This window comes from Arhodomonas sp. KWT2 (assembly GCF_041949875.1).
Lineage (GTDB): Bacteria > Pseudomonadota > Gammaproteobacteria > Nitrococcales > Nitrococcaceae > Arhodomonas > Arhodomonas aquaeolei.
In genome coordinates, this window is record NZ_JBHFPQ010000029.1 from 56,859 (window position 1) to 111,407 (window position 54,549).

At 70.0% G+C, this 54,549-nt stretch carries 59 protein-coding genes and 1 other RNA gene (2 of these 60 running past the window's edge); 21 read left to right on the top strand and 39 right to left on the bottom strand.

All coding sequences use genetic code 11. From position 1 onward, the window contains the following. The 3 genes in view from ACEZHJ_RS03205 to ACEZHJ_RS03215 are tightly spaced (at most 34 nt apart) and all read left to right on the top strand, a layout consistent with a single transcriptional unit that may run on beyond the window. Positions 1–117 carry the end of an ABC transporter ATP-binding protein gene (locus ACEZHJ_RS03205; protein WP_018717676.1) on the top strand. 834 nt of this gene lie to the left of the window's left edge, so 117 of the gene's 951 nt are visible here — the last part of the coding sequence; the start codon falls outside the window, past its left edge; the stop codon is at positions 115–117. A gap of 11 nt (positions 118–128) precedes the next feature. After that, complete coding sequence (locus ACEZHJ_RS03210) at positions 129–911, top strand: ABC transporter permease (RefSeq protein WP_018717675.1); 783 nt, start codon at positions 129–131, stop codon at positions 909–911. Positions 912–945: 34 nt separating this feature from the next. Further along, entirely contained in the window at positions 946–2,271 is a 1,326-nt protein-coding gene (locus tag ACEZHJ_RS03215) for a nicotinate phosphoribosyltransferase (protein ID WP_018717674.1), read from the top strand. Between the two features lie 62 nt (positions 2,272–2,333). Here ACEZHJ_RS03215 and ACEZHJ_RS03220 read toward each other — a convergent pair whose 3' ends face one another. Beyond that, a complete protein-coding gene (locus ACEZHJ_RS03220; RefSeq protein WP_018717673.1) occupies positions 2,334–2,669 on the bottom strand; it encodes an H-NS family nucleoid-associated regulatory protein in 336 nt (111 codons plus the stop codon). 437 nt (positions 2,670–3,106) lie between these two features. Here ACEZHJ_RS03220 and ACEZHJ_RS03225 point away from each other — a divergent pair, with 437 nt between their 5' ends. Beyond that, entirely contained in the window at positions 3,107–4,333 is a 1,227-nt protein-coding gene (locus tag ACEZHJ_RS03225; protein ID WP_156831158.1) for a hypothetical protein, read from the top strand. 9 nt (positions 4,334–4,342) lie between these two features. Here the strand turns inward: ACEZHJ_RS03225 and pdxH are convergent, their stop codons facing one another. From pdxH to rsmI, 21 genes are all read right to left on the bottom strand, one after another. Next, positions 4,343–4,936, bottom strand: coding sequence for a pyridoxamine 5'-phosphate oxidase (gene pdxH / locus ACEZHJ_RS03230; RefSeq protein ID WP_018717671.1), 594 nt, complete (start codon positions 4,934–4,936; stop codon positions 4,343–4,345). Beyond that, positions 4,933–6,291, bottom strand: a complete 1,359-nt coding sequence (locus tag ACEZHJ_RS03235; protein WP_240466054.1) for a nodulation protein NfeD — start codon at positions 6,289–6,291, stop codon at positions 4,933–4,935. Before ACEZHJ_RS03235 ends, pdxH begins: the two co-directional genes overlap by 4 nt. Before the next feature lie 125 nt (positions 6,292–6,416). Beyond that, positions 6,417–7,328: a UDP-3-O-acyl-N-acetylglucosamine deacetylase gene (gene lpxC / locus ACEZHJ_RS03240; RefSeq protein ID WP_018717669.1), complete on the bottom strand. Its 912-nt coding sequence runs from the start codon at positions 7,326–7,328 to the stop codon at positions 6,417–6,419. A gap of 241 nt (positions 7,329–7,569) precedes the next feature. Further along, complete coding sequence (gene ftsZ / locus ACEZHJ_RS03245) at positions 7,570–8,727, bottom strand: cell division protein FtsZ (RefSeq protein WP_259202038.1); 1,158 nt, start codon at positions 8,725–8,727, stop codon at positions 7,570–7,572. Positions 8,728–8,786: 59 nt separating this feature from the next. Then, positions 8,787–10,034, bottom strand: coding sequence for a cell division protein FtsA (gene ftsA / locus ACEZHJ_RS03250; protein ID WP_018717667.1), 1,248 nt, complete (start codon positions 10,032–10,034; stop codon positions 8,787–8,789). Next, entirely contained in the window at positions 10,031–10,816 is a 786-nt protein-coding gene (locus ACEZHJ_RS03255) for a cell division protein FtsQ/DivIB (RefSeq protein ID WP_163138681.1), read from the bottom strand. The genes ftsA and ACEZHJ_RS03255 overlap by 4 nt, the downstream gene beginning before the upstream one ends. Then, the gene (locus ACEZHJ_RS03260; RefSeq protein WP_018717665.1) at positions 10,813–11,754 is read right to left on the bottom strand and encodes a D-alanine--D-alanine ligase; all 942 of its coding nucleotides are present in this window, start codon (positions 11,752–11,754) and stop codon (positions 10,813–10,815) included. The genes ACEZHJ_RS03255 and ACEZHJ_RS03260 overlap by 4 nt, the downstream gene beginning before the upstream one ends. Then, complete coding sequence (murB, locus tag ACEZHJ_RS03265; RefSeq protein ID WP_375036231.1) at positions 11,747–12,640, bottom strand: UDP-N-acetylmuramate dehydrogenase; 894 nt, start codon at positions 12,638–12,640, stop codon at positions 11,747–11,749. Before murB ends, ACEZHJ_RS03260 begins: the two co-directional genes overlap by 8 nt. Beyond that, a complete protein-coding gene (gene murC / locus ACEZHJ_RS03270) occupies positions 12,637–14,085 on the bottom strand; it encodes a UDP-N-acetylmuramate--L-alanine ligase (RefSeq protein WP_018717663.1) in 1,449 nt (482 codons plus the stop codon). Before murC ends, murB begins: the two co-directional genes overlap by 4 nt. Then, the gene (gene murG, locus ACEZHJ_RS03275) at positions 14,082–15,158 is read right to left on the bottom strand and encodes an undecaprenyldiphospho-muramoylpentapeptide beta-N-acetylglucosaminyltransferase (RefSeq protein ID WP_163138680.1); all 1,077 of its coding nucleotides are present in this window, start codon (positions 15,156–15,158) and stop codon (positions 14,082–14,084) included. Before murG ends, murC begins: the two co-directional genes overlap by 4 nt. Beyond that, positions 15,155–16,345, bottom strand: coding sequence for a putative lipid II flippase FtsW (ftsW, locus tag ACEZHJ_RS03280; RefSeq protein ID WP_018717661.1), 1,191 nt, complete (start codon positions 16,343–16,345; stop codon positions 15,155–15,157). The genes murG and ftsW overlap by 4 nt, the downstream gene beginning before the upstream one ends. Beyond that, positions 16,338–17,681 carry a UDP-N-acetylmuramoyl-L-alanine--D-glutamate ligase gene (gene murD / locus ACEZHJ_RS03285; protein WP_018717660.1) on the bottom strand — a complete coding sequence of 448 codons (1,344 nt, stop codon included), beginning with the start codon at positions 17,679–17,681 and terminating at the stop codon, positions 16,338–16,340. Before murD ends, ftsW begins: the two co-directional genes overlap by 8 nt. After that, positions 17,681–18,763, bottom strand: coding sequence for a phospho-N-acetylmuramoyl-pentapeptide-transferase (gene mraY, locus ACEZHJ_RS03290; protein WP_026321001.1), 1,083 nt, complete (start codon positions 18,761–18,763; stop codon positions 17,681–17,683). Before mraY ends, murD begins: the two co-directional genes overlap by 1 nt. 2 nt (positions 18,764–18,765) lie before the next feature. After that, a complete protein-coding gene (gene murF, locus ACEZHJ_RS03295; RefSeq protein WP_018717658.1) occupies positions 18,766–20,121 on the bottom strand; it encodes a UDP-N-acetylmuramoyl-tripeptide--D-alanyl-D-alanine ligase in 1,356 nt (451 codons plus the stop codon). Continuing rightward, a complete protein-coding gene (locus ACEZHJ_RS03300) occupies positions 20,109–21,608 on the bottom strand; it encodes a UDP-N-acetylmuramoyl-L-alanyl-D-glutamate--2,6-diaminopimelate ligase (protein WP_163138679.1) in 1,500 nt (499 codons plus the stop codon). The genes murF and ACEZHJ_RS03300 overlap by 13 nt, the downstream gene beginning before the upstream one ends. After that, on the bottom strand, positions 21,601–23,337 hold the full coding sequence (locus ACEZHJ_RS03305; RefSeq protein ID WP_018717656.1) for a penicillin-binding protein 2: 1,737 nt from the start codon (positions 23,335–23,337) through the stop codon (positions 21,601–21,603). The genes ACEZHJ_RS03300 and ACEZHJ_RS03305 overlap by 8 nt, the downstream gene beginning before the upstream one ends. After that, entirely contained in the window at positions 23,334–23,627 is a 294-nt protein-coding gene (gene ftsL, locus ACEZHJ_RS03310; protein ID WP_018717655.1) for a cell division protein FtsL, read from the bottom strand. The genes ACEZHJ_RS03305 and ftsL overlap by 4 nt, the downstream gene beginning before the upstream one ends. Continuing rightward, positions 23,624–24,577 (bottom strand): 16S rRNA (cytosine(1402)-N(4))-methyltransferase RsmH, encoded by a 954-nt coding sequence (gene rsmH / locus ACEZHJ_RS03315; protein ID WP_018717654.1) that lies wholly within the window; start codon positions 24,575–24,577, stop codon positions 23,624–23,626. Before rsmH ends, ftsL begins: the two co-directional genes overlap by 4 nt. Continuing rightward, positions 24,574–25,026 (bottom strand): division/cell wall cluster transcriptional repressor MraZ, encoded by a 453-nt coding sequence (gene mraZ, locus ACEZHJ_RS03320; RefSeq protein WP_018717653.1) that lies wholly within the window; start codon positions 25,024–25,026, stop codon positions 24,574–24,576. The genes rsmH and mraZ overlap by 4 nt, the downstream gene beginning before the upstream one ends. Before the next feature lie 328 nt (positions 25,027–25,354). Next, positions 25,355–25,705: RNase P RNA component class A (rnpB, locus tag ACEZHJ_RS03325), an RNA gene on the bottom strand. Positions 25,706–25,725: 20 nt separating this feature from the next. Next, entirely contained in the window at positions 25,726–26,637 is a 912-nt protein-coding gene (gene rsmI, locus ACEZHJ_RS03330; RefSeq protein WP_018717652.1) for a 16S rRNA (cytidine(1402)-2'-O)-methyltransferase, read from the bottom strand. Positions 26,638–26,696: 59 nt separating this feature from the next. Here rsmI and ACEZHJ_RS03335 point away from each other — a divergent pair, with 59 nt between their 5' ends. The 3 genes from ACEZHJ_RS03335 to ACEZHJ_RS03345 are packed head-to-tail and all read left to right on the top strand — an operon-like array spanning position 26,697 to position 29,637. After that, the gene (locus ACEZHJ_RS03335; RefSeq protein WP_018717651.1) at positions 26,697–28,661 is read left to right on the top strand and encodes a penicillin-binding protein activator; all 1,965 of its coding nucleotides are present in this window, start codon (positions 26,697–26,699) and stop codon (positions 28,659–28,661) included. Continuing rightward, positions 28,658–29,023 carry a YraN family protein gene (locus tag ACEZHJ_RS03340; RefSeq protein ID WP_018717650.1) on the top strand — a complete coding sequence of 122 codons (366 nt, stop codon included), beginning with the start codon at positions 28,658–28,660 and terminating at the stop codon, positions 29,021–29,023. Before ACEZHJ_RS03335 ends, ACEZHJ_RS03340 begins: the two co-directional genes overlap by 4 nt. A 23-nt stretch (positions 29,024–29,046) precedes the next feature. Then, the gene (locus tag ACEZHJ_RS03345) at positions 29,047–29,637 is read left to right on the top strand and encodes a phosphoheptose isomerase (RefSeq protein WP_018717649.1); all 591 of its coding nucleotides are present in this window, start codon (positions 29,047–29,049) and stop codon (positions 29,635–29,637) included. A gap of 43 nt (positions 29,638–29,680) precedes the next feature. On the opposite strand, the gene ACEZHJ_RS03350 is transcribed toward ACEZHJ_RS03345, so the two are convergent. From ACEZHJ_RS03350 to ACEZHJ_RS03375, 6 genes are all read right to left on the bottom strand, one after another. Further along, positions 29,681–30,100 (bottom strand): ClpXP protease specificity-enhancing factor, encoded by a 420-nt coding sequence (locus ACEZHJ_RS03350; protein ID WP_018717648.1) that lies wholly within the window; start codon positions 30,098–30,100, stop codon positions 29,681–29,683. 23 nt (positions 30,101–30,123) lie between these two features. Continuing rightward, on the bottom strand, positions 30,124–30,756 hold the full coding sequence (locus ACEZHJ_RS03355) for a glutathione S-transferase N-terminal domain-containing protein (protein ID WP_026320999.1): 633 nt from the start codon (positions 30,754–30,756) through the stop codon (positions 30,124–30,126). A gap of 41 nt (positions 30,757–30,797) precedes the next feature. Next, entirely contained in the window at positions 30,798–31,529 is a 732-nt protein-coding gene (locus ACEZHJ_RS03360; protein ID WP_018717646.1) for a cytochrome c1, read from the bottom strand. After that, positions 31,529–32,779 (bottom strand): cytochrome bc complex cytochrome b subunit, encoded by a 1,251-nt coding sequence (locus ACEZHJ_RS03365; protein ID WP_018717645.1) that lies wholly within the window; start codon positions 32,777–32,779, stop codon positions 31,529–31,531. Before ACEZHJ_RS03365 ends, ACEZHJ_RS03360 begins: the two co-directional genes overlap by 1 nt. Continuing rightward, complete coding sequence (petA, locus tag ACEZHJ_RS03370; protein WP_026320998.1) at positions 32,779–33,375, bottom strand: ubiquinol-cytochrome c reductase iron-sulfur subunit; 597 nt, start codon at positions 33,373–33,375, stop codon at positions 32,779–32,781. The genes ACEZHJ_RS03365 and petA overlap by 1 nt, the downstream gene beginning before the upstream one ends. Before the next feature lie 206 nt (positions 33,376–33,581). Then, complete coding sequence (locus ACEZHJ_RS03375; RefSeq protein WP_018717643.1) at positions 33,582–34,337, bottom strand: Nif3-like dinuclear metal center hexameric protein; 756 nt, start codon at positions 34,335–34,337, stop codon at positions 33,582–33,584. A gap of 73 nt (positions 34,338–34,410) precedes the next feature. Here ACEZHJ_RS03375 and ACEZHJ_RS03380 point away from each other — a divergent pair, with 73 nt between their 5' ends. Then, entirely contained in the window at positions 34,411–35,559 is a 1,149-nt protein-coding gene (locus tag ACEZHJ_RS03380) for a trypsin-like peptidase domain-containing protein (protein ID WP_018717642.1), read from the top strand. A 19-nt stretch (positions 35,560–35,578) separates the two neighbouring features. Here the strand turns inward: ACEZHJ_RS03380 and hisD are convergent, their stop codons facing one another. Genes hisD through ACEZHJ_RS03425 form a run of 9 tightly spaced genes read right to left on the bottom strand, consistent with a single transcriptional unit; the run spans position 35,579 to position 42,281 of the window. Continuing rightward, the gene (hisD, locus tag ACEZHJ_RS03385; RefSeq protein WP_163138676.1) at positions 35,579–36,877 is read right to left on the bottom strand and encodes a histidinol dehydrogenase; all 1,299 of its coding nucleotides are present in this window, start codon (positions 36,875–36,877) and stop codon (positions 35,579–35,581) included. Between the two features lie 58 nt (positions 36,878–36,935). Then, positions 36,936–37,577 (bottom strand): ATP phosphoribosyltransferase, encoded by a 642-nt coding sequence (gene hisG, locus ACEZHJ_RS03390; protein WP_018717640.1) that lies wholly within the window; start codon positions 37,575–37,577, stop codon positions 36,936–36,938. Positions 37,578–37,604: 27 nt separating this feature from the next. After that, a complete protein-coding gene (gene murA / locus ACEZHJ_RS03395; protein ID WP_018717639.1) occupies positions 37,605–38,867 on the bottom strand; it encodes a UDP-N-acetylglucosamine 1-carboxyvinyltransferase in 1,263 nt (420 codons plus the stop codon). Positions 38,868–38,924: 57 nt separating this feature from the next. Next, positions 38,925–39,167, bottom strand: a complete 243-nt coding sequence (locus tag ACEZHJ_RS03400; protein WP_018717638.1) for a BolA family protein — start codon at positions 39,165–39,167, stop codon at positions 38,925–38,927. 47 nt (positions 39,168–39,214) lie between these two features. Beyond that, a complete protein-coding gene (locus ACEZHJ_RS03405; RefSeq protein WP_018717637.1) occupies positions 39,215–39,535 on the bottom strand; it encodes a lipid asymmetry maintenance protein MlaB in 321 nt (106 codons plus the stop codon). Next, positions 39,532–40,155: a phospholipid-binding protein MlaC gene (locus ACEZHJ_RS03410; protein ID WP_018717636.1), complete on the bottom strand. Its 624-nt coding sequence runs from the start codon at positions 40,153–40,155 to the stop codon at positions 39,532–39,534. Before ACEZHJ_RS03410 ends, ACEZHJ_RS03405 begins: the two co-directional genes overlap by 4 nt. Continuing rightward, positions 40,155–40,652 (bottom strand): outer membrane lipid asymmetry maintenance protein MlaD, encoded by a 498-nt coding sequence (mlaD, locus tag ACEZHJ_RS03415; RefSeq protein WP_026320995.1) that lies wholly within the window; start codon positions 40,650–40,652, stop codon positions 40,155–40,157. Before mlaD ends, ACEZHJ_RS03410 begins: the two co-directional genes overlap by 1 nt. Positions 40,653–40,680: 28 nt before the next feature. After that, complete coding sequence (gene mlaE, locus ACEZHJ_RS03420) at positions 40,681–41,457, bottom strand: lipid asymmetry maintenance ABC transporter permease subunit MlaE (RefSeq protein ID WP_259202044.1); 777 nt, start codon at positions 41,455–41,457, stop codon at positions 40,681–40,683. Further along, complete coding sequence (locus tag ACEZHJ_RS03425; protein WP_163138674.1) at positions 41,454–42,281, bottom strand: ABC transporter ATP-binding protein; 828 nt, start codon at positions 42,279–42,281, stop codon at positions 41,454–41,456. Before ACEZHJ_RS03425 ends, mlaE begins: the two co-directional genes overlap by 4 nt. A 185-nt stretch (positions 42,282–42,466) precedes the next feature. Here ACEZHJ_RS03425 and ACEZHJ_RS03430 point away from each other — a divergent pair, with 185 nt between their 5' ends. The 13 genes from ACEZHJ_RS03430 to ACEZHJ_RS03490 all read left to right on the top strand — a co-directional run bounded on the left by ACEZHJ_RS03430 (position 42,467) and on the right by ACEZHJ_RS03490 (position 51,657). Continuing rightward, on the top strand, positions 42,467–43,432 hold the full coding sequence (locus ACEZHJ_RS03430; RefSeq protein ID WP_259202045.1) for a calcium/sodium antiporter: 966 nt from the start codon (positions 42,467–42,469) through the stop codon (positions 43,430–43,432). A 4-nt stretch (positions 43,433–43,436) separates the two neighbouring features. Next, complete coding sequence (locus ACEZHJ_RS03435; RefSeq protein WP_163138673.1) at positions 43,437–44,432, top strand: KpsF/GutQ family sugar-phosphate isomerase; 996 nt, start codon at positions 43,437–43,439, stop codon at positions 44,430–44,432. Further along, the gene (locus ACEZHJ_RS03440) at positions 44,432–44,995 is read left to right on the top strand and encodes an HAD family hydrolase (protein ID WP_375036232.1); all 564 of its coding nucleotides are present in this window, start codon (positions 44,432–44,434) and stop codon (positions 44,993–44,995) included. Before ACEZHJ_RS03435 ends, ACEZHJ_RS03440 begins: the two co-directional genes overlap by 1 nt. After that, positions 44,982–45,551, top strand: coding sequence for an LPS export ABC transporter periplasmic protein LptC (lptC, locus tag ACEZHJ_RS03445; RefSeq protein WP_163138671.1), 570 nt, complete (start codon positions 44,982–44,984; stop codon positions 45,549–45,551). The genes ACEZHJ_RS03440 and lptC overlap by 14 nt, the downstream gene beginning before the upstream one ends. Further along, a complete protein-coding gene (gene lptA, locus ACEZHJ_RS03450) occupies positions 45,538–46,068 on the top strand; it encodes a lipopolysaccharide transport periplasmic protein LptA (protein ID WP_163138670.1) in 531 nt (176 codons plus the stop codon). The genes lptC and lptA overlap by 14 nt, the downstream gene beginning before the upstream one ends. A 2-nt stretch (positions 46,069–46,070) precedes the next feature. After that, positions 46,071–46,805, top strand: coding sequence for an LPS export ABC transporter ATP-binding protein (gene lptB, locus ACEZHJ_RS03455; protein ID WP_040409324.1), 735 nt, complete (start codon positions 46,071–46,073; stop codon positions 46,803–46,805). A gap of 96 nt (positions 46,806–46,901) precedes the next feature. Then, on the top strand, positions 46,902–48,377 hold the full coding sequence (locus ACEZHJ_RS03460; protein ID WP_375036233.1) for an RNA polymerase sigma-54 factor: 1,476 nt from the start codon (positions 46,902–46,904) through the stop codon (positions 48,375–48,377). Between the two features lie 19 nt (positions 48,378–48,396). After that, positions 48,397–48,723: a ribosome hibernation-promoting factor, HPF/YfiA family gene (hpf, locus tag ACEZHJ_RS03465; RefSeq protein ID WP_018717625.1), complete on the top strand. Its 327-nt coding sequence runs from the start codon at positions 48,397–48,399 to the stop codon at positions 48,721–48,723. A gap of 138 nt (positions 48,724–48,861) precedes the next feature. Beyond that, positions 48,862–49,332, top strand: coding sequence for a PTS sugar transporter subunit IIA (locus ACEZHJ_RS03470; RefSeq protein WP_018717624.1), 471 nt, complete (start codon positions 48,862–48,864; stop codon positions 49,330–49,332). Then, positions 49,329–50,114 carry an HPr kinase/phosphorylase gene (locus tag ACEZHJ_RS03475; protein ID WP_163138668.1) on the top strand — a complete coding sequence of 262 codons (786 nt, stop codon included), beginning with the start codon at positions 49,329–49,331 and terminating at the stop codon, positions 50,112–50,114. The genes ACEZHJ_RS03470 and ACEZHJ_RS03475 overlap by 4 nt, the downstream gene beginning before the upstream one ends. Continuing rightward, positions 50,095–50,955, top strand: a complete 861-nt coding sequence (gene rapZ, locus ACEZHJ_RS03480; RefSeq protein ID WP_018717622.1) for an RNase adapter RapZ — start codon at positions 50,095–50,097, stop codon at positions 50,953–50,955. The genes ACEZHJ_RS03475 and rapZ overlap by 20 nt, the downstream gene beginning before the upstream one ends. Continuing rightward, complete coding sequence (locus ACEZHJ_RS03485; protein ID WP_018717621.1) at positions 50,952–51,380, top strand: PTS sugar transporter subunit IIA; 429 nt, start codon at positions 50,952–50,954, stop codon at positions 51,378–51,380. Before rapZ ends, ACEZHJ_RS03485 begins: the two co-directional genes overlap by 4 nt. Further along, entirely contained in the window at positions 51,364–51,657 is a 294-nt protein-coding gene (locus tag ACEZHJ_RS03490; RefSeq protein ID WP_018717620.1) for an HPr family phosphocarrier protein, read from the top strand. Before ACEZHJ_RS03485 ends, ACEZHJ_RS03490 begins: the two co-directional genes overlap by 17 nt. Before the next feature lie 16 nt (positions 51,658–51,673). Here the strand turns inward: ACEZHJ_RS03490 and ligA are convergent, their stop codons facing one another. Together ligA and zipA are read right to left on the bottom strand one after the other, a co-directional pair. Then, positions 51,674–53,701, bottom strand: a complete 2,028-nt coding sequence (ligA, locus tag ACEZHJ_RS03495; RefSeq protein ID WP_163138667.1) for an NAD-dependent DNA ligase LigA — start codon at positions 53,699–53,701, stop codon at positions 51,674–51,676. A gap of 13 nt (positions 53,702–53,714) precedes the next feature. Continuing rightward, positions 53,715–54,549: the 3' portion of a cell division protein ZipA gene (gene zipA / locus ACEZHJ_RS03500; protein WP_018717618.1), read on the bottom strand. The gene runs 284 nt beyond the window's last position; the window shows 835 of its 1,119 coding nt (coding positions 285–1,119); its start codon lies off the right edge, out of view — the gene reads right to left on this strand; its stop codon occupies positions 53,715–53,717.

Genomic DNA, 54,549 nt, shown 5'->3' on the forward strand with positions numbered 1-54,549 from the left:
GGCGTCGGTGTGGTGAGTCTCAAGAACAAGGCCAACCGCCTCGAGGAGCTGTTCGTGCGCATGCTCGAACGCAATGCACCCGAGGAGTCCGGCGCCGCCGCGCCGGCGAACCGCTAGGGGGAGATCGCGTGCAACCCGCCTACCTTCAACAGACCCTGGTCGCACTGGCGACCATCGCCCACAAGGAAACCACCCGTTACCTGCGCATCTGGGTGCAGACCCTGGTGCCGCCGGCGATCACCATGTCGCTGTACTTCGTGATCTTCGGCAACCTCATCGGCTCCCGCGTCGGACCGATGGCGGGCTATTCCTACATGCAGTTCATTGCCCCCGGGATCATCATGATGTCGGTGATCACGAACAGCTATTCCAACGTGGTTTCCTCGTTCTTCGGCGCGAAATTCCAGAAACACATCGAGGAGATCCTCGTTTCGCCTACGCCGAACTACACCATCCTGATCGGCTACCTCGCCGGCGGTGTCGGCCGCGGCCTGCTCACCGGGCTGATTGTGACCTTCATCGCCACCGGCTTCGCAGATCTCAGCGTACACAATGTCTGGATCACCGGCTCGGTGGTCTTTCTCACCGCTGTGCTGTTCTCGCTGGGCGGCTTCATCAACGCCGTGTTCGCGCGCAAGTTCGACGACATATCCATCGTGCCCACCTTCGTTCTCACGCCCCTGACCTATCTCGGCGGTGTCTTCTATTCGATCCAGCTGCTGCCGGACTTCTGGCACGGGGTATCGCTGGTGAACCCGATCCTCTACATGGTCAACGCCTTCCGCTACGGGATTCTCGGCACCTCGGACATCCCGATCGGGACCGCGTATGGCATCATCATCCTGTTCATCGTCGGCCTCACCGCATTCAGCCTCTATCTGCTGAACCGCGGCGTGGGGCTGCGGACCTGAGTCCCGGCGGGCCACGCTGTTTGGGAGGACATTGATGGAACTGGAGCGTTCGCCGCTGCTCACCGACCTCTACGAGCTGACGATGCTGCAGACGTACTACGAGCACGGCATGACGCAGCCCGCCGTCTTCGAGCTGTTCCTGCGGCGCTCGCCCCGGCGCGGCTGCTTCCTCGCGGCGGGCCTGGAGCAGACACTGACGTGGCTCGAGGGCCTGCGCTTCGACGAACGCGAGCTCGCATGGCTCGACGACAGCGGCCTGTTCAGCGCGGCGTTCATCCGCCGGCTCGCGGACCTGCGTTTCACCGGCGAGGTCCGCGCAATGCCGGAGGGGACGATCTGCTACCCCGAGGAGCCGCTGGTGCAGATCATCGCCCCGCTGCCCGAGGCGCAGCTGGTCGAGTCGCGCCTGATGAACATCGTCCACTTCCAGACACTCATCGCCACCAAGGCGCTTCGCTGTGTCGAGGCCGCCGGCGGCCGGCGCGTGGTGGACTTCGGTCTGCGCCGCGCCCACGGCGGCGAGGCCGGTATGTGGGCGGCCCGGGCCTGCTATCTAGCAGGCTTCGGTGCCACCGCCACCACCCTCGCCGGGGCCGCCTACGGGATCCCGGTGACCGGCACCATGGCGCACTCGTTCGTGCTCGCCCACGATGACGAGGCGACCGCCTTCGAGCGCTTCGCCCGCAGTCACCCGGACAACGTCGTCCTGCTCATCGACACCTTCGACGTCGCCGAGGGGGCGCACAAGGCCGTCGCTCTCGGGCACCGGCTCGCCGACAGCGGTATCCGTGTCCAGGGCGTGCGCATCGACAGCGGCGACCTGAGCGCCCACGCCCGCACGGTGCGCCGGATCCTCGACGACGGCGGCCTCACCGACACCCTGATCCTGGTCAGCGGCGGCCTGGACGAGGAGCGCATCGCCGCGATCGTGGCCAGCGGCGCACCGGTGGACGGCTTCGGTGTCGGCTCCAAGGTCGACACCTCCGCCGACGAGCCCTTCCTCGACTCCGCCTACAAGCTCCACCACTTCGGCGAGCGGGCGCGCGCCAAGCATTCCGAGGGCAAGACGGACCTCCCCGGCCTCAAGCAGGTCTACCGCCGGTACGACGACGGCGGCCGATTCGCCGGCGACGTCATTGCACTGGCGGACGAGGGCTACGAGGGTGAGCCGCTGCTGGTGCCGGTGATGCGAAACGGAGAGCGCCTGGACGGCGGTGCGGAAAATGGACTGGAGGCGGCACGGGCACGCACCCGCGAGCAACACGGCCTGCTGCCTCCGGGCGCTGGCGCGCTGGCCGCGCCGGGGGAATCCCCGGTAACGGTCAGCCCGGCCCTGCAACGGCTGGCGGCGCGGACCTAGGCATCCCGCGCCATGCCGGAGGGCCGGTGTGGTGCGGCCCGGCCGCACCACACCGCGGCGGATCACTTGATCCGCAGATCCTCGAGTGAGCGGCCCGCGGCCTCCCATTCCTTGACCCAGACCGGCTTACGGCCGCGACCGGACCAGGTCTTGGTCTCGTCCTCGGGATGGCGGAACTGGGCCGGCGCCTTGCCGCCACTGCGGCGGCGCGTCTGCTTGGTGCCCTGCCCGGCGACCAGCTCGTTGAGATTGAAGCCATAGCGCTCGGCCACCTGCTTCAGCTCCTGCTGCGCCTTTTTCGCGTCGTCACGGCGACGGGACTCCAGCGCCTTGTCGATGTCCTTTTTCAGCTCGCGAAGCTGCTGGGAGTCGTACTTCGAGAGATCCAGATCCGCCATTTTGTTCTTTCCTCTGCAATAACCAGCCAGTGTGTTCGAAAAATTCGCCTCCCCACGCGATAACCGGCCGGCGGTATCCGGGGGTGACGAAATATGACCGTGGCGGCAACACCCCATACTCCCCGTTAAACGATCGAGTGAAGTGCCGGTTTCACGATCCGATCAATCCATGATCGCATATTATTAAATCGCAGACAGAGGCGGGAGACAATTGTAATTTTTTGAGATTGTTCACGTCCTTGAATTCCGACGCCCTGATTTCCACCAATTAGACGAAAAAGGACGAAACGCCCCGGGCATAATGCCGCGGTCCACGCAGGATACGGCTTAATTCGGCACGCGCAGGCGGGCATAATGGGTGCCGCTGATTCGGGGCCGCGCCGTTACGCCTGACCCCGACCACCGCCCAGATGCCGATCACGGAGATACGCCAGATCATGCAAGCCGCCCTGTCCGCGACCCCCGCCGTGCTCACCATCGAACTCGATCCGGAGGTCGTCGCCCGCGGTGCCCGCCCCCCGGAGCCGCTCAGCCGGGACGCCGCCGAGGTCCTCGGCCAGGCCGTCGCCGCCGACCTCCACCGCATTCTCGGCGAGACCGTGACCGAGGCCGGGCTCATCATCGCCGGCGGCCTGTACGACCTCACCGAGCTGCTCCAGCCCGGCCTGCCCATGACCGAGGCCCTGCTGGAGGTCTACCGCGGCAGTCTGCGCGGCGCGCCGTTCACCCCGCACCGGCTGAGCCTGGGCTGCGCCGGCGGGCGCTTTCCGCTGCCGGCAGTGGCGCCGCGCCGCAGCCCGGGCGCCGGCCCGATGCTCGCCCTGCCCTTTGCGCTGGTCGCGCCGGGCCCGACACTCGATACCGTGCGGCAGGTGGTCGAGGAGCGGCTGCTCGAGCGTGGCGCGCCGGCCCTGGCCACGGACCAGGTCGTGCGCCAGCAGTTCGGCCTGGAGCCGGTCAACCTCGCCTACGCGAGCTTTCACGACCTCAGCGCCCTGCTCAAGGTCCAGCTCGAGCACGCCGGGTTCGGATCACTGTGGGCCCTGCTGGAAGGCGCGCTCTACCGCCCGGACGAGCCGGTGGCGATACATACGGAAGAGGGTAATACCTTTCTCGGCCTCCACGGCCGTGCATGGACACCGTTCCTCACCCTGGACGAGTGGGCCCGGCACATGGGCAGCGACGACCCTGCCGGCTACGACGACTGGCTGCGGCGCCAGCGTCAGTACACCGCCGGACTGACGGCCCACGGCGTCGAGGTGACCCCGACGCTCCCGCGTCCGGGGGTGTTCAGTGATAATGCGGAGATGGCCATCACCGTTGCGGATCAGGCCTCGCTGGCGGATACCACACAGCGCCGCGAGCCCCGCGACGGGGACCCGGCCTTCGGGAACGCCACGGCGATCACGCTCACCGAGCAGCGCCTGCCCGGCGTCGGGCCCTTCGCCTACACGGTGCTCGCCCAGCGCGATGACGGCGCCATCGCCTATCTGGGTAACGACTACCCGATGGCGCCCGAGGCGGTGCCGGCGATCCAGGCCCACTGGCGGGAACGCGCCGAGGCCCTCGGCGCGGGCTTCCACGTGGAGCAGCCGGCCACGGCGGTCACCGGCGGCGAGCCGCCGCAGCTCATGCCCTGGCTCGATTACCAGGGCAGCGCCTGAGCGGGCGGGTCAGGGGTTGAGCAAGGTATGGTGCCAGGCGCTGTCCTCGCACCAGAAGCGCTCGCGGTGATGTAGCCGGCCGTTGCGCCCGGACCAGAACTCGATCATCTCCGGAACCAGGCGGTAGCCGCTCCAGTGCGGCGGCCGCGGCACTTCCCCGTCGGGATAGCGCTCCTCATAGTGGCGGACACGTTCGTCGAGCTCGGCACGGGTAGTCAGCGGCTCCGACTGGTGGGACGCCCAGGCCCCGATCTGGCTGAGCCGCGGGCGTGACGCGAAGTAGGCGTCCGCCTCGGCGTCCGTGACGGGCTTGACCGGCCCCTCCACGAGCACCTGCGCGAGTAACGGCTGCCAGAAGAAGGTCAGCGCTGCGACCGGATTCTCGGCGAGCTGCCGGCCCTTGCGCGAGCGCGTGTTGGTGTAGAACACGAAGCCGTCCTCATCCACCTGCTTGAGCAGCACGATACGCGCCGAGGGCCGCCCGTCCGCACCCGCGGTGGCCAGGGTCATCGCCGTAGGCTCGCCCACGGCCTCGTGGGCCCGCGCCCGGTCGAACCACTCCCGGAACTGGGCCAGCGCCCGCTCAAAGGTCTTATCGCTCATAGATCCTCGCTGTCTGCTGACTCGGCTGTGGAATCGGCCGGCTCCACGTGCAGGCGCAGTCCGTCGACGGCAACCACGCGCACCGGCGCGCCGGCGGCCATCGGCGTGTCGCAGTCGGCCCGCCAGAGCTCGCCGAACACGCGGACGTGACCCGCCCCGGGGAAGCCGCTGACAACCCGCCCGCGGGCGCCAACGAGCTGCTGCTGCCCGGAGACCACCGGGCGGCGGTACGCCCGCGCCGCGAGCGTACCGGTCGCGAACAGCAGTATCGCGCTACCCAGGGCCACACCGACCACCAGCGCCAACGATAACCGAAATCCCGGCGCCTCCGTGTCGAATAACATCAAGGAACCGGCGACGAACGCCACCGCGCCGCCCAGGCCGAGGATTCCGAACGAAGGCGCGAATGCCTCCGCGAGCATGAGACCGACCCCGAGCAGGATCAGCCCGAGCCCGGCATAGCTCACCGACAGCACCTGCAGCGCGTACAGCGCCAGCAGCAGCGCGATGCCGCCGATCACGCCGGGCACCACCGCGCCGGGGTTGGCGAGCTCGAAGATCAGCCCGTAGATGCCGATGAGCATGAGGATATAGGCGAAATTGGGATGGGCGATAGCCGCCAGCAGCCGGGTCCGCCAGTCCGGGCTGCGGTCCACGACCGTGGCGCCACGGGTGTGCAGCGTCCGCTCGCCGGCGGCGGTCTCCACGCGCCGGCCGTCCAGGGTGGCGAGGAGCTCGTCGCGGTTGCCGGCGAGGAGCTCGACCACCCCGGCCTCGCGGGCGGCGCCGGCCTCCAGGCTGGCACCCTCGCGCACCGCCTTCTCCGCCCAGTCGCCGTTACGCCCGCGCAGCTCCGCCAGGCCGCGGATGTAGGCGACGGCGTCGTTCACCATCTTCCGGTGCAGCGCATCCCCGTCGCCGCTCCCGCCCTCGTCACCCGAGGGCGTGGCACCGCCGCCACCGAGACGCACCGGGGTCGCTGCCCCGAGGTTCGTCGCCGGGGCCATCGCGGCGACATGGGAGGCATAGAGGATATAGGTCCCCGCGCTGGCCGCGCGGGCCCCGGCAGGGGCGACCCAGGCAACGACCGGCGTGCGCGCGGCGAGGATCCTCTGCACGATCCCGCGCATGGCCTGGTCCAGCCCGCCGGGCGTGTCCAGGCGCAGGATGACCGCCTCGACGCCGGCCTCGTCCGCGGCCGTTATCTCCTCGTCCACGTAGGCGGAGGTGACCGGCCCGATCGGCCCCTCGACCGACAACTCCCAGACAGTGGACGCCGCCGCACGCCCGGCTGCCGCAAGGGCGAGCACGGTGAGGACCATTGCGATCAGGGCTGTACGACGACAGGCTTTCATGCCCCAATGATGGCACACGCGGCGCCGTCGGGTGCGGATATGACAGGGGCCGGAAAAACAAAACCCCCGGACGATACCGGGGGTCGGGTCCGCGAAGGGCGGCGGCAGGCGCCCGCCCTGCGGCCTCAGCCCACGGGGACGGGCTGATCGAAGGAGATCGGGGCGTCCTCGACCTCGTCGAAGGTCACCGCCTCCCAGGCATCCGCCTCCTGGAGCAGGCGCCGGAGCAGGCGGTTATTCAGCGCATGGCCGGACTTGTAGCCGGTGAACGAGCCGACCAGGCTGTGACCGAGAAGATAGAGATCGCCGATGGCGTCGAGGATCTTGTGCTTGACGAACTCGTCCGCATAGCGGAGCCCGTCCTCGTTGAGCACGCGATAGTCGTCCACCACGATGGCGTTGTCGAGGCTGCCACCAAGCGCGAGGTTGTTCTGCTGCAGGTACTCGATATCCCGCATGAAGCCGAAGGTCCGCGCACGACTCACCTCCTTGACGAAGGAGGTCGAGGAGAAGTCGAACTCCGCACGCTGGAGTCCGTCGCTGAAGATGGGGTGGTCGAACTCGAGGGTGAAGCCCACCTTGAAGCCGTCGAACGGCTCGAAGGCGACCCACTTGTCACCCTCCTCGATACGTACGGGGCGCTTGATCCGGATGAACCGCTTGGCGGCATTCTGTTCCTGCACGCCCGCCGAGCGGATGAGGAACACGAACGGACCGGCGCTGCCGTCCATGATCGGTACCTCGGGGGCGGAGAGGTCGACATAGGCGTTGTCGATCCCCAGGCCCGCCAGGGCCGAGAGCAGGTGCTCCACGGTGGAGATACGCACACCGTCCTGGATCAGGCAGGTGGAGAGCTGGGTATCGCCGACATTCTCCGGGTGGGCGCGCACCTCCACGGGCTCGTCGAAATCGACACGGCGGAACACGATGCCGGTATCCGGCGCGGCCGGGCGCAGCGTGAGGTAGACCTTCTCGCCGGTGTGCAGGCCGACACCCGTGGCACGGATGCTGTTCTTGAGCGTTCGCTGGCGGATCATTCGCTTGAGCTTCCCCCGGTGGCGCCGCGGTGGAGAGGGACATCCGTGCCGGCGCGTACGCAGATGCGGCCCGATACATTACGCGGACACGTAATCACGCTAATGTAACAGACTGGTCCATTATTGTACACCTGGAAAGGAACGAGTTTCGTTCTCTTCCCCAGAACGGGCCGGGCCCGCACGGGACCCGGCCAAACGCTTGGAGAGACGACATTCAGGACAATTCGAGCCGGCCCGCCGCCTAGTCCGCCTGGCGGCGCAGGAAGGCCGGGATGTCGAGATAGTCCATGTCGCCCTCGTCCTGACCCGACGGCCGGTCGTTGGCGGCCTTCTTGCGGATCACCGTGGGACGGTCGAGCTGCTGGTAGTCCACCTCGCCGCTCGACTTGCGCGCCACCGTCCGCGGGGCCTCTTCCGCCGGGGTCGCCGCTGCGGGCTGACCGGCACCGAGGCCGGTGGCGACCACGGTCACGCGCAGCTCGTTCTCGAGCTCCGGGTCGATGACCGTGCCAACGACCACCGTGGCGTCGTCGGAGGAGAACTCCTTGACCGTGTTGCCCACCTCCTCAAACTCGCCGATGGACAGGTCCATGCCGGCGGTGACGTTGACCAGGATGCCCCGGGCCCCGGAGATGTTGGTGTCCTCGAGCAGCGGCGAGGCGATGGCCCGCTCCGCGGCCTCACGGGCACGGCCCTCGCCTGAGGCGTAGCCGGAACCCATCACGGCCATGCCCATCTCGGACATGATCGTGCGCACGTCGGCGAAGTCGACGTTGATCAGCCCGGGGCGGGTGATCAGCTCGGCGATGCCCTTGACCGCACCGAGGAGCACGTCGTTCGCGGACTTGAAGGCATTGAGCAGGGTCAGCTCCTTGCCCAGCACCGAGAGCAGCTTCTCGTTGGGGATGGTGATCAGCGAGTCGACCTGGCGGCCGAGCTCCTTGATGCCCTCCTGGGCGACGCCCAGGCGCTTGCCGCCCTCGAAGGGGAACGGCTTGGTCACCACGGCGACCGTGAGGATATTCATCTCCTTGGCGACCTCGGCGACCACCGGTGCCGCCCCGGTGCCCGTGCCGCCACCCATACCGGCGGTGATGAAGACCATGTCCGCCCCGTCGAGGACCTCGGCAATACGGTCCCGGTCCTCCATCGCGGCCTCGCGGCCCACCGTCGGGTCGGCGCCGGCACCCAGGCCCTTGGTGATATTCGCCCCGAGCTGGAGCGTGGTCTTCGCGGAAGTGTTGCGCAGCGCCTGCGCATCGGTGTTGGCGCAGATGAAGTCCACGCCCTCGACGTCGGCGGACACCATGTGCTGGACGGCATTGCCGCCACCGCCGCCGACACCGATCACCTTGATTACGGCGTTCTGACTGAACGAATCCATAAGCTCGAATTTCATGTCGCGTCTCCTTTCCAGTCGCAGCGTTTCGGCTGTTGTTCTGCTCTACCCGTGCCTCGTCAAAGGTTCCCCTGGAACCACCCCTTCATACGCGTCCACAGCTGGTTGAATGCGCCACCCTCCGCCGTCTCGTCGGCGGGGAGTCCGTGCCCGGCGTGGCGCTGCCGGCTGCCGAACAGCAGCAACCCCGTCCCCGTTGCATGGATGGGATTGCGCACGACGTCCGTCAGGCCCGTGACGCCCTGGGGCAGCCCCAGGCGCACCGGCATGTGGAAAACTTCCTCCGCGAGCTCGACGGCACCCTCCATCTTCGAGCTCCCGCCGGTGAGCACGACGCCCGCGGCCATGAGGTCCTCGAAACCGCTGCGCCGCAGCTCGTTCTGCACCAGCGTCATCAGCTCCTCATAGCGGGGCTCGATCACCTCCGCGAGGGTCTGGCGCGAGAGCCGCCGCGGCGGCCGGTCGCCCACCGAGGGGACCTCGATGGTCTCCTCGGGGCTGGCAAGCTGGGAGAGCGCGCAGGCGTACTTCACCTTGATCTCCTCGGCGTGCTGCGTGGGGGTACGCAGCGCCACGGCGATGTCGTTGGTGACCTGGTCGCCGGCGATCGGGATCACCGCGGTGTGCCGGATCGCGCCCTCGGTGAACACGGCGATGTCAGTGGTGCCACCGCCGATGTCGACCAGGCACACGCCGAGCTCCTTCTCGTCCTCGGTGAGCACCGCCTGCGCGGAGGCGAGCTGCTCGAGGATGATGTCGTCGACGTCCAGCCCACAGCGGCGCACGCACTTGACGATGTTCTGCGCCGCGCTGACCGCGCCCGTCACCATGTGGACCTTCGCCTCCAGGCGCACCCCGGACATGCCCACGGGCTCACGGATGCCCTCCTGGCTGTCGATGATGAATTCCTGGGGCAGGATGTGGATGATGCGCTGGTCCGCCGGGATGGCGACCGCGCGGGCAGCGTCGATGACGCGGTCCACGTCCCCCTGGGAGACCTCGCGATCCCGGATGGCGACGATCCCGTGGGAGTTCAGGGAGCGCACGTGGGAGCCCGCGATGCCGGCGTAGACCGAGTGGATCTCGCAGCCGGCCATCAGCTCGGCCTCCTCCACCGCGCGCTGGATGGACTGCACGGTGGACTCGATGTTGACCACCACGCCCTTCTTCATCCCCCGCGAGGGATGCGAGCCGATGCCCACGACCTCCAGCTCGCCGGTATCCTTGAGCGCACCGACGATGGCGACCACCTTCGAGGTGCCCACGTCCAGGCCCACCAGCAGATTGCTGTCCTGCTTGCGACTCATCGCTTGGAATCCCCTCCGGTTGTCGGTTCCGAGGCCGGCGGTCCCCATTCCACCGCCAGGCCGTTCGGGTAGCGCAGGTCCACGGCGGCAATGGCGCGGTCACCGGCGCGGCGTTGCACCGCCGGCCACGCTGCGAGCAGCCGCTGCAGGCGCTCGTCGAAGTCGTCCCGCCCGAAACGCAGGCGCATGCCGTTGTCCAGCCGCGCGACCCAGGCGCGGCGCTTGTCCAGGGTCAGGGCCACCGGCCGGCCCAGCTCGCCCAGGGCCTCGCGCAGCTGCTCGAAGCGCGCCCACACCAGCGACGCGCTACCCGCCGGCCCGCCGAGCTGCGGCAGTCCCTCGGGACGCTGCGGCGGAGTGAAACGCTCCCCCTTGGCGGAGAGCACGCCACGCTCGCCCCAGGCGGCGATGGGCTCGTGCTCCTGCACGCGGATCCGCAGCCCGGTGGGCCAGACCCGCCAGACCGCGGCGCTGGCGACCCACGGCAGGGCGGTTACCGCGTCGCGGATGGCGTCCAGGTCCACGAACAGCAGACCGTCACCCAGGTGCGGCGCCACGGCGGCACGCAGGTCCGCGTCCGCCACGTGGGCCAAGTCGCCCTCCAGACGCACCGCCTGGACGGGAAACGGGTCACTGCGGCGCAGGTGCGACCAGAACAGCGACGCGCCGGCGGCGACCATCACGGCCAGCACCGCACCGACGAGCCATCGCGTCGGTGTCCGCCGCCGGCCGGCGCCGCCGTCGACGCCGACCGGAGCGTTCATGCCCATGACCGCGCTCATCGCTCCCCGCCCCTCGCGCGGCTGGTGGCAAGGATCCGCCAGACCAGCTCACCCATGTCCAGCCCGGCCACCCGCGCCGCCGCGGGTACCAGGGAGTGGTCGGTCATGCCCGGCACGGTGTTGACCTCGAGCAGCCAGAACCGCCCGTCGCCGTCGCGCATCAGGTCCACGCGCCCCCAGCCTTCGGCTCCCGTCGCCTCGAAGGCGGACAGCGCCAGTTCGCCCAGGGCCCGCTCGGTGTCCGCCGGCAGACCGCAGGGGCAGTGCATGCGGGTATCCTCGGCGACATACTTGGCGTCGAAGTCGTAGAATCCGCGGGCCGACTCGATACGGATCGCCGGCAGGCACTCGCCGTCGAGGACCGCGACGGTGTATTCCTCGCCGGTGATCCAGCGCTCGGCGAACACCGCGGTGTCGTAGTCCGCGGCCCGGATCCAGGCCGCCTCCAGACCGTCGCGCTCGCCCACCCGGGACATGCCCAGGCTCGAGCCCTCGTTCGCCGGCTTGACCATCAGCGGCAGGCCCAGCTCGTCGACCACGCCGTCCCAGTCGGTGGCGTGGCCGAGCATGCGGAACGGCGGCGTCGCCAGGTCCAGGCCGCGCCAGATGAGCTTGGTGCGCAGCTTGTCCATCGCCACCGCCGAGCCGAGCACCCCACTACCCGTGTAGGGGATACCCAGGGTCTCGAGGGCGCCCTGAATGGCACCGTCCTCGCCGCCGCGCCCGTGCAGCGCGACCAGGGCGCGGTCGAAGCCGAGCAGGTCCGGCAGTGCCCGGTCGCGCGGGTCGAAGGCATGGGCATCGACGCCGCGGCCGCGCAGCGCCTCCAGGATCGCCGCCCCACTCTTGAGCGAGATATCGCGCTCGGCGGACCAGCCGCCCATGAGCACGGCCACCCGGCCCGCATCGGCGGCGCTCTGCCACGTATGCTCAGTCATGACGCGCCTCCTCCCCGATGATGCGTACCTCCGGCTGCAGCGAGACACCGAAGCGCTCGCGCACGCACGCGGCGACATGACCGATCAGCGTTTCTATGTCCGCCGCGGTGGCCTCGCCGGTGTTGATGATGAAGTTCGCGTGTTTGTCGCTGACCCGCGCACCGCCGATGGCATGGCCCTTCAGGCCCGCCGCCTCGATCAGCCGCGCGGCGTGATCCCCGGGCGGGTTGCGGAACACCGAGCCGCAGCTCGCCTGCCCCATGGGTTGGCGCGCCGCGCGCTCGGCGAGAAGCTCGCGCACCCGATCGGCGAGCGCGGCGTTGTCGCCCCCTGGGGCGAATGCGAGACGCGCCCCCAGGAACCACTCGCCCGTCGGACCGGCCACACTGCGGTATCCGATCTCGAACTCCGAGCACGCCCGCCAGCGCCGCCCGCCGGCGTGGTCGACGGTCTCGACCTCGAGCACATGGGCCCAGGTCTCGCCGCCCCACGCCCCGGCATTCATGGTCAGCGCGCCACCGAGCATCCCCGGGATGCCCGCAAAGAACTCCGCACCCACCAGCCCTGCCCGCCCGCAGGCCCGGGCGAGCTTGGCACAGGGCACCCCGGCCCCGGCCGTTACCTCGCCGGAGGCCTCCACATCCAGCCCCGCCAGCCCGCGGCCGGCCTGGATGACGACACCCGGCAGCCCACCGTCGCGGACCAGCAGGTTGCTGCCGAGCCCCACCCAGTGCACCGGCGTGTCCGCCGGCAGCGCGGCGAGGAAACGGCACAGGTCGTCCGCATCCGCCGGGCGGTAGAGCCGCTCCGCCGGCCCCCCGACCCGCCACGAGGTATGCCGGGCCATGGGCTCGTCGTGCAGGAGCTGGCCGGCCGTGCGGGTCATGCGCGCTCCTCCCCGTCACCGAACCGGGCGACCAGCGCCGGCGCGACGCCGCCGATGCTGCCCGCACCCAGGGTGATCAGCAGGTCGCCGTCCCGGACCACGTCCGGGACCAGCGCACCCAGCTCCTCGACATCCGCGGCGAACACCGGGTTCACCTGGCCCCGGGCACGCACGGCCCGGCACAGCGAGGCGCCGTCGACACCGGGCAGCGGCGCCTCGCCGGCGGCGTAGACCTCGCTGATCAGCAGCGCGTCCGCCTCCGAGAGCGCCCGCGCGAACTCGTCGAACAGCTCCTGGGTACGGCTGTAGCGGTGCGGCTGGAACGCCACCACCAGTCGCCGCCCGGGCCAGCCCTCACGCACCGCGTGGATCACCGCGGCGATCTCCCGCGGGTGATGGGCATAGTCGTCCACCAGCAGCGCGCGGCCGCCGGGCAGCGCCAGCTCACCGTAGACCTGGAAACGCCGGCCGATGCCCTGGAAGTGCGCCAGCGCCCGCTGCATCGCCTCCTGCGGGATCTCCAGCTCGGCGGCGATGGCGATCGCCGCCAGCGCGTTCTGGGCGTTATGCCGGCCGGGCAGGTTGAGCGTAACCTCGAAGGGCTCGCCGTCCTCCACGGTGACCGTGAAGCGCGTGGCGATGCCGTCCTGACGGATATCGGTGGCGCGCACGTCGGCGTCCTCGGCGAAGCCGTAGGTCCGTACCGGGCAGGTCACCCGGTCCACGAGCTCGCGCACCTGCGGGTCGTCGATGCACATCACCGCCAGTCCGTAGAAGGGCAGGTGGTGCAGGAACTCCAGGAACGTCCCGCGCAGGCGCTGGAAATCGCCCTCGTAGGTGCCGAGATGGTCGGCGTCGACATTGGTCACCGCCGCGATCATCGGCTTGAGGTAGAGGAACGAGGCGTCGCTCTCGTCCGCCTCCGCCACCAGGTAGCGCCCGGCGCCGAGACGGGCGTGACTGGCCGCGCTGTTGAGCCGGCCACCGATGACGAAGGTCGGGTCCTGGCCACCCTCGGCGAGGATGCTCGCCACCAGGCTGGTGGTCGTGGTCTTGCCGTGGGTGCCGGCAACCGCGATCCCGAAGCGGAAACGCATCAGCTCGGCGAGCATCTCCGCGCGGGGCACCACCGGCAGCCGACGGCGCCGCGCCGCCTGCACCTCCGGGTTGTCCTCGCCCACCGCGGAGCTGATCACCACCGCGTCCGCGGCGGCGACGTGACCGGCGTCGTGACCGATGTAGACCGTCACCCCGAGACCGGCCAGCCGGCGCGTGATCGCATTCTCGCGCAGATCCGAGCCGGTGACCGTATAGCCGAGGTTGCACAGCACCTCGGCGATGCCGCCCATACCGGCGCCACCGATACCCACGAAATGCAGGTGTCGCACCCGGCCCATCGCGCCCGGCGCGTTCGGGTCCATGGCACCCTGCGGCATATCGCTCATGCCCCTACCTCCAGACAGACATCCGCCACCGCGCGCGCCGCATCCGGCCGGCCCTTCTCCCGGGCCCGGACGGCCATGGCGCGAAGACGATCGCGGTCGCCAAGCAGTTCCGAGAGCACCCGCTCCAGCGCCCCCCGCGCGAGCTCCGGCTCGCGCAGCATGAAGGCCGCCCCCGCGTCCACCAGGAACGCCGCATTCGCCGCCTGGTGGTCGTCCACCGCGTACGGATACGGCACCAGCACCGCCGCGCAGCCCGCCGCAGCGAGCTCCGCGACCGTGAGCGCACCGGCGCGGCAGATCACCAGGTCCGCCCAGGCGTAGGCGGCGGCCATGTCCTCGATGAACGGCATGACCTCGGCGTCCACTTCCGCCTGCTCGTAGGCCTGGCGGGCGACCGCGAGGGTGCGTTCGCCGGCCTGGTGCCGGACCTCAGGGCGCACCCCGCCCGGCAGGCCCGCAAGCACGCGGGGCACGGTCTCGTTGAGGGCCCGGGCACCGAGGCTGCCGCCGAGCACCAGCACCCGCACCGGTCCCTCGCGGCCGGCGAGACGCTCCTGCGGCGGCGCCACCGCGGCGACCGCGGCGCGTACCGGGTTGCCCACGAAGCGCGCAGCCGGCGCCCCCGGGAACGGACGGTCGAAACCGGTGAGCACCTGCGCCGCCATCCGGGCGAGGCGCTGGTTGGTCATGCCGGCGACGGCGTTCTGCTCATGGATGATCAGCGGCCGGCGCAGGAGCCAGGCGGCGATCGCCCCCGGCCCGCTGGCATAGCCGCCCATGCCGAGTACCGCGCGCGGCGAGCGCCGCCGCACCGCGGCGAGCGCCTGGAGCAGCGCCCGCAGGAGCATCCATGGCGCGGTCAGCGTGTCCCGCAGGCCGCGGCCGCGCAGCGCGCGCACGGTCACCGGCTCGAAGGGGATGCCAGCATTGCCGGCCACCCGCGCCTCCAGCCCGTGGGGCGTGCCCATCCACACCACCGGAACATCCGCCTCGCGCAAGGCCTCCGCCACCGCCAGGGCCGGGAACACGTGGCCGCCGGTACCGCCGGCGGTGATGATCACGGGCGCCGTCATGCCGCGACCCTCCCCGGCTCGTCCGTGGCCGCGGCCGCCGCGGCCCGACGCTCCCAGTCGACCCGGAGCACGAGCCCCACAGCGGCGAGGGTGACGACCAGGCTGCTCCCGCCATAGCTCATCAGCGGCAGGGTCAGGCCCTTGGTCGGCAGCAGGCCGAGGTTCACGCCCATGTTGATGAACGCCTGCGCCCCCAGCCAGAAGCCGACGCCCCAGCATACGTACGCGCCGAACGGCCGGCCCTCGTTGAACGCAGCCACGCCGATGCGCAGGATGCGCCAGACCATGAACGTGAACAGCGCCACCACCGCCGTCACGCCGAGGACGCCGAGCTCCTCGGCGAGCACGGAGAAGAGGAAGTCCGTGTGCGCCTCGGGCAGATAGAACAGCTTCTGCACGCTGTTGCCGAGCCCCACCCCGAACCAGCCGCCGCGGCCCACCGCGATGAGCGCCTGGGTGAGCTGGAAACCGCTGTCGAACGGGTCCGCCCAGGGGTTGAGAAAGCCGGTCAGTCGCTCCCAGCGGTACGGCGAGCTGACGATCAGCCCGGCCGCGGCAATGACGCCCAGGGCGGCCAGCAGCAGCATGCGGGACAGCGGCGCCCCGCCCAGGAACAGCACCACCGCACCGGTGGCGAGGATCACCGCGGCGCCGCCGAAATCCGGCTCCATGAGCAGCAGGCCCGCCACCAGCGCCAGGATCGCCACCGGCACCAGGAATCCGCTGAAGCGTGTGCGCAGTGCCTCGCCCCGGCGTACCACATAGCCGGCGAGATAGATCAGCACCCCGAGCTTGGCGACTTCGGAGACCTGCAGGTTGACCACACCGAGGGGCAGCCAGCGCACCGCGCCGTTGACCTCGCGGCCGACCCCGGGCAGCAGCACGACGACCAGCAGCAGCAGGCTCACGCCGAGCAGCCCCGGTCCGGCCGCCTCCAGGTCGGTGGTGCGGACCAGCATCAGCCCGAGGGTGACGACGATCACCCCCATGACGGTAAAGAACCCCTGGCGATAGAACAGCGAGAGGGCGGCCCCGGTCTCGCGCTCGGCCACGGCCATGGATGCCGAGGCGACCATGACCAGACCGAAAACCAGCAGCACCCCCACCGTCGCCACCAGCGGCCAGTCCAGCGCGGCCGGGATATCCCGCCCCTGCGGCGTGAATCGGGCCAGGGCGCGCTCAATCATGGCTCAGCCCCTCCACGCACGCCTGGAACGCACGTCCGCGCTCGGCATAGTCCGTGAACATGTCCTGGCTGGCGCACGCCGGGCTCAGGACCACCGCGTCCCCGGGACGGCTCAGTGCCGCCGCCCGGTGCACGGCCCCGTCCATATCCACCGCGGTCTCCACGGGGCAGACATCCGCCAGCACCGCCGCGATCGCCGCCGCATCGGTGCCGATGAGCACCGCAGCGCGAACCCGGCCGCGCAGGGCCGCCGCCAGCGGTGCGAAATCCTGGTCCTTCCCCTGACCGCCGGCGATGAGCACCAGCGGCTGCGCGATCCCGGAGACGGCGGAGACCGTGGCACCGACATTGGTGCCCTTGGAATCGTCGTAGTAGTCACGACCGGCCACGTGGGCGATGTGCGCCATGCGGTGCGGCAGCCCGCGGTAACGCGACAGGGCGCGGGCCATCGCCGCCCAGGCCAGGCCGATGGCGTCACCCAGCGCCAGCGCGGCCAGGGCGTTGGCACGGTTGTGCGTGCCCGGCAGCGCCAGCGCCTCCACCGGTGCGCACGGGCTGTGGCCGCGGGTGAAACGGCCGTCGGCAATCCCCCAGTCACAGCCCTGCGGCCGCCCCGTGGTAAAGCCCACGGAGTGCGGACCGTGGGCCATGGCGGCGACCACCCGATCGTCGCGGTTGATCACGGCGGTCGCCGCGCGCTCGTAGATCCGCGCCTTGGTGGCCGCGTAGTCGCCCAGCCCGTCGTAGCGGTCCATGTGATCGGCGCTGACGTTGAGTACCACCGATGCCGCCGGCGCCAGGCTGGTGACGGTCTCGAGCTGGAAACTGGAGAGCTCGAGGACGTAATAGTTCGGGACCGGACGCTCGAGCAGTGCCAGCGCCGCAGGCCCCAGGTTTCCGCCCGCCGCGGCATTCAGCCCCGCCTCCTGGATCATCGCGGCGACGAGCGTGGTTACCGTGCTCTTGCCGTTGGAACCGGTGACAGCGATCACCGGGGCCTCGGCCGCGCGGGCGAACAGCTCGATCTCGCCGATCACCTCCACGCCGGCGGCCCGGGCAGCGGCGATCGCCGGCACCCTGGGATCGACCCCGGGGCTCAGGACCACGGTGTCGCCCCCCCGCAGCAGCGCGGCATCGAGGTCACCGACGGCCTGGATGATCTCCGGGTGCTCGTCACGCAGCCGGGCCGCATACGGCGGCTCGGCACGTGTATCCGTTACCGCCACCCGCCAGCCCTGGCGCCGGAGATGGCGCGCACAGGCGTAGCCGGTCTCGCCGAGGCCGACCACCGTCGCGCGGCGCGCGTTCTCCGGGTTGTGGTCCTTTATTGCCATCATCAGCGCAGCTTCAGTGTTGCCAGACCGATGAGCACGAGCACGACCGTGATGATCCAGAACCGCACGATGACCCGCGGCTCCGGCCAGCCCTTGAGCTCGAAGTGGTGATGCAACGGCGCCATGCGGAAGATCCTCCGCCCGGTAAGCCGGTACGAGGCCACCTGCAGCATCACCGAGACCGTCTCGACGACGAACACGCCGCCCATGATGAACAGCACCAGCTCCTGGCGGACGACCACCGCGATGGTGCCCAGGGCCGCCCCCAGCGCAAGCGCGCCGACGTCGCCCATGAACACCTGCGCCGGGTACGTGTTGAACCAGAGAAAGCCCAGCCCCGCCCCCACCAGGGCACCGCAGAACACCACGACCTCGCCGACGCCGTGGATGAACGGGATGCCGAGGTAGGTGGCGAAGTTGGCATGGCCGGTGGCGTAGGCGAAAACGCCCAGTGCGCCGCCCACGAGCACGCTGGGCAGGATCGCGAGGCCGTCGAGGCCATCGGTGAGGTTGACCGCATTGGAGCTGCCCACGATCACGAAATACGCCAGCGGCAGAAACAGCCAGCCCAGCGGCAGCACGACGCTCTTGAAGAAGGGCACGATCAGCGAGGTCTCCACCGGCGTCTGCGCGCTGGTGAACAGCACCAGCGCGGCCACCAGGCCGACCGCGGACTGCGCCAGGTACTTCGCCCGGGCGGACAGGCCGTGGCTGCTGCCGCGGGTGAGCTTGAGCCAGTCGTCGGCGCCGCCGATGACGCCGAACGCCAGGGTGACCAGCAGTACCATCCACACGAAGCGGTTGGTGAGGTCGCTCCACAGCACCGTGGCCACGGCGATCCCCACCAGGATCAGCGCACCGCCCATGGTGGGTGTGCCTGCCTTGGAGAGATGGGTCTGGGGGCCGTCCTCGCGGACGTACTGCCCGATCTGGTAACGCACCAGACGGCGGATCAGGACCGGGCCGACGAGCAGCGCAATACCGAGCGCGGTGAGCGTGCCGAGGATGGCCCTGAACGTGAGGTACTGGAACACGTTGAAGCCGCTGTAGAAGCCCTCGAGCCAGTTCGCCAGTGCCAGCAGCATGGTCACGCCCCCCCTGCGATGCCGTAGCGCTGCCTCAGCGCCTCGCAGACGCGCTCCATCGCCGCGGAGCGCGACCCCTTCACGAGCACACGCACGCCGGCGCGCCAGTCGCGGGCCATGGTGTCGACCAGCGCAGCGACGTCATCGAAGGACCCGCCGCCCTCGCCGAACGCCGCCGCGGCCTCCGCGGCCAGCGGCCCGAGGGCGAACACCCGCTCGATACCCGCCCGGCGCATGGCTTCGCCGGCCTCGGCGTGCAGCCGCCCGGCCGACTCGCCGAGCTCGCCCATGTCGCCGAGCACCACCCAGGCCGGCGGTGTCTGCGCGAGCACCTCGACCGCGGCGCCCAGCGACCGGGGGTTGGCGTTGTAGCTGTCGTCAATGAGGATCACACCGCCCTGCAGGACCTCCTCGCTCCAGCGCCCCGGCACCGACGCCATGCGCTCGAGCCCCGGCACGATCCAGGCCGGCGAGGCGCCGGCGGCGAGCGCGGTCGCGGCCGCCGCCGCCGCGTTGAGCCGGTTGTGCGCACCGGGCAGCGGCAGGCGCACCCGCAGGTGCTCGCCGCCGGGCAGGACCAGGATCGTGGTGCCGTCCGCCTCCGCGGTGGCACGAATGTCAGCATCCCCTCGAGTTCCGAACATCACGCTGCGTCGTCCGTCCGCCAGTTGCCGCCAAAGCGGCGCATAATCGTCGTCGGCATTGATCACCGCAACCCCGTCACGCGCGATCCCGGCAAACAGTTCACCCTTTGCCCGGGCCACGCCGGCGATGTCTCCGAACCCCGACAGGTGCGCCGGCCCGGCATTGGTCACCACCCCCACGTCCGGCGCGGCGAGCGCCGCCAGCCGGGCGATGTCCCCGGGGGCATTGGCCCCCATCTCGATCACCGCGTAGCGGTGCCCGGCGTTGAGCCGGCACAGCGTCAGCGGCACGCCCAGGTCGTTGTTGAGGTTGCCGCGGGTGGCGAGCGTCTCCGCCCCCTGCGAGAGGATCGCGGCGATCATCTCCTTGACCGTGGTCTTGCCGTTGGAGCCGGTCACACCGATCACGGTCGCCGGCGCCTGGGCCCGCACCCGGGCACCGAGGCGCGCCAGCGTGGCGGCCGGATCCTCGACCACCCACTGCGGCAGCGGGTCGTCCACCACCCGGGCCACCAGCGCGGCGGCGGCGCCCGCGGCCCGGGCAGAAGCGATGAAATCGTGGCCGTCGACGTGGCGCCCCGGCAGCGCCACGAACAGCGTGCCCTCGCCGGCGATGCGGGAATCGATGACCACGCCGGTGACGATGGCGTCGGCGCCGCGGTGGCGCCCCTCACCGAGGGCCACCACGAGCTGCGAGAGCTTCACCGGCTCCATGGGCCCTCCCCGGCGGCCAGCGCCGCCTCGACCGCCTCGCGGTCGCTGAAGGCACGTACCTCATCACCCACGATCTGGTAGGCCTCGTGCCCCTTGCCGGCCACCAGCACGACGTCGCCGGCGTGTGCACCGGCCACCGCCGTGCGGATGGCCTCGCCACGGTCCGGGATGGCCCGGGCCGCGTCCGGGGCCGGCAAACCGGCACGGATCGCGTCTATGATCGACTCCGGGGGCTCGCCCCGGGGATTGTCGCTGGTGAGGATCACGTGGTCGGCGAGACCGGCTGCCGCCCGGCCCATCGGCGCACGCTTGCCGGTATCCCGGTCACCGCCGCAGCCGAACACGCACCACAGCGCCCCCGCGCAGTGCTGCCGGGAGGCGGCGAGGGCGGCCTCCAGCGCCGCGGGGGTGTGGGCGTAGTCGACGATGACCAGCGGCCGGTCACCGCCGCCGAGCGCCTGCATGCGGCCCGGGACCGGCCGGCAGGCGGCGAGCGTCGCAGCGATCGATCCGGCAGGTTCGCCCAGGGCCAGCAGCACCCCGGCCGTGGCCAGGAGATTGGCGACGTTGAACAGCCCGAAGACCGGGACCGCCACGTCGACGGCATCGCCGTCGATATCCAGGGTGAACGCCAGCCCCTCGTCACCGGCATGCACCCCGCGGGCCCGGATTCGGGCGCCAGGCGCATCAGCGAGGCTGTAACCGATCACCGCCGCCCCGGTACGCGCCGCCATATCCCGGCCGAAGGCATCGTCGAGGTTGAGCACGGCGGCCGCCGGCTCCGTGTCCAGGAACAGCCGCGCCTTGGCAGCGGCATAGGCCGCGTCGCTGCCGTGATAGTCGAGATGGTCACGGCTCAGATTGGTGAGCACCGCCACCTCGAAATCGAGGCCCTGCGTACGGTCCTGGTCAAGGGCATGGGAGGAGACCTCCATGGCGACCCCCTCGACCCCGTCGTCGACGAGCGCGGCGAGGCGGCGCTGCAGACCCACCACATCCGGCGTGGTATGGCGCGTCTCCCGCAGTGCACCAGGCCGGCCCCAGCCGAGCGTGCCGATGCTCGCCCAGGGGTGACCGGCCCGGTCCAGGGCAGCGGCGACAAACTGGGTGGTGGAGGTCTTGCCGTCGGTACCGGTCACTCCCACCAGGCGCAACCGCCGACCGGGCCCGCCAAAGAACCGCGCCGCGAGCATGCCGATACTCCCGCCGAGTCCGGGCACCGCGATCGCGGCCACCCCGGCCCGTTCGCAGCGCTCCAGCACGGCGTAGGCGTCCGGCGCGCCCTCCGGGTCCCACAGCACCGCCGCGGGCTTGCGCGCCAGCGCGTCCTCCAGGTGCGCGAGGCCATGCCCGCCGGCGCCCCGCACCGCGAGGAACACGCCGCCTTCAGCCACCTCGCGGCTATCCAGGGCGAGGTCAGTCAGCGCGAGCGCCGGGGCGTCGATCCCCAGGGGCGCGAGCAGTCCGTCCAGGCGCCGCTCAGTCATGGCCGCGCCCTCCCGCGATCATCAGCGGCCCGAGGCCGCCGTCCTCGTCCGGCGGAATGTTGTACAGCCGCAGCGCCTGGGACATGACCTCGCGGAACACCGGAGCGGAGACGGTACCACCGTAGTAGCTGTCGCCCTTGGGCTCGCGCACCACCACGACGCACACGAAGCGTGGATCGCTCGCCGGGACGATGCCGGCGAACAGCGCGAGGTAGTCGTCGTCGGAATAGCCTCCGGCCACCGCCTGCTTGGAGGTGCCGGTCTTGCCCGCAACCCGGTAGCCGCTGATGTCGGCGCGCTCGGCGGTACCCTCGGGCGTGACCACCCCCTCGAGCATGTGCAGGACGCTGTCCGCGGTCTTCTCGCTCATCACCCGCTTCGCCGGCTCCTGGGAGCCGCCGCGCAGGAACGAGATCATCGGCATCCGCCCGTCGTTGGCGAAGGCCGTGTAGGCGTGGGCGATCTGCAGCGGCGTCGCCGACAGGCCGTAACCGAAGGCAAGCGTCGCCCGCTCGAAATGGCTGTCCGGTGGCACCGGTGCGAGGTGGCCCCCGGCCTCGCCGGGATAGCCGCTGGCGGTGGAACGCCCGAAACCGGCGGCGTCGACCATCCGCCAGATGCGGCCGCGCTCAAGCGACAGGGCAATCTTGGTGACACCAACGTTGCTGGATTTCTGGAGGACCGTGGCGACGTCGATGGCGCCATAGTTGTGGACGTCCTGCACCGTGTTGCCGCCCACCATCATCCAGCCGGGATCGGCATTGATGGGCGTGCCCGGCTCGAACTTGCCCGTCTCCAGCGCGGCGGCGACGGCGAACGGCTTCATCGTGGAGCCCGGTTCCACCACGTCGGTGACCGCACGATTGCGGTAGAGGGGCCCACGCAGCTGGCTGCGGTCGTTGGGGTTGAAGCCCGGCTGACTGGCCATGGCGAGCACTTCGCCGCTGCGCGCATCGAGCACCACGATCGAGCCGCTCCTGGCCTGGAAGCGCTGCACTGTCGACTTCAGAGAGCGGTAGGCGATGTACTGCAGGCGGCGGTCCAGACTCAGGGCCAGGTCCTTGCCGGGCTCGGGCTCACGCAGCTGCTCGATGTCCTCGATCACGCGCCCGAGGCGGTCACGCATGACCCGCTTGGCTCCGGACTGACCCGACAGCCAGGAATCGTACGCCCGCTCCAGGCCGGTCTGGCCGCGGTCGTCGATGTCGGTGAAACCGAGCACGTGACCGCTGACCTCGCCGGTGGGGTAAAAACGCTGGTACTCGCGCCGCAGCGAGACCCCCGGGATGCGCAGATCCATGACCTGCTCGCCGAGCGCCGGCGGAATGTGCCGGCGGATGTAGACGAACTCGCGGCCACGCTGCGCCTCCGCCTCCAGGCGCCGGCGCAGCTTCGCGGGATCGAGGCCGAGTGGCCTGGCGAGCTCGTCGAGGCGGTCCACGGCAGGCAACAGCGCGGAGGGATCGGCCCAGACCGAATCCACCGGCGAGCTGATCGCCAACGGCTCGCCGAAGCGGTCGGTGATCATGCCGCGGTGCGCCGGCACGGTATTCACACGCACATGGCGGGCATGCCCCTGCCCCTCGAGGAAGGCACGCTCGACCACCTGGATCTCCACCGCCCGCGCCACCAGCACGAAGGCGAGCAGACCCAGCACACCGGCGACGGCTACGAGCCGCCAGCGCCCGGAGCCGCGTGTGCTGTCTGTCCTGTGCGGCGTACCGCTCAATGCGTTGCCTCCCCGGCCACGCGCGTCGCGCGGATAATGACGATGTCGTCGCGCTCCGGCATCCGCATGCCGAGGCGTTCGCGGGCGATGCGCTCGATACGCCCGTGAGTCGCCACGGTGCCCTGTTCGATGCGCAGCCGACCCCATTCGACGTTCAGCGTGTCGCGCTCGCGCTGCAGCTCCTGCAGCGCCACGAACGCCTTGCGGCTCTCGTGGGTGCTGTACACCACCGCCACCGCGCTCGCGGCCACCGCCAGGATCAGCACACCGATCGCCCAGCCCGACCTCACGGCAAGCGCTCCGCACAACGCATCACCGCGCTGCGTGCGCGGCGGTTGTCACCGAGCTCGGCCTCGTCGGCACGGACCGCCCGGCCGATGCGGCGCAGCCACGGCTCGAGCTCCGGCGGCGCCTGGGCGACCCCCGGGGGGAGCTCGCCCACCCGGCTGGCGTCGCGGATGAAACGCTTGACCCGCCGATCCTCCAGCGAATGGAAACTGATCACCACCAGCCGGCCTCCCGGGGCCAGGAGCCGGCGGACGGCAGCCAAGCCAGCATCCAGGGCACCGAGCTCGTCGTTGACCGCGATACGCAGAGCCTGGAATGTGCGTGTCGCCGGGTGCTTGTGGCGTTCATGGCGCGGCACCGCCGCCCCCACCAGCTCGGCGAAGGCGGCGGTGCGCGCCGGCAGCGTCCCCGCGTCGCGATGGCGCACGATCGTCGCGGCGATACGCCGGGCGAAACGCTCCTCGCCGTACTCGCGCAGCACGCGAACGATCTCGCGTTCCGGCGCCTCCATCAGCCACTCCCGGGCGGTCGGCCCGGCCCCGGTGTTCATTCGCATGTCCAGCGGGCCGTCGTGCTGGAAACTGAACCCCCGCTCCGGCTCATCGAGCTGGGGCGAGGACACCCCGAGGTCCAGCAGCAGACCGTCCACCGCGCCCCCCAGACCCTCCTCGTCGGCAAGCTCGGCAAGCCGCGCGAACGAGGTGTGGCGGATCCGGCAGCGCGGGTCGTCACCGAAGCGGGTGCGCGCGGCCTCGATCGCGGCCGGGTCCTGGTCCAGCAGCCACAGCCGCCCCCCCGGGCCAAGTCGCGCGAGCAGCTCGGCACTGTGCCCGCCGCGCCCGAAGGTCGCGTCGATATAGGTGCCGTCCCCCCGCACCGCCATCGCCTCGACGGCGGCGTCCCGCAACACCGGGCGGTGTGCGTCGTCACGGGGGGTTGCCTCGGCGGTCACAGCGACAGGGCCTCCAGTTCCTCGGGCAGATCCTCCTCCTCGGAGGCCTCGGCGAGCCATTCGTCACGACGGCGCAGCCATTCATCCTCGTCCCAGAGCTCGAACTTGTTGCCCTGGCCGATCAGCACGGTCCGCTTATCGAGCCCGGCGAACTCGCGCAGCGGCGGCGGCACCAGGATTCGGCCGTTGCCGTCCAGCTGACAGTCCGTGGCATGGCCGATGAGCAGCCGCTGCAGCCGGCGTGCGGTGCGGTTGAGCGCGGGGAGCTCCACAAGCTTGCGTTCGATGGTCTCCCACTCGGGCATCGGGTAGACGAGCAGACAGTGATCGCGGTCCACGGTCAGTACCAGCTCACCGTCACAAAGGGACTGCAGCCGCTCGCGGTAACGGCTGGGGAACGCCATCCGGCCCTTCGCATCAAGATTGATATGGGCGACACCGCGAAACACTCGCTACCCCTTTTCGGCCCGGGAGTTCCATTTCCCACCACTTTCTCCCACTTAGCGACACACTATAGGCACCCCCTATCGCACCGTCAAGGAGCGACGCGCGCGTTTTTCCCTTCCACTCAGGAACTTACGAAAGAAGCCACAGGGCGCACGACAGACGGTCGGGAAGCACCGAAAACCGGCGCTGAAACATGCCACTAGGAACGAAAAGGAGAGTCGACACTAAAGTGTTCGACGGAGTGCCGCGGAATAGCAGGAAAAAGAAGGCCACGACCGCAACGCCGATACCTCCGGGGACACCCCGGAAGCACCGTCATGCGGGGGAAAAGTGGGGAGCCGGCCTGTAAGCCGGGTTCTGTCGGGGACGATCATTCCTCTGGGATGTGCGTCACCGCACACCTCAAGCGACCTACCCGGGAGCCGTGCGGGCCACACGTACGCCCCCCTATTTGGTCTTGCTCCGGGTGGGGTTTACCGTGCCGCGGCATGTTGCCACCCGCGCGGTGCGCTCTTACCGCACCTTTTCACCCTTACCTGTGCCCCGCACGGGGCCATCGGCGGTGTATTTTCTGTGGCACTTTCCGTCGGCTCACGCCGCCCAGGCGTTACCTGGCACCCTGCCCTGTGGAGCCCGGACTTTCCTCCACGTCGAAGACGCAGCGACCATCCGGCCGACTCCCCGGCGCAAGGATACCAGATTCACCCGTCCTCCCGGGCGAGGCGCCGATAGAATGTATTGGCACTCCCACCGGTAAGCCGGGCGAGCAGCCGTGCCGCCCGGCGCGGCGGCATCTCCCCCGCGAGTTCATCGATCAGCGCATCCACCGTCACGGTGTCCGCAACGGCCTGAGCCTCGACACCGCGGACCATGAGCACGAACTCGCCACGCCGCTGGTTCGCGTCCGCCGCGACCCACGCGGCCAGCTCATCCAGGGTGGCGAGCCGGACCGTCTCGAAGCGCTTGGTGAGCTCCCGCGCCAGGCAGGCCTCCCTGTCGCCGCCGAACGACGCCGCCATCGCCTCCAGCGACGCCGCGATACGGTGGCCGGACTCCAGCATCACCACGGTGCGCGCCTCCGCGGCCAAAGCCTGGAGGCGCCGGGCACGCTGCTGCGCCTTCGCCGGCAGGAACCCCTCGTAGACGAAACGGTCACTGGGCAGACCGGCGACCGACAGCGCCGCAATCACACTGCACGCCCCCGGCACCGGCGTGACCGCGTAGCCCTGGTGACGCAGCTCGCGCACCAGGCGGTAACCCGGGTCGCTGATCAGCGGGGTGCCGGCATCGCTGACCAACGCCACGTCCTCGCCCGCGGCCAGGGCCGCGACCACCCGTTCCACCCGGACGGCCTCGTTGTGCTCGTGGAGGCTGAGCAGCGGACGGCGTATACCAAGATGACTGAGCAGCGCGGCGGTATGACGGGTATCCTCGGCGGCGATACGTCCCACCCCACCGAGAACCGCTACCGCACGGGCGCTGATGTCCTCGAGGTTGCCGATGGGCGTGGCGACGACGAACAGCCGTCCGGGGTTATTTGACACGCTGATTCCACCCTGCGGATACTCATACAGGCGACCGGCGGCGGCCGCCGCCAGGCGCAGTCTAACCATTGCGCCGGCACGGGGCGAGGGATCCGTGCCGCGCGGCACAACCCCAGGACACCCGCACAATGCCCCGGACCACCCCGAGCAGGCTACTGATCGCCGCCGTCCTTGCCGTGCTGCTCCATGGCTGCGCCACCACCCCGACACCGGGGCCGCCGACACCGGCGCCGTCGCCCGCACTCACCGAGGCCGCGCGGCTCGCCGGCGACGGTCGGATGGACGCGGCGGCGGCACGGCTCGAGCAGGCCGCCGGCGAGGCGTCGTCACCGGCACGGGCGAACGCACTGCGCCTGCAGGCGGCCATTCTCTATGCGCGCGCGGGCGACGACGCCACCGCATCCACTCTTCGCGACGATGTGGGCGACGCTGACGCCGGCGAGGCCGGCGCGGGCCTGCGGCTGCTGCTGCGCATGCGCCTGGACGGCGAGACGCTCGCCCCCGCCACGGTGATCCGCCGGCTCACGCCGGTACCGGACGGCCTCGCTCCGCCGGTAGCCGCGGCCTGGCTGGATCAGCGCGCCGAGGCCCGGCGTGCGGGCGGCGAGCCGCTCGCCGCCGCCCGGGATCTCATTCGCGCGCAGGTGCTCTCCGGGCGCACCGACGGTGCCCGCTCGGAACGCATCTGGTCCATACTCCAGCAGATTCCGCCGGACCGCCTCGAGCAGGCGGCAGGCCGCGCGGACAGCGGCGCAGAGGCCGGCTGGTTGTCACTCGCCAACCGTGTGCGTGACGCCGGGGACGACACCGATGCGGTGGCATCCGCGGTATCGTCATGGCATTCACTTTACCCGGATCATCCGGCATCGGACTTCGCCGACCAGCTGGTCGAGCGGCGGCGGGCGGCCCTCGCCCCGCCGAAACGCATCGCGCTGCTGCTGCCGCTGTCCGGCGACCTCGCGGAGGTCGGCAAGGCGATCCGGGACGGCTTCCTGACCGCTTACTACGCCGCGGGGGACGAACGCCCCGCCCTCGACATCCTCGACACCAAAGGCAGCGTCGCCGGCGCCGTCGCCGCCTACCAGCATGCCGGCAACGCCGACATGGTGGTCGGTCCGCTTACCAAGGCCGGCGTGCGCGCGGTGAGCTCGCGCCGCAACGACGACCGACAGGTCCTCACCCTCAATACCGTCGACGGCGAGTCGTCGCCGGAGGGCGTATACCACTTCGGCCTCTCGCCGGAGGACGACGCCCGTACCGCCGCACGCGCCGCCTGGGCCAGCGGCAAGGACCGCGCGGTGGTGCTCGTGCCCACGGGGGAATGGGGATCGCGCGTGGCCGGCGCCTATACCGAGGCGTTCGAGGACCTGGGCGGAAAGATCCTGGAGACTGCCCGTTACCCCGAGGACGAATCGGACTACAGCACGACCCTCCGTCAACTCTTCAACCTCGATGTCAGCGAGCGCCGCTACCGTGAGCTACGCCGGCTGCTGCGGCGGGACATCGAGTTCTCGCCGCGCCGCCGCCAGGATATGCAGGCGGTGTTCATAGGCGCGTTCCCCCGGCAGGCACGGCTGATCATGCCGCAGATCCGCTTCCATCACGGCCTGGGACTGGCGGTGTACGCAACCTCCCACGCCTACCCGCGCACGGCGGACGACGCCGTACGCCAGGACCTCGAGGGCCTTCGGCTGGTGGAGCTGCCCTGGCTGCTGGGCACCCTCGACGACCCCTCTCTGATGGCACTGCACACCAGTGCGGTCGACCAGTGGTCACAGAGCATGGACGCCCTGCCCGGGCTCCTCGCCTTCGGCGTGGACGCCTACCGTGCCATCGGCCTCGTGCGCGGCAGCGCGCGGGCGAGCGGGCTACCCGGCGCGACCGGCACCCTCACGATTGACGACGCGGGGATCGTTCACCGCACGCCCACCCCCGTACGCGTCGCCGCCGGCGGGCTTCGGCCGACCGCCCGGGAGAACATCCAGCGCCGGCCCGGGCCGCTCGATCCGCTGCCGCCGCTCCCGGGCCTTGCCCCGGCGTCCGGAGACGGCCAGGCACCCGCGGTCTGGACGACCCCCGCACCGCGACAATGAGGCCGCGCCGACCCACACGGGAGCGCGGCGCCGATGCCGAGGCACTGGCGCGACGACACCTGGAACGCCAGGGCCTGCGTTTCCGCGCGGCCAACGTTCACTGCCGCGGCGGCGAGCTGGACCTGGTGATGGACGACAACGGCACACTGACCTTCGTCGAGGTGCGCCAGCGCAGCCGCAACGACTTCGGCACCGCGGCGGAGAGCATCACGGCAGGCAAGCGCCGTCGCCTGGTAACGGCGGCGCGGTACTATCTCCACAGCAACGGCGCCGACGACGCCCCGTGCCGCTTCGACGCGGTCACCGTGGACGGCGACGGACGCATCGAATGGCTCCGCGACGCATTCCGCGCGGACGAGTGACGATCAGGCAAACAAGGCAAACGATGGATCTACACGAGCGCGTCTCGCAGCAATTCCACGAGAGCATCCGCACCAAGCAGATGGCGATGGACCGGCTTACCCCGGCCATCATCACCGCCGGCCAGCGCATGGCCGCCGCCCTGCAGGCCGAGCACAAGGTCCTCTCCTGCGGCAACGGCGGCTCCGCCGCAGACGCCCAGCACTTCTCCTCGGAGCTTCTGAACCGCTTCGAAATGGAGCGCCCGGGGCTGCCCGCAATCGCGCTGACCACCGACAGCTCCACCCTCACGTCGGTGGCGAACGACTACAGCTACCGGGACGTCTTCGCCCGCCAGGTCCGGGCACTCGGCCAGCCCGGGGACGTGCTGCTCGCGATCTCGACCAGCGGCAACAGCGACAACGTGGTTGCCGCCGTGGGCGCGGCGCGGGAGCGTGGCGTGCACACCGTGGCCCTGACCGGGCGGGACGGCGGCATTATCGCCGGTCAGCTGGGCGAGGGGGACGTCGAGATCCGGGTGCCGGCCACGGTCACCGCCCGCATCCAGGAGGTGCACCTGCTGGTCATCCACTGCCTGTGCGATCTGATCGACCACACCCTGTTCGGTACGGACTGAACGGGAAGGAAGCGCCGCCGGGGCCGGCGGCGCTGCGGGATCACTACTTCACGACGCGCAGCTGGGGCTTGCGGCCGCCGCCGTCCCCACCGGTGCCGCTACCGTCGCCGTCGCCGCCGCCATCCGGCGGCGGATCGTGATCGTCACCGCCTTCGTCCTCTTCACCGAAGAGCATGCCCTGGCCGTTCTCGCGGGCGTAGATCGCCAGGACCGCGGACACCGGCAGGAATACGTCCCGCGGAGCACCACCGAAGCGGGCATTGAAGCTGATCCACTCGTTACCGAGATCGAGCCCGCGGACCGCCCGGGGCGCGACATTGAGCACAAGCTTGCCCTTGTCCGCATACTCCAGCGGTGCCTCGATACCCGGCACGCTGGTGTCCACGAGGAGATAGGGAGTCAGGCCATTGTCCGCTATCCACTCGTAGAGTGCGCGGACAAGATACGGTCGTTTCGGGGTCATGAGCCCTCGTCGGTCGCAGTCGGCTAAACGGCCTGCATGGCCCGCTCGGCGTCGCTCAGGCTCTTCTGAAACGCCTCGCGGCCGAACAGGCGCTTGGCGTAGGCTTGGATGTGTTCCGCACTCGCCGGAATCTCCACCCCGTAGTGGTGAAGTCGCCAGAGCAGCGGCGCGAGGACGCAGTCCATCATCGACAGCTCCTCGCTGAGGAAGAACGGCAGGCCTGAGCCAAAGACCTCGTCGCTGGCGACGAGGCTTTCGGCCAGGGCCTTGCGGCCCTTCTCCGCGTCCTTCCCGGTGAGCTCGTCGAGCGCATCCAGGCTCTGCACCCAGTCACGCTCGATCCGCGAGATCACGAGCCGCGCCTTCGCCCGCGAAACCGGGTCCACGGGCATCAGCGGCGGATGGGGGAAACGCTCGTCGAGGTATTCCGCGATCACCTTCGTGTCGTAGAGCACGAGATCACGGTCCACCAGGGTCGGCGCCTCCCCGTACGGATTGAGATCCGCGAGGTCCTCGGGGATCGGCGCCCCGGGCTCGACATCGACGATCTCCACCGAGATGCCCTTTTCGGCGAGCACCAGACGGATCCGGTGGCTGTAGATACACGTCGGCCCCGAGAAGAGCGTCATCACCGAGCGTCGACTAACCGCTGCCATCTAGCGCTCCCAGGCCGGCACGCATGCCACACCAGCCATAATCAATGCACGTCCTTCCAGAACTCGCGCTTGAGCAGGTAGGCGAGTGCGGTGAACACCGCGATGAACAGCAGGACCCAGACGCCGAGCCGCTCCCGCTCAGCCTGCACGGGCTCCGCCGCATAGGCGAGGAAATTCGTGATGTCACGGGTGACCTGGTGATATTCCTCCTCGCTGAGCAGCCCGGCCCCCTCGGGGACCTCGACCTCCTTGACGTGCAGCGAACCACCGCTGCCCTCGCCGTAAACCGGCTCCGGCATGCCCTGCAGCTGCCACAGCACGTGCGGCATGGACGCCCCGGGCAGGGTCAGGTTGTTAACCCCGGTATCCGACTCGGGATCACGGTAGAAGGTGTTGAGATAGGTGTATACCCAGTCCGCACCCCGCGCACGCACGGTCAGCGAGAGGTCCGGCGGCGCGGCGCCGAACCAGTTCTTGCCGTCATCGCTGGCCATCGCACTCATCATCTTCGAGTGCACCTGCCCGCCGTCCCAGATCATGGTCTTCTCGACCACGTCCTCGGGGATGTTCAGGTCCTCGGCCATGCGGCTGTAGCGCAGGTACTTCAGGGAATGACAGCCCATGCAGTAGTTCGCGAAGTACTTCGCCCCGCGCTGCAGCGATGCCGTGTTGGAGACGTCGACATCGGGGTTCATCAGGTGCTGCCCGCCTTCCGCGCCGAGAGCGATCCCCGGCAGCAGCGCGATCAGCAGTGCCACGGCAAACTTTCTCATTAGTGCTTCACCCTTGCCGGCACCGGCTTGGTCTTCTCCAAACCGAAGAACGTGTAGACCCACAGGAACACGAAGAACGCGAAGTACATGACCCCGCCGATTCGTGCCCACCCCTTCACGGACAGCCCCATGATCATCATCGACGGGGACTGCAGCCCGAGGTAGCTCAGCACCACGAAGGCGACGGCGAACAGCGCCAGAGCGACCTTGTAGCTGAACCCACGGTAGCGGATCGAACGCACCGGCCCGCGGTCGATCCACGGCAGCACGAACAGGAGGAAGATCGCCGTGCCCATCGCGATGACGCCCATGAGCTTGTCCGGCACCGCGCGCAGGATCGAGTAGAAGGCGGTGAAGTACCACACCGGCGCGATATGCGCGGGGGTCTGAAGCGGGTCCGCCGGCTGGAAGTTCGGCGGCTCGAGGAACAGCCCGCCGAACGACGGCATGAAGAACACCACGGCGGCGAAGAAGAACAGGAACACGCCCACACCGAAGAGGTCCTTGACGGTGTAGTACGGATGGAAGGGAATACCGTCCTTCGGCACGCCGTTGGCGTCCTTGTTCTTCTTGATGTCGACCCCGTCCGGGTTGTTCGAGCCCACCTCGTGCAGCGCGAGGATGTGCGCAACCACCAGGAAGACCAGCACCAGCGGCAGTGCGATCACATGAAGCGCAAAGAAACGGTTCAGCGTGACGCCGGAGATGTTGAAGTCACCCCGGATCCAGGTCATCAACGCGTCGCCTACGCCCGGGATCGCGCCGAACAGGGAAGTGATCACCTGTGCGCCCCAGTAGGACATCTGGCCCCAGGGCAGCAGGTAGCCCATGAAGGCCTCCGCCATGAGCGCCACGTAGATCAGCATGCCGAAGATCCACAGCAGCTCGCGCGGCTTCTTGTACGAGCCGTAGAGCAACGCGCGGAACATGTGCAGGTACACGACCACGAAGAAGGCCGAGGCCCCCGTGGAGTGCATGTAGCGGATAAGCCAGCCCCACTGCACGTCGCGCATGATGTAGAGCACGGAGTCGAAGGCGCCCTCCGCGCTCGGGTTGTAGTTCATGGTCAGCCAGATACCGGTGAGGATCTGGTTGACCAGCACCAGCAGTGCCAGCGAGCCGAAGTAGTACCAGATGTTGAAGTTCTTCGGCGCGTAGTACTTCGACAGGTGGTCTTCCCAGAGCTGGGTCAGGGGGAAACGCCGATCGATCCAGCCCACGAACCCCGTCGTCTTCGTGCCTTCACTCATCAAGCTGCCCCCCCATCCTGATGCTCACCGACGATCAGCTTATTCTCCGCGGGATACCAGTACGGCGGCACCTGGAGGTTCAGCGGTGCCGGCATGCCCGAATAAACGCGCCCGGCGAGGTCGTACTTCGAGCCGTGGCACGGACAGAAGAAGCCGCCGGGCCAGGAAGCCTCGACGCTACCCTCCTCCGGGCGGTACAGCGGGATACAGCCGAGATGGGTGCAGATGGGGATGAGGACCCCGATCTCCGGGCGTATCGACCGGGTGATGTTCTGCGCGTACGGCGGCTGCTGGGAAGGCACCTTGGACTGCGGATCGCTCAACCGCTCGTTGAGCTGCGGCAGCTCATCGACCGCGGCCTCGCTGCGCCGGTATACCCAGATTGGTTTGCCCCGCCAGACAACGGATATGCGCTGCCCGGCCCTGAGCTTGCTGATGTCCACCTCCACCGGCGCTCCAGCGGCCCTGGCCCGCGCGCTGGGTTGCCAGTAGGACAGAAACGGGACAGCCGTCGCCACGACGCCCGCACCGCCCACGACGGTTACAGCGCCGGTGAGGAAGCGGCGTCTGCTCCTATCCGCGCCATCCTGATTCATGCACGTCCCCCTGACGTTGGGTTAAGGCTGGAGATCCAGCGACGCCGCGGTCTGCGCAAACGCGGCGCTCGGCTACAATCGCCCCATCGAAGGCGCCTTAGGATCCAATATCGACCGCGAAGCGTCAAGCGAAAAGGCCAAAGGTTGTTGTTTTTTCCCTTTTTATACAGATTCTTATGGTTCTTTCCAGATCCCCCGCTGGCTGTTCAGACGGGGTTGTCGTCCTCGATATAGCGATGTTCGAGGCCGAACACGTCCGCGAGACGGGCACCCAGGGCCTGCACGCCGTAGCGCTCGGTGGCGTGGTGACCGGCGGCGAAATAGTGGATACCCAGCTCACGGGCCTCGTGGGTGGTCCGCTCCGAGACCTCCCCGCTGATGAAGGCGTCCGCGCCGTGGGCGACGGCCTCGCCCAGGAAGCCCTGGGCCGCACCGGTGCACCAGGCCACCCGCCGCAGCTGCCCGGGTCCCGCCCCCACCTGAAGGGGCGCGCGCCCGGTGACGGTCTCGATACGGGAGGCGAGCGCTTCGGGCCCCGCTTCCGCGGGTGTGCCGAACCAGAGCAGCCCCGGCACGCCGCCGGCCGGCTGTACCGACTCGACCTGCAGGCCGAGACGCTCGCCGAGACAGGCATTGTTGCCGAGCTCGCCGTGGGCATCCAGCGGCAGGTGATAGGCGAGCAGCGAGATACCCGCGGTCATCAGCCGGCGCACCCGCTCCCCCTTCATTCCGGTCAGCGCCGCCGGCTCCCCCTTCCAGAAATAGCCGTGATGCACCAGTAGCGCGTCCGCGCCGGCGGCCTCGGCCTCCTCGATCACGTCCCGCGTGGCCGTGACCGCCGAGACGAGGCGGCGCACCGGCCGGGTGCCCTCGACTTGCAGCCCGTTGGGTGCATAGTCACGGAAATCCGCGCTCGCGAGCAGCTCGTCACAGTAACGAACGAGCTCCGGAATCTGTACCATAATGCCTCCCGTCACCGCGCAGACGGCCATGGTAGCGCGGCTGCCGGGTCCGGGCACACCAGGAGATATCGCTATGCCAGGCAGCCGCATCGGCCGCTTCGTACTGCGCTACGTCGTCGTCGGCGTCCTCGCCGCGCTGGCGGCGGTATGGCTCGCCCCCGAGGTGTTCACACCGCCGGCACCGGTCGTGCGGGTCAGCGAGGCCCCGTCGGCGGACGGCTCCGCGCCCACGCCGCCGCGCCCGGCGTCATACGCCGACGCCGTGGAGCGCGCCGCACCCGCAGTCGTCAACGTCTATACCACCCGCGCACCAGAGCAGCGCCACCACCCGTTCTTCGACGACCCGCAGCTGCGGCGGTTCTTCGGCGCCCCCAAGGAACAGCGCCCGGAGCGCTCGCTGGGCTCCGGCGTCATCGTCAGCCCCGACGGCTACGTGCTGACCAATGAGCATGTGGTCCGCGACGCCGACGCCATCGAGGTCCTGCTCAGCGACGGACGCGCGGCAACCGCCGAGGTGGTGGGCAGCGACCCGGACACCGATCTCGCCGTACTCGACGTCGGCCTCGGAGAACTCCCCCACGCCACCTTCGGTGACTCGACGGCGCTGCGGGTGGGCGACATCGTCCTCGCCGTGGGCAACCCGTTCGGAGTCGGCCAGACCGTGACCCAGGGGATCGTCAGCGCCACCGGCCGGGACCACCTGGGGCTGGCGACCTTCGAGAACTTCATACAGACCGACGCGGCAATCAACCCGGGCAACTCCGGCGGCGCACTGATCAACGCCGCAGGCGAGCTGGTGGGGATCAACACCGCGATCTACAGCCGCTCCGGCGGTTCCATGGGCATCGGCTTCGCCATCCCGGTGAGCCTCGCCCGCGGCGTGATGCGCGAGCTCATTGAACAGGGGCATGTCACCCGCGGCTGGATCGGCGTGCAGGTCCAGCCGATGACGCCGCCGCTGGCGGATACGCTGTCACTGCCGGACGTCGGCGGGGTACTGATTGCCGGGGTGCTCCGCGGCGGCCCTGCGCACGAGGCCGGCATCCAGCCCGGGGACGTCATCCTCTCCATCGATGAACACCCGGTGGACGGACCGACCCAGCTGCTCAACCGTATCAGCGGACTGAGCCCGGGCAGCGAGGCCGTTGTCGCCGGGATCGGCCGGGACGGGCGCTTCAACCGGCGCGTGACCATCGGCCGGCGCCCGACGGGCGGGGGCTGAACGCGCCCCGCCGCCGGACCTACTCGCCGCGCATCTCTGCGGAGCGGGCGTGAGCGGTGAGCCCCTCACCGCGTGCGAGCTCGCTGGCCACCCGGCCGAGCGCGGCCCCGCCGGCCTCGGAGCACTCGATCAGGCTGGTGCGCTTCTGGAAGTCGTATACGCCGAGCGGCGAGGCAAAGCGCGCGGTGCGCGAGGTCGGCAGCACGTGATTCGGGCCGGCGCAGTAATCGCCCACCGCCTCCGGCGTGTAGCGCCCCAGGAAGACCGCTCCGGCGTGACGGATACCCGCGGCCATGCGCCGCGGTTCCACCACCGAGAGCTCCAGGTGCTCGGGGGCAACGTGGTTGGCGACCGCCGCCGCCTCGGCGAGGTCGCGCACGTAGATGAGCGCACCGCGGGCAGACAGGGCCGCGCGGATGATCTCCGAGCGCTCCATCTCCGGGAGCAGCCGCTCCATTGACGCCTGGACCTGATCGAGGAACAGCGGGTCCGGACAGACCAGGATCGCCCGGGCGTCCTCGTCGTGCTCGGCCTGGGAGAACAGATCCATGGCGATCCAGTCGGCCTCGGTCTGGCCATCGCAGATCACCATGATCTCGGACGGACCGGCGACCATGTCGATGCCCACCCGCCCGAAAACGCGGCGCTTGGCCTCCGCGACGTAGGCGTTGCCGGGACCGACGATCTTGTCCACCGCCGGGATGGTGTCCGTACCGTAGGCGAGCGCCGCCACCGCATGCGCCCCGCCGAGACGGAAGACCCGGTCCACGCCCGCGATGCGTGCCGCGGCGAGCACCAGCGGATTGACCACGCCGTCCGGCGCCGGCACGACCATGATCACCTCGTCCACGCCGGCGACCTTGGCCGGCAGGGTATTCATGAGCACGGACGAGGGATAGGCCGCCTTGCCGCCGGGCACATAGACACCCACGCGCCCCAGCGGCGTCACCTGCTGTCCCAGGCGGTTGCCCTGACCGTCCTCGTAGTCCCAGGACTCGGCAAGCTGGCGGCGATGATAGTCGCGGATACGCTCGGCCGCGGTCTCCAGCGCCTCGCGCTGGGCCCCGGGCAGCGACGCCAGGGCCTGATCCTGCGCGGCCCGGCCCACCTCCAGCGCGGCCACGCTGTCCACGCTCAGGCGGTCGAAACGCGCGCTGTAGTCGAGCAGCGCCGCGTCCCCCTCCGCCGCCACGCGGGCGAGGATCTCGGCGACGGCCTCCTCCACCCGGGCGGTCGCGCCGTCGTTCCACTCCGTGAGGGCGCCCAGGCTCGACCAGAAGTCGGGCTGGGTAGTGCTCAGGCGCGTGATCTCAAGCATCGGCAGATGGCTCCTTGCCCGGTCAGGGCGGGTGTTCGCTGCTGGACGCCGCCCGGGCTCACGCCGCGGTGGTCACCGCGCGGCGGAGATCCTCGATCAGCGGCCGGATCCGGCGGTACTTCATCTTCATCGAGGCCTTGTTGACCACCAGGCGCGAGCTGATGTCGGCGATCGGTTCCAGCGGCTCAAGGCCGTTGGCACGCAGGGTGTTGCCCGTATCGACGAGGTCGACGATGAGATCCGCCAACCCCACCAGCGGCGCCAGCTCCATGGAGCCGTAGAGCTTGATCAGCTCCGCCTGACGCCCGCGATCGGCAAAGTACCGCCGGGTGATATTCACGAACTTGGTGGCGACCCGGGGCCGGCGCAAGGCCTCGTTGCCCGGACGCCCCGCCACCATCAGCCGGCAACGGGCGATGCCCAGGTCCAGCGGCTCGTAGAGCCCCTGGCCGCCGTATTCCAGGAGCACATCCTTGCCCGCCACCCCGAGGTCCGCGCCGCCGTACTCGACATAGGTCGGCACATCGGTGGCGCGGACAACGACCAGGCGCACCGCCGGATCGTTGGTGGGCAGCACCAGCCGGCGGCTGGCCTCCGGGTCCTCCGCCGGCTCAATGCCTGCCGCCGCAAGCAGCGGCAGGGTCTCCTCGAGGATGCGCCCCTTGGAGAGCGCGATGGTCAGCATGTCTTGGTCGTGCATAACCGTCCGGTTGATCGGCCGCGGGCCTCAGGCCGGCACGCGGCGGATGTTGGCGCCCAGCTGCGCGAGCTTCTCCTCGATGCACTCGTAGCCGCGGTCGATATGGTAGATGCGGTCGACGCAGGTCTCGCCGTCCGCCACCAGGCCGGCGAGCACCAGGCTCGCCGAGGCCCTGAGGTCCGTGGCCATCACCGGTGCGGCGGTCAGCCGGGGAACGCCGGTGGATATCGCCGTGTGCCCCTCCAGGCGGACGTCGGCGCCCATACGCTGGAGCTCGAGCACGTGCATGAAGCGGTTCTCGAAGACCGTCTCGGTGACCATGCCCACGCCCTCGGCCACGGCATTGAGGGCACAGAACTGCGCCTGCATGTCCGTGGGGAAGGCGGGATAGGGTGCCGTGCGCACGTTCACCGCCCGCGGCCGGCGCCCGCCGGGCATTGCGAGGTCGATGGTGCGCCCCTCGACGGCGATCTCCGCACCCGCCTCACCGAGCTTGGCGAGGACCGCGTCCAGCAGCTCCGGGGCCGTATCCTTGAGCCGGACCCGCCCGCCGGTCATCGCCGCGGCCACAAGGTAGGTCCCGGTCTCGATGCGGTCTGGCAGGACGTCGTAGTGCGTGCCGTGGAGGCGCTCGACGCCGTGTATCTCGATGGTGTCCGAGCCGGCGCCGCGTACATCCGCCCCCATGGCATTGAGGCAGTTCGCCAGGTCCACCACCTCCGGCTCGCGCGCCGCATTCTCGATGACGGTCACGCCCTCGGCGAGGGTCGCGGCCATCATCAGGTTCTCCGTGCCGGTGACGGTCACCAGGTCCATGACCAGGCGCGCCCCTTTGAGCCGGCTGCAGCGTGCGCGGATATAGCCGCTGTCGACGCTGATCTCGGCCCCCATCTGGCGAAGCCCCTCGACGTGGAGGTTCACCGGCCGCGAGCCGATGGCGCAGCCGCCGGGCAGCGACACATCCGCCTCGCCGTAGCGCGCGAGCAGCGGCCCGAGCACCAGGATGGAGGCGCGCATGGTCTTCACCAGCTCGTAGGGCGCGTAGCACTCTCGGATGCCGGTCGGGTCGACCTCGATGCGCATGCGCTCGTCGACGGTGAGACGCACGCCCATGCGCCCGAGCAGCTCCATCGTCGTGGTGATGTCGTGCAGGTGCGGGATGTTGCCCACCATGGTGGGCCCATCGGCGAGCATGGTCGCGGCCAGGATCGGCAACGCCGCGTTCTTGGCCCCCGAGATACGGATCTCGCCGTCCAGCGGCTCGCCGCCGCGAATGATCAGACGCTCCATTACGCCCCGCCCGGCCGGCCGTGCCGGCCCCCGTCCATGGCCACCGTTAGCACGCCCTCAGCCATTGGACGCGTCGTGCTGTCCGGGCGTCCGGGTCACCAGCGAGATCGCATGCAGCGCCTCGCTGTCGATATGATCGCGCAGCAGCTCGTTGACCATCCGATGCTGTCGGATCCGTGGCACCCCCTCGAAATCGGGGCTCACGATCAGCGCCCGGAAATGCACGCCGTCCCCATCCACCTGCACGGTGGCATCGGTCAGGCCGGCCTCGATGATCTCGCGAATGCGTTCGGAATCCATGATGCTCGCTCGTTTGCTCTGCGGTGCGATTGCCGGTTACGGACCGCTCAGGCCCGCCCACCGGTATCGGACGGCGTATTCTGATCCAATGCCAGGATCTCATCCACCCCGCTCACCCGGGCGATCGCGCTGAGCTGCCCCGGAACACCCTGGAAGACGACACTCCGGCCCCGGGCCCGCGCGGTGCGCACCCATTCCAGGAGCAGCGCGAGGCCCGCACTGTCGACGCGCTCCACGGCGGAGAGGTCCGCGACCACGTCCCCATCCCCGGGCAACGAGGCCGGCAGCTGCGTCACCGTGTCGAAGCCGAGGGCACCGCTGACGCGGCACACCCCGGCGTCGTCGCTACTCAGCGACGCCGAACTCACCCCGGCACCCCCCGCTCGGCATTGCGTTCGGCGAGGCGTTTGATGAGCGCGTCCAGCCCGTTGCGGCTGACCTCGTCGCCGAAGCTGCTGCGGTAGTTCTGGACCAGGCTCACACCCTCGATGACCACGTCGAAGACCTTCCATTCCCCGCTGTCGTTCTTGTAGAGGCTGTAGTTCACGGGGACCGGCGGACCGTCGCTGCGCACGATCTCGGTGGGCACGGTCACCCGCCCGCGCGAAGTATCCGCGTTCATGGGCGGGAACTTCACCTTTTCGTTGCTGTACTCCGACAGCGAGGTGCCGTAGGTGCGGATCAGCAGGCCCTTGAACTCCTCGACGAAACGCGCGCGCTGCTCGGCGGAGGCGTCGTTCCAGTGGCGACCGAGCACGAACCGACTCATCAGCTGGAAGTCGAAGCGCGGCAACACCAGGTCCGAGACGAAGCGGTAGACCGCACCGGGATCACCCTTGATCTCCTGCTTGTGCGCCTCCAGCGCAGCGAGCACCTCGTGGGTGGTGTCCTTGACCAGATCCTGCGGGGACTGCTGCGCCGCACCGGCCAGAGCCGGTGCGAGCACGACCGGAAGCAGCGCGAGTGTCAGGCATAACCGTCGCAACATCACTTACCCTCCGTGCCGCCATCCGAGCCCGAGTCCGAGCCGGACGCCTTATTGTAAAGGAACTGCCCGATGATCTTCTCCAGCACGATCGCCGACTGGGTGAGCATCAGCTCGTCGCCGGGCTGCAGCGCGGTGGGCATGCCACCCGCCTCCAGCCCCACGTACTGCTCACCGAGCAGCCCCGAGGTCAGAACGCTCGCACTGGTATCCATGGGCAGGTCGTCGAACCGCGAATCGATGGTCAGCTCGACACGCGCCTCGTAGGTGTCGGTGTCCAGGCTGATGCCGCTCACCCGGCCCACCTGCACCCCGCCCATCTTCACCGGCGCGCCCTCGCGCAGACCGCCGACGTTGCGGAAGTGGCCGATCACCGTGTAGCCCTCGGTGGTCTGGAACGCCGTGATATTGCTCACCCGCATGGCGAGCACCGTCAGCGCCGCCAGGCCGGCGACCACGAACAGCCCCACTGCGATCTCTATGGCGCGTGTCTTATCCATGATGCCCCAAACCCGGAAATAGGCCGCCCTAGTCGAACATGAGGGCGGTGAGAATGAAATCGAGCCCCAGCACGGCCAGCGAGGTATTCACCACCGTGTGGGTCGTGGCCCGGCTGACGCCCTCCGACGTGGGCATGCAGTCGAAGCCCTCGAAAACGGCGATCCAGCTCGCCACGACGCCGAATACCAGGCTCTTGATGATGCCACTGGCGATGTCGTCGTAGAACGAGACATTGGCCTGCATCTGCGACCAGTAGGCCCCGGCGTCCACGCCGAGCAGCTCGGTGCCCACGACGTAAGCGGAGAGGATGCCGAGCAGCGTGAAGATCGCCGCCAGCAGCGGCATGGCGATCACACCGGCGGCAAGCCGGGGCGCGACCACGCGGCGATGCGGGTCGACGGCCATCATCTCCATACTGGAGAGCTGTTCGGTGGCCTTCATCAGGCCGATCTCGGCGGTCAGCGCCGAGCCGGCACGCCCGGCGAACAACAGCGCGGTAACCACGGGCCCGAGCTCGCGGGTCAGCGACAGTGCCACCAGCGTGCCCAGGGAGTCCTCCGCGCCGAAATCCACCAGGGTATTGTGCCCCTGCAGCCCCAGCACCATGCCCACGAAGATGCCGGAGACGACGATGATCACCAGCGAGAGCACGCCCACTGAATAGAGCTGGTGGACGAGCAGGCGGAAACGCGGCACCAGCCCCGGCAGCCCTGCCAGCACCCGCAGCAGGAACAGCGAGGCGCGGCCGAGCCGGGCCATGCGCGCGAGGGTCCACGCCCCGACGCCCTGCAGCGCACGGATCATGGTACCTCCCCCCCGAGGGTCTCGGTGGCCAGCGAAGGGGCGGGATAGTGGAACGGCACCGGTCCGTCGGGCCTTGCATCCATGAACTGACGCACCCATGGCGAGTCCGACTCGCGCAGCGCCTCGGGCGAGCCCGACGCGATCACTTCACCATCGGCGATGACGTGGATACGGTCGGCGATGGCGGCGGTCTCGGCAACGTCGTGGGAGACCACCACACTGCTCAGCCCCAGGGCGTCGTTGAGTTCGCGGATCAGCTTCACCAGCACCCCCATGGAGATCGGATCCTGGCCGGAGAAGGGCTCGTCGTACATCACCAGTTCCGGGTCGAGCGCGATCGCCCGTGCCAGCGCCACGCGCCGCGCCATGCCGCCGGAGAGCTCGGCCGGGTAGAGATGGCGCGCGCCGCGCAGGCCGACCGCCTCGAGCTTGAGCAGCACGAGCTGATGAATCAGCGCCTCGGACAGCCGCGTGTGCTCGCGCAGCGGGAAGGCGACGTTCTCGTAACAGGTGAGATCGGTGAACAGCGCGCCGGCCTGGAAGAGCATGCCCATACGCCGGCGCAGCCGGTAGAGGGCGCGGCGCGAGAGACGGTCGACGCGCTCGCCGGCCACCCGGATCTCGCCCGCATCCGGGCGCAGCTGGCCGCCGATAAGCCGCAGCAGCGTGGTCTTGCCCGTGCCGCTGGGCCCCATGATGGCGGTGACCTCGCCGCGGTAGACCGTGATGTCCACGCCACTGAAGATCACACGCTCGCCGCGTGCGAAGTGGAGGTCCCGGATCTCGATGAGCGGCTCCTCGGCCGGGGCGGTGTCAGTACCCATCAGCATCCTTCCCGGAAGGGGCAGGCCGGATTGCGGCGCCCGGCATGGCAGGCGGCGGGCAGTATCAGTCACCCCCGCGGACCAGTCAACACGCCCCGGCCGCGGAACCCGCGCATGCTGGCCCGCGGCGGAGCCGCGCCGTATCATGGCCGGCTTCGAACGCCCTAACCGGGACGACACCGCCCATGCTGCCAGCGCTGCTCACCATCGTCGTCGGCTTCGTTGCCCTCACCTGGAGTGCGGACCGCTTCGTCATCGGTGCCTCCGGCACGGCGCGGCACCTGGGCATCCCGACGCTGATCATCGGCCTGACCATCGTCGGCATCGGCACCTCCGCACCGGAGATGCTGGTCTCGGCGATCGCCGCCTGGCAGGGCAGCCCGGGGCTCGCGGTGGGCAATGCGCTGGGCTCGAACATCACCAACGTGGGGCTGATCCTCGGGGCCACGGCGCTGATCGTGCCCCTGCAGGTCCGCTCGCGGCTGCTGCGCCGCGAGATCCCGCTACTGTTCGCGATCATGGCTCTCGCCTTCGTCTTCCTGCTCGACGGCCGGCTCGAGCGCTGGGAGGGCCTGGTCCTGCTCGCCGGCATGGCCGCCCTGCTGACCTGGATGGGGATACAGGGCCGCAACGGCGAGGAACCCGACCCACTGAGCGCCGAATTCGAGAGCGAGATCCCGACGGACCAGCCTCTCCGCACCAGTCTCCTGTGGCTGGCGGTGGGCCTGGTGGTGCTGCTCGCCAGCTCCCGGGCCCTGGTGTGGGCGGCGGTGAGCATCGCCGAGGCGCTCGGCGTGAGCGACCTGGTGATCGGCCTGACCATCGTCGCCCTGGGGACCAGCCTGCCCGAGCTCGCGGCGAGCTTCGCCAGCGCGCGCAAGGGCGAGCACGACATCGCCATCGGCAACGTCATCGGCTCCAACATGTTCAACCTGCTGGGCGTGATGGGCGTCGCCGGGGCCATCAACCCGCTGGACAGCGACCCGGCGACCCTGTACCGGGACATCCCGGTGATGGCCGGCATAACGCTGGTGTTCGCGGTGATGGCGTTCAGCCGCTACGGTCACGGGCGGATCAACCGCATCGAGGGCGCGCTGCTGCTGGCAGCGTATATTGGGTATCAGGCGTTACTCTACGTGTGTGAGACATAGCAGCATGAGCGAGAGACAGCCCCCCCGGGACGAGGACGCGGACCTCTGCCGCCTTGGCCGCGCGGTCATCGAGGTGGAGACCGAGGCGGTCAACGCCCTCGCCTCGCGCATTGACGCCGACTTCGCCCGCGCGTGCCGGCACATGCTGGCCTGCGAGGGGCGGGTGGTGGTCCTCGGCATGGGCAAGTCCGGCCACATCGGCGGCAAGATCGCCGCCACCCTGGCGAGCACGGGCACGCCGGCGTTCTTCGTCCACCCCGGCGAGGCCAGCCACGGTGACCTCGGCATGATCACGCCGCGGGACGTCGTGCTGGCCCTGTCCAATTCCGGCGAGACCGACGAAATCACCACCATCCTGCCGCTGATCAAGCGCCTGTCCGTGCCACTGATCGCGCTGACCGGCCGCCCGGAATCCACCATGGCCCGCTCGGCGAGCGTGCACCTGGACGTCAGCGTCGCCGAGGAGGCCTGCCCGCTGGGGCTCGCCCCCACCGCGAGCACTACCGCCGCGCTCGCCATGGGCGACGCCCTGGCGGTGGCACTGCTGGAGGCACGGGGGTTCACCCGCGAGGACTTCGCCCGTTCCCACCCCGGCGGCCGGCTGGGCCGGCGGCTGCTGCTGCGCATCGAGGACATCATGCACGGCGGCGAGCGCATCCCCCGGGTCCAGGCCGAGACGCCCCTCGGCGAGGCCCTGGTGGAAATGACCAACAAGGGCCTCGGCATGACCGCGGTGGTCGACGCCGAGGGTCACCTGCTCGGCGTATTCACCGACGGCGACCTGCGCCGCGCCCTCGACCGCGAGGTGGACGTGCACCGCACCCGGGTGGATGCGGTGATGACCCGCGGCGGGCGCACCATCACCCGGGACCGCCTCGCCGCCGAGGCCCTCGCGCTGATGGAGAATCACGGCATCAACGCGCTGCCCGTGGTCGACGAGCAGCGCCGTATCGTCGGGGCGCTGAACATGCACGACCTGCTGCGCGCGGGGGTGGTGTAATGGACGCCTTCGAGCACGCCTACTGCGGCGCCCCGCCGGCGACGGTGGCCGGGCGCGCGGCCCACATCGGGGTGCTGGCGCTGGACGTGGACGGCGTGCTCACCGACGGTGGCGTCTACATCGGCGACGACGGCGAGCCCTTCAAGCGCTTCAACATCCACGACGGCAAGGGCATTGCCATGCTCCGGGACGCCGGCATCGAGGTGGCCATCGTCACCGCCCGGCGCTCCGGTGCGGTCGAGGCCCGGGCCCGGGAGCTGCGGATCGGCCACGTCCACCAGGGCGTTCGCGACAAGGCCGCCGCCCTCGCCGACCTGGCGAAGGGACTCGGCCTCGCCCCGCAGGCATGCGCCTTCGTCGGCGACGACCTCGTCGACCTTGCCCCCATGCGTGCCGCCGGGCTCGCAGTAGCCGTCGCCAACGCCCATCCCGCCGTGTGCGCCCGCGCCCACTGGGTCACCCGGCGCGGCGGCGGCGACGGCGCGGTGCGCGAGGTCTGCGAGCTGCTCCTCGGCGCCCGCGGCGTCCTCCGGCCATGGCTGAGCGACGATGCGCGAGCGTAGCCGCCGGACATTCCCACTGGTGGTCACCGCGCTCCTCGCGGCGCTGGCGTGGTTCTCCTTCGGCGGCCGCGACGACGACGGCGCGGGCACGGCACCGCCGGTGCGCGAGCCCGAGGCCCGCTACTACGCCACCGGGGTACGCATCGTCGCCACCGACGCGGACGGCAACCCCAGCGACGAGCTCCGTGCGCAGCGCGCCGCCTACTTCCCCGGCGCCGATCGCTGGGAGATGCAGCAGCCGCGCTGGCAGGGGCGCCGCAACGGGCGGCCGTGGCACGGCCGCGCCCGGCGCGCGGAGGCAACGCCCATCGGCGATCACGAGCGCCGCATCGTGCTCAACGGCGATGTCGAGCTCCACCGCGAGGCGCCGGACCCACTCACCCTGCTCACCGACACCCTCACCCTGGTGCCTGCCCGGGACTATGCGGAGACCGACGCGGCGGTGACACTGCGCACCCCCGCGAGCGAGATGACCGGTGTCGGCGCGCGGGCCTGGATGGACCGACAACAAGTGAGACTCCTCGCCAAAGTCAGGGGGACCTATGCGACCGAATAGCCTGATTCGCCTGCTCGCGGCCTGCCTGCTCGCCGTGGCCGGCTGCGCCCTCGCCCAGCAGGACAGCAGCAAGCAGCCACTGCACCTGAGCGCCGACACCGGCGAGCTCGACAACGTGCGCGGTGTAAGCACCTACACCGGCAACGTCGTCGTCACCCGCGGCCAGATGCGCATCACGGGCGACGTCCTGCGGGTCTACCGCGGCGACGGCGACACCCTGGACCGGATCGAGGTCGAGGGTGAACCCGCGACCTACCACGACGAGTCGCCGCAGCGCGAGACGCCGGTGGACGCCGAGGCGCCGACGATGACCTACTACTCCGGGCCGCCGGAGCGCATCGAGCTCTCCGGCGGTGCCACGCTCACCCGCGGGCGCGACGAGTTTCGCGGCGAGACGGTCAACTACGACATTGCCGCCGACCAGGTGAAAGCGGACAGCAGCAAGGACCAGCGCGTTCAGGTCACGCTCTTCCCCAAAAAGGACGACAGCGGCAACGACAGCGGCGACGGGCAGTGAGCATGGGGGAGACGGGACGCCTCGAGGCCACCGGCCTGATCAAGCGCTATCGACGGCGCAGCGTGGTCAGCGACGCCGCACTCGCGGTCGCCCCCGGCGAGATCGTGGGCCTACTCGGGCCCAACGGCGCGGGCAAGACCACCTGCTTTTACATGATCGTCGGCCTTATCCGTCCCGATGCCGGACAGATCCGCCTGGACGGTCGCGAGATCGGCCGGCTGCCCATGCACCGCCGGGCCCGGCTCGGCCTGGGTTACCTGCCCCAGGAGGCGTCGATCTTCCGCAAGCTCTCCGTGGCTGACAATCTCCTCGGGGTGCTCGAGCTGCGCCGCGATCTCGACCGCGGCCAGCGCCACGACGAGATGGAGGAGCTGCTCGAGGAGTTCAGCGTCGGCCACCTCCGCGATCAGCCCGGTATCAGCCTCTCCGGCGGCGAGCGCCGCCGGGTGGAGATCGCCCGGGCGCTGGCGGCCCGCCCCCGCGTGATACTGCTCGACGAGCCATTCGCCGGGGTTGACCCGATCTCCGTGCACGACATCCGCCAGATCATCCGCCACCTGGCCGAGCGCGGTATCGGCGTGCTGATCACCGATCACAACGTGCGCGAGACCCTGGGCATCGTCGACCGCGCCTACATCCTCAATGCCGGCGAGGTGATCGCCGAGGGCGACGCCCAGACGGTGCTCGCCGACGAGCAGGTCAAGCGCGTCTATCTGGGCGAGGATTTCCGGCTGTGACCGCCCGCGCTCAGGTGCAAGGCCGCTGCCTGTTGCATTACGATGGCGGCAAGCGGGCGCGGGCCGCCCGGCCAGCGGAGAGCTGACGAACGACCCATGAAACAGACGCTCCAGCTCCGACTCGGTCAGCAGCTGACAATGACACCCCAGCTGCAGCAGGCGATCCGCCTGCTGCAGCTGCCGACGCTGGAGCTGCGTGCCGAGATCCAGGAAGCGCTCGACTCCAACCTCATGCTCGAGACCGAGGACGAGCACGAGGCGGCCACCACCGAAGAGGCCCTGCGGGACGCCGGCACCGGGGACAGTGCCGGGCAGGCGGACGGCGAGCCGGCCGCCGAAACGACGAACACCGAGGATACGCGCCTGGGCGACGACCTGCCGGTGGACGGCAGCTGGGACGACATCTACGACGGCACCACGGCCTGGAGCCGCGGCAGCGGCGAGGACGATGACTACGATCCGGTCTCCCGCCTGGCCGCCGCCAGCGAGAGCCTGCGCGAGCACCTGATCTGGCAAATCCAGCTCGGCGAATTCACCCCCCGCGCATTCGCCATCGCCGAGGCGATCATCGACGCGGTCAGCGACGACGGCTACCTGAACACCGACGAGGCCGACATTCTCGCGGCCCTGCCCGGGGACTGGGCGGTGGGCCACGAGGAATTCCTCGAGGTGCTCGGCGAGGTGCAGCGACTCGACCCCGTGGGCGTGGCCGCGCGTGACCCCCGGGAATGCCTGGCCCTGCAGCTCGAGCAGCTGCCGGAGGACACCCCGTGGCTCGCGCAGGCACGGTTGCTGCTCGACGAGCACCTGGATCTGCTGGTCAACCGACAGCTCGCCCAGATCAAGCGCCGCATGCAGCTCGACGACGAGGCCCTGGGCGGCATCATCGAGCTGATCCGGGGGCTCGACCCCCACCCGGGCCTGCGCTACGGTAGCAACAATACGGAATACGTCATCCCCGACGTCTTCGTCCGCCGCGAGGACGGGCGCTGGCAGGTGGAGATCAACCCGGATGCCTTTCCCCGTGTCCGCATCAACGCCGACTATGCGGCCATGGTCCGCCGCGCCGACCGCAGCCGCGAGAACAGCCTGATGCGCGAGCACCTCCAGGAAGCGCGCTGGCTGATCAAGAGCCTGCGTTCGCGCAACGACACCCTCCTGCGCGTGGCCCATTTCATTGTCGACCACCAGCACGACTTCCTCGAACGCGGCGAGGAGTTCATGCAGCCGCTGGTGCTGCGCGAGGTCGCCGAGGCCGTGGAGATGCACGAATCCACCATCTCGCGGATCACCAACCGCAAGTACATGCACACCCCGCGCGGGACCTTCGAGTTCAAGTACTTCTTCTCCTCGCACGTGCAGACCGCCGACGGCGGCGAGTGCTCCGCCACCGCGATACGGGCGCGTATCCGCCGCCTGATCGCCGGCGAGGACCCGCGCCGCCCGCTCAGTGACAGCCGCATCGCCACCATCCTGCAGGACGAGGGGATACACGTCGCCCGCCGCACCGTGGCGAAATATCGCGAGGCCATGGCGATCGCGTCCTCGACGGACCGAAAGCGCCTCGCCTGAGAACCACAAAGGAGGCTCTATGCAGATCGACATCACCGGCCACCACATCGAAGTGACCGACTCGCTGCGCGACTACGTCAACGAGAAGTTCCAGAAACTCGAGCGTCACTTCGACAACGTCGTCGATGTGCATGTCATCCTCACGGTCGAGAAGCTGACCCACAAGGCGGAAGCCACCCTTGTCCTGAGCGGCGCCCGCTTGTTCGCCGACGCCACCGATGAGGACATGTACGCCGCCATCGATGCACTCACGGATAAACTCGATCGCCAGGTGGTCAAACACAAGGAGAAACGCGCGGATCATCGCCGTAACGAGGGGCCGGTGAGCCAGGCCCTCGAGGAATGATCCATCGTTGCCGGCCGGGGTGGCCGGCAGACCAGTGACCACGCCGGCGGCGGGCCTGCCAGACCGGGCGCAGGGAGGTGCCTCGGGCCCGTACCGCCGCCGACGTGCCGGACAACGCCAGTTCAGGGCCGGGGCACCATGAACATTGCAGCACTGCTCTCCCCCGAGCGGGTTCGCTACGGGGCGCATGCCACCAGCAAGAAGCGCAGCCTGGAGCTGCTCTCGGAACTGCTCAACGAGGATGCGACCGGTCCGGACACCCGCAGCATCTTCGAGAGCCTGATCGGACGCGAGCGGCTCGGCAGCACCGGTCTGGGCCGGGGCGTCGCCCTGCCACATGCCCGGCTGCCGGGCCTGGATGCCCCTGTGGCGGCGGTGCTCAACCTCGACACGGGCGTGGATTTCGACGCCGTCGACCGTCAGCCGGTGGATCTGCTCTTCGCGCTGCTCGTGCCGGAAGAGTCCACCGACGAGCATCTGCGCATCCTCGCCACGCTGGCGGAGATGTTCAGTGACACGGCCTTCTGCGAGCATCTCCGTGCCAGCGGCACCGACCGTTCCCTCTACGAGCAGGTGTCACAACGGCTGGTGGACGGCGCGCCGGCATGACGCCTCGGCTGCGCATCCCCCGCACCGCCCTGGCACGGGCGCTCGGGGCCGCGGCGCACGGCGGCGGCGAGACCGTCGAGCTACCCGTGGATGCACCGCGCTGGCTCGGTGGCGACGCCCCGGTACGCCGTGGCGCCACCGACGCGGACGGCGCCTGCCTGATCGTCTGCGAGTCCGCCGACGCCGCGCCGGCCGACGGCACGCCCTGGATGACACTGGAGGCGGACGACGAGGCCCTGGCCTGGCGAATCGATCGCGCCCTCGTCCGCCTTGCCGGGCGCCCCGGAGTCCCCGGCACCCTGGTTCGCATCCATGGTCACGGGGTCCTGCTCAGGGGGGCCGAGGGCACGGGCAAGAGCCACACGGCACTGGCCCTGCTCGATCGCGGGCACGCCCTGGTGGCCGACGATCTGGTGACACTCGCCGCCGCCAGCGCCACCCCCGAGGGCCGCGCCCCCGACGAGGGCCCCCGCGGACGGCTCGCCGTACGCGGTCTCGGCGTGATCCGGGTGGACGAGCACTTCGGGGATGCGGCGCTGGCACGGCGCGCCCCGGTGGTCCTGGAAGTAGTACTCGCGCCCGGGGCGAGTGCGGACCCGCTGACCGGGGGCTGGGCCACCGGCGGACTGCTCGGACGCCCCCTGCCCCGGCTGACCCTGGCCCCGGGCCCCATGACCGCCCTGCTCATCGAGGCAGCGGTACGCGAGTGCCGTCAGGCCGGCGGCATTACGCACGGCCAAGCGAGCGCGGAGGACCGACTGAATGCGGCTCGTCATCATTAGCGGGCTGTCCGGATCGGGCAAGAGCGTGGCACTGAGCACGCTGGAAGACACCGGATTCTACTGTATCGACAACCTGCCGGTGGACCTGCTGGAGGCCTTTGGCCGCCACATTACCGCCGTTGCCGGGGACGAGCCCGGCAACGACCGCTACGCCGTGGGCGTGGACGCGCGCAACCGCCCATCGGACCTGGCACGCATCCCGGCGATACTGGATCAGTTGCGCGCCAGCGGCATCAACTGCGAGATCCTCTTCCTCGACGCCGAGCGCGACACCCTGCTCAAGCGCTTCAGCGAGACCCGCCGGCGACACCCGCTGAGCGGCGAGGACACCTCCCTGGACGAGGCCATCCATCGCGAGCGCGAGCTGCTCGAGCCGCTGCTCGAGCGCGCGGACCTGACCATCGACACCACGCGCACCACCGTCCACGAGTTGCGTGACCTGGTCCGGGCCCGCCTGGTCCGGGCCCCCTACACCCTCTCGCTGATGTTCGAGTCCTTCGGCTACAAGCACGGCCTGCCGCCGGATGCGGACTTCGTCTTCGACGCGCGCTGCCTGCCGAATCCCCACTGGAACGCCGAGCTGCGCCCGCTCACCGGACGCGACGAGCCGGTGGCGGCATTCCTCGAGGCGCAGGAGACGGTCACCGCCTTCCACACCCAGGTGCGGGATTTCCTCGCCGAATGGATTCCGCGCTTCCAGCAGGAGAACCGCAGCTACCTGACCATCGCCATCGGCTGCACCGGGGGACAGCACCGCTCCGTCTATCTCGCCGAGCGGCTGTGCGGGGACTTCCGCGGCCGGCTCGGGCAGGTCAACGTCCGTCACCGGGAGCTGCCATGAGTGTCGGGCTGCTGATCATCACGCACAACCGTGTGGGCCAGGAGCTGCTCAACACCGCGCGCACCATCCTCGGCGCGTGCCCGCTGGAGACGGCGCACCTCAACGTCCCCCAGGACAGCAGCCCCGAAGCGATGGTCCACCGGGGCACCGAGCTGCTCACCCGCCTCGACAGCGGCGACGGCGTGCTCATCCTCACCGACGCCTTCGGCGCGACCCCCAGCAACGTGGCGGTGCGCCTGGGTGAGCGCATGGGTACGGCGGTGGTTTCGGGGCTGAACCTGCCGATGCTCCTGCGCGTGCTCAACTATCCGGACCTGCCGCTGGCGGCCCTTAGGGACAAGGCCTACACCGGCGGTCGCGACGGCGTGCTGCTCGTCGAACCCACCCCCGCGGAGCAAGACAGGCACCATGAGCGACACCGCTGAACCGACCCGGATCCGCCGCGAGGTGGAGATCGTCAACCGCCTCGGCCTGCATGCCCGCGCGGCCGCCCGGTTCGTGAGTACCGCGGGGCACTACGACGCCGACATCCAGGTCACCCGCGACGAACGCACGGTCAACGGCAAGAGCATCATGGGCATGATGATGCTCGCCGCCGCCCAGGGCAGCTGCATCCTCATCGAGGCCGAGGGCAGCGACGCGGCGCAGGCAATGGAGGCGCTGGAGGCCCTGATCGCCGAGCGCTTCGGCGAGGACAGCTGAGCCGGCCACCCGCCTCTCAGCCGGCGCCGCCGACGAGCTCGCGGAAGGCGGCCTCGTCCAGCACGCTCACCCCCAGGCGCTCTGCCTTGTCCCGCTTGGAGCCCGGGTCCGCGCCAGCGACGACGTAGTCGGTGCGCCCGGAGACACTGCCCGTCACCTTGCCGCCCAGGGCCTCGATCCGCGCCCGCGCCTCGTCGCGGGTGAACCCCTCCAGGGTGCCGGTCAGCACGAAGGTCCGGCCCGCCAGGGGCGCCTCATCACCGTCACGCCCCTCCGGGGCCGGCCAGTGGACACCGGCGTGGAGCAGGCCGTCGATGACCTCCTGATTGTGGGGCTGGGCGAAGAAGTGCGCCACGCTCTGCGCGACCACGGGCCCCACGTCCGGCACCGACTCAAGGGCCTCCTCATCCGCCTGCCTGATGGCATCGAGCTCGCCGAAGTGGGCCGCCAGGGCCTTGGCGGTGACCTCACCCACGTGATTGATCCCCAGGGCATAGAGGAACCGCGCCAGGGTCGTCTCGCGGGAGGCGTCGATGGCGCGCAGGAGGTTCGCGGCGGAGCGCTCGCCCATGCGCTCCAGCCCGCTCAGGCGCCGGGCATCGAGGTGATACAGGTCGGCGGCGGTGCGCACCAGGTCGCGCTCGACGAGCTGCGCGACGAGCTTCTCGCCGAGCCCGTCGATGTCCATGGCCCGGCGCGAGACGAAGTGCAGCAGCGCGCCCATGCGCTGGGCCGGGCAGTACAGCCCGCCGATGCAGCGGTGGGCGGCCTCCTCGTCCAGGCGCAGCACCTCGGAGCCGCATACCGGACAGGCGCCGGGCATGTCCCAGGGCTCGACGCCGGCAGGCCGCCGCTCGGTGATTACCGCCGTGATCTCGGGGATGACATCACCGGCACGGCGGACCATGACGGTGTCGCCCTCGCGCACGTCCTTGCGGCGCACCTCGTCGAGGTTGTGCAGGGTCGCGCGGCTGACGGTCACGCCGCCGACCTCGACGGGCGCCAACTCGGCCACCGGGGTGATCACGCCGGTACGCCCCACCGAGGCCGCGATGGTCTCCACCACCGTGGTGGCCTCCCGCGCCGGGAGCTTGTGCGCGGCGGCCCAACGGGGTGCGCGGGCGGTGAAGCCCAGGCGCTCGCGCAGGGCCAGGTCGTCGACCTTGTAGACCGCGCCGTCGATTTCGTAGCTCAGCGTATCGCGATACTCCAGCAGCCACTGGTAATAGCGGAGGCAGCCGTCCACGTCGTCGACGCGCTGGACGTGCTCGTTGACCCGGAAACCCCAGGCCTCAAGCCGGGTGAGCACGTCGCTGTGCGTGGCCGCCAGTGTCTCCGAGCTGGCCCCGGTGCCGAAGGTGAAGAAGGTCAGCGGCCGGCGCGCGGTGATCCGGGAATCGAGCTGGCGCAGGCTGCCGGCGGCGGCGTTGCGGGGGTTGGCGAAGGTCCGCTCGCCGGCGGCCTCGCGCCGGGCGTTGAGGCGTTCGAAGTCCGCCTTGCGGATGACGACCTCGCCACGGACCTCCAGCAGCGACGGGGCCGCGCCGGTGAGGCGCAGGGGCACCGAGCGGATGGTGCGCACGTTAGCGGTGATGTCCTCGCCGACCTCACCGTCGCCCCGCGTGGCGGCGCGCGCGAGCAGGCCGTCCTCGTAGCGCAGGTTCACCGACAGGCCGTCGAGCTTGGGCTCGCACACGTAGGCGACATCGCCGCCGGCGGCACGCTCGTGCACCCGGCGGTCGAACTCGCGCAGCTCCTCCTCGCTGAAGACGTTGCCCAGCGAGAGCATGGGCTGCTCGTGGCGCGCCGGCTCGAAGGCCTCCAGCGGTGGCGCGCCGACGCGCTGGGTGGGCGAATCCGGGGTCGCCAGCGACGGCCACTGCCGCTCCAGGTCCTGGAGCTCGCGCAGCAGCGCGTCGTACTCGGCGTCGGAGACGGCCGGCTCGTCGAGGACGTAATAGCGGTAATTGTGGTCGGCGAGGGTCTCGCGCAGCTCGGCGGCACGGCGTTCCGCCCCGGGGAAGGCGTCGTTGGACTCGCTCATGGGTTCGGGGTGGTCACTCTCGGTGCTGCCGGCGGGCGAGGTGCGCACGGCGGCGGTACTCGATCATCTCCTCGCGCAGGTGCTCCACCGCCTGATGGGTGAGGTCGCAGCGGCGCGCGTCCAGAAGCTGGCCGTCGAGCTCGCCGGCCACGTGGCGTGCGGCCTCGAGCATCTCCTCGAAGGCGGTCACGGCGTCGAACGGCCCCGGCAGGCGGAGAAAGAACGCGAGTCCCGGGGTCTCGAACCCCTCCATGCGCTCCAGGTCGAACCAGCCGGGGTTGAGGATGTTGGCGACGCTGAACTCCGCGACCCGGCCCCGGCTGCCCTCGATGTAGCGATGGAAGATGCCGTGCTCGCCGAAGGTCAGGCCGGCGGACTGCAGGGCATCCTGCACCGCGGGCCCGAGGAATCGCTCGCCGTTGGGGGCGAGCACGTTGATGACGACGATCTTCTCCTCCAGCCCCGGGGGCACGTCCGCCTCGGCCTCGCCCCCGCCACGGCTGCCGTCGCCACCGCCGTCCGTGCCCAGGGCCCGGCGCAGGCGCTCGGCGAGCCGGCCACGGCGGGCGGGCTCGCGTTCGCCGCCACCGTCGCCGAGCGCACCGGCGTCGCTGCCCTCGACACCCTCCTCGATCTCCGGCGCGTCCGGGCTTCCGTCATCCGGCGTGCTGCCAACGGGAAGGTCATCGTCCGGCCACCAGTCGTCGTCGTCCGCCTCCGGCACGGGCCACTCCTCGGCCCGGGAGCGTGAGCCTTCGACGCGGCTGTGGGCCCAGGCGGGGAAGTCACGTTCGTCGCGGCCGGCGGGGAGGTCGTCACCTTCGTCCATGCCGGCTTCGGGATCGGCC

Bases quoted from the DNA above. Each gene is read 5' to 3' on its own strand.
- ligA (WP_163138667.1), bottom strand. From the start codon at position 53,701: ATGAGCGAGTCCAACGACGCCTTCCCCGGGGCGGAACGCCGTGCCGCC.
- hpf (WP_018717625.1), top strand. From the start codon at position 48,397: ATGCAGATCGACATCACCGGCCACCACATCGAAGTGACCGACTCGCTG.
- ftsA (WP_018717667.1), bottom strand. From the start codon at position 10,034: ATGAGTCGCAAGCAGGACAGCAATCTGCTGGTGGGCCTGGACGTGGGC.
- murA (WP_018717639.1), bottom strand. From the start codon at position 38,867: ATGGAGCGTCTGATCATTCGCGGCGGCGAGCCGCTGGACGGCGAGATC.
- ACEZHJ_RS03215 (WP_018717674.1), top strand. From the start codon at position 946: ATGGAACTGGAGCGTTCGCCGCTGCTCACCGACCTCTACGAGCTGACG.
- murB (WP_375036231.1), bottom strand. From the start codon at position 12,640: ATGACCCGCACGGCCGGCCAGCTCCTGCACGACGAGCCCATGGCCCGG.
- ftsW (WP_018717661.1), bottom strand. From the start codon at position 16,345: ATGATTGAGCGCGCCCTGGCCCGATTCACGCCGCAGGGGCGGGATATC.
- hisD (WP_163138676.1), bottom strand. From the start codon at position 36,877: ATGCTTGAGATCACGCGCCTGAGCACTACCCAGCCCGACTTCTGGTCG.
- hisG (WP_018717640.1), bottom strand. From the start codon at position 37,577: ATGCACGACCAAGACATGCTGACCATCGCGCTCTCCAAGGGGCGCATC.
- lptA (WP_163138670.1), top strand. From the start codon at position 45,538: ATGCGACCGAATAGCCTGATTCGCCTGCTCGCGGCCTGCCTGCTCGCC.
- ACEZHJ_RS03300 (WP_163138679.1), bottom strand. From the start codon at position 21,608: ATGACTGAGCGGCGCCTGGACGGACTGCTCGCGCCCCTGGGGATCGAC.
- pdxH (WP_018717671.1), bottom strand. From the start codon at position 4,936: ATGAGCGATAAGACCTTTGAGCGGGCGCTGGCCCAGTTCCGGGAGTGG.
- ACEZHJ_RS03360 (WP_018717646.1), bottom strand. From the start codon at position 31,529: ATGAGAAAGTTTGCCGTGGCACTGCTGATCGCGCTGCTGCCGGGGATC.
- ACEZHJ_RS03235 (WP_240466054.1), bottom strand. From the start codon at position 6,291: ATGAAAGCCTGTCGTCGTACAGCCCTGATCGCAATGGTCCTCACCGTG.
- murG (WP_163138680.1), bottom strand. From the start codon at position 15,158: ATGACGGCGCCCGTGATCATCACCGCCGGCGGTACCGGCGGCCACGTG.
- mlaD (WP_026320995.1), bottom strand. From the start codon at position 40,652: ATGGATAAGACACGCGCCATAGAGATCGCAGTGGGGCTGTTCGTGGTC.
- ACEZHJ_RS03355 (WP_026320999.1), bottom strand. From the start codon at position 30,756: ATGGCAGCGGTTAGTCGACGCTCGGTGATGACGCTCTTCTCGGGGCCG.
- ACEZHJ_RS03485 (WP_018717621.1), top strand. From the start codon at position 50,952: ATGAGTGTCGGGCTGCTGATCATCACGCACAACCGTGTGGGCCAGGAG.
- ACEZHJ_RS03260 (WP_018717665.1), bottom strand. From the start codon at position 11,754: ATGACTGAGCATACGTGGCAGAGCGCCGCCGATGCGGGCCGGGTGGCC.
- ACEZHJ_RS03220 (WP_018717673.1), bottom strand. From the start codon at position 2,669: ATGGCGGATCTGGATCTCTCGAAGTACGACTCCCAGCAGCTTCGCGAG.
- ACEZHJ_RS03490 (WP_018717620.1), top strand. From the start codon at position 51,364: ATGAGCGACACCGCTGAACCGACCCGGATCCGCCGCGAGGTGGAGATC.
- lpxC (WP_018717669.1), bottom strand. From the start codon at position 7,328: ATGATCCGCCAGCGAACGCTCAAGAACAGCATCCGTGCCACGGGTGTC.
- ACEZHJ_RS03375 (WP_018717643.1), bottom strand. From the start codon at position 34,337: ATGGTACAGATTCCGGAGCTCGTTCGTTACTGTGACGAGCTGCTCGCG.
- murD (WP_018717660.1), bottom strand. From the start codon at position 17,681: ATGATGGCAATAAAGGACCACAACCCGGAGAACGCGCGCCGCGCGACG.
- ACEZHJ_RS03430 (WP_259202045.1), top strand. From the start codon at position 42,467: ATGCTGCCAGCGCTGCTCACCATCGTCGTCGGCTTCGTTGCCCTCACC.
- ACEZHJ_RS03340 (WP_018717650.1), top strand. From the start codon at position 28,658: ATGAGGCCGCGCCGACCCACACGGGAGCGCGGCGCCGATGCCGAGGCA.
- rapZ (WP_018717622.1), top strand. From the start codon at position 50,095: ATGCGGCTCGTCATCATTAGCGGGCTGTCCGGATCGGGCAAGAGCGTG.
- lptC (WP_163138671.1), top strand. From the start codon at position 44,982: ATGCGCGAGCGTAGCCGCCGGACATTCCCACTGGTGGTCACCGCGCTC.
- ACEZHJ_RS03400 (WP_018717638.1), bottom strand. From the start codon at position 39,167: ATGGATTCCGAACGCATTCGCGAGATCATCGAGGCCGGCCTGACCGAT.
- mlaE (WP_259202044.1), bottom strand. From the start codon at position 41,457: ATGATCCGTGCGCTGCAGGGCGTCGGGGCGTGGACCCTCGCGCGCATG.
- ACEZHJ_RS03350 (WP_018717648.1), bottom strand. From the start codon at position 30,100: ATGACCCCGAAACGACCGTATCTTGTCCGCGCACTCTACGAGTGGATA.
- ACEZHJ_RS03335 (WP_018717651.1), top strand. From the start codon at position 26,697: ATGCCCCGGACCACCCCGAGCAGGCTACTGATCGCCGCCGTCCTTGCC.
- rsmI (WP_018717652.1), bottom strand. From the start codon at position 26,637: ATGGTTAGACTGCGCCTGGCGGCGGCCGCCGCCGGTCGCCTGTATGAG.
- ACEZHJ_RS03380 (WP_018717642.1), top strand. From the start codon at position 34,411: ATGCCAGGCAGCCGCATCGGCCGCTTCGTACTGCGCTACGTCGTCGTC.
- lptB (WP_040409324.1), top strand. From the start codon at position 46,071: ATGGGGGAGACGGGACGCCTCGAGGCCACCGGCCTGATCAAGCGCTAT.
- ACEZHJ_RS03345 (WP_018717649.1), top strand. From the start codon at position 29,047: ATGGATCTACACGAGCGCGTCTCGCAGCAATTCCACGAGAGCATCCGC.
- murC (WP_018717663.1), bottom strand. From the start codon at position 14,085: ATGAGCGATATGCCGCAGGGTGCCATGGACCCGAACGCGCCGGGCGCG.
- ACEZHJ_RS03440 (WP_375036232.1), top strand. From the start codon at position 44,432: ATGGACGCCTTCGAGCACGCCTACTGCGGCGCCCCGCCGGCGACGGTG.
- ACEZHJ_RS03365 (WP_018717645.1), bottom strand. From the start codon at position 32,779: ATGAGTGAAGGCACGAAGACGACGGGGTTCGTGGGCTGGATCGATCGG.
- ACEZHJ_RS03435 (WP_163138673.1), top strand. From the start codon at position 43,437: ATGAGCGAGAGACAGCCCCCCCGGGACGAGGACGCGGACCTCTGCCGC.
- ACEZHJ_RS03425 (WP_163138674.1), bottom strand. From the start codon at position 42,281: ATGGGTACTGACACCGCCCCGGCCGAGGAGCCGCTCATCGAGATCCGG.
- murF (WP_018717658.1), bottom strand. From the start codon at position 20,121: ATGGAGCCGGTGAAGCTCTCGCAGCTCGTGGTGGCCCTCGGTGAGGGG.
- ACEZHJ_RS03470 (WP_018717624.1), top strand. From the start codon at position 48,862: ATGAACATTGCAGCACTGCTCTCCCCCGAGCGGGTTCGCTACGGGGCG.
- petA (WP_026320998.1), bottom strand. From the start codon at position 33,375: ATGAATCAGGATGGCGCGGATAGGAGCAGACGCCGCTTCCTCACCGGC.
- ACEZHJ_RS03475 (WP_163138668.1), top strand. From the start codon at position 49,329: ATGACGCCTCGGCTGCGCATCCCCCGCACCGCCCTGGCACGGGCGCTC.
- mraY (WP_026321001.1), bottom strand. From the start codon at position 18,763: ATGCTGCTGGCACTGGCGAACTGGCTCGAGGGCTTCTACAGCGGCTTC.
- ACEZHJ_RS03255 (WP_163138681.1), bottom strand. From the start codon at position 10,816: ATGAGCGCGGTCATGGGCATGAACGCTCCGGTCGGCGTCGACGGCGGC.
- ftsZ (WP_259202038.1), bottom strand. From the start codon at position 8,727: ATGAAATTCGAGCTTATGGATTCGTTCAGTCAGAACGCCGTAATCAAG.
- ACEZHJ_RS03460 (WP_375036233.1), top strand. From the start codon at position 46,902: ATGAAACAGACGCTCCAGCTCCGACTCGGTCAGCAGCTGACAATGACA.
- ACEZHJ_RS03225 (WP_156831158.1), top strand. From the start codon at position 3,107: ATGCAAGCCGCCCTGTCCGCGACCCCCGCCGTGCTCACCATCGAACTC.
- ACEZHJ_RS03410 (WP_018717636.1), bottom strand. From the start codon at position 40,155: ATGTTGCGACGGTTATGCCTGACACTCGCGCTGCTTCCGGTCGTGCTC.